Source organism: Nocardia acididurans, assembly GCF_016741815.1.
Taxonomy (GTDB): domain Bacteria; phylum Actinomycetota; class Actinomycetes; order Mycobacteriales; family Mycobacteriaceae; genus Nocardia; species Nocardia acididurans.
This window is the reverse complement of the sequence record NZ_JAERRJ010000001.1, coordinates 576,716-633,213: the sequence shown is the minus strand read 5'-3', so window position 1 is coordinate 633,213 and position 56,498 is coordinate 576,716. Positions and strand designations below refer to the sequence as shown.

Sequence of the window (56,498 nt, the reverse complement as noted above, 5' to 3'; positions counted from 1 at the left end):
CTGATCTACAACACGATCACCGGGATCGTGACGACCGTGCTGAAGAACATCGGCACCGGCCCGGGGACGAATCCCGGCGCGGCGAACCCTGGTGCGCCCGTTCCGGGCGCGGCGACCATTCCGGACGTGCTGGACGCTCCGGCGGTGGCACCGGTCAACTGACGCCGGATCGGCGGGCTGGTCGAAAGGCTAAGCCCGCCACCAGCGTTCGAGCACCTGCGCGACACCGTCGTTGTCGTTGTGCTCGGCGATCTCGTCCGCGGCGGCCTTGGCCTCCGGGTGGGCGTTGCCCATGGCGACGCCGTGGCCGGCCATGCGGAGCATCGGGACGTCGTTGGGCATGTCGCCGAAGGCGATGAGGGTGGCGTGCTGGACGCCGAGCCGCTGCGCGACGGTGGCCAGGCCGGTGGCCTTGGTGATGCCCGGGGCGGAGAGTTCGATGAGGCCGTCGTCGGTGGAGTAGGTGACGTCGGCGCGGCCGGCCAGGCGGGGTTCCAGGATGTCGCGCATGTCGCCGCTGGCCGCGCCGGGCAGGCGGATGAGCATCTTGATGGCGGCGTTCGCGATCACCTCGGCGCGCGAGACCCGGGTGTCGTCGGGGTTCAGCCAGGCGTGCTCGTATTCGGGTGAGCTCACGAACTGCGGGGTGGCGGCGTCGTGCGCGGTGCTGCCGATGCGTTCGGCGGCCAGCCCGCACCCGGGTAGCAGGCTCTCGGCCAGGTCGGCCGCCCAGGCGAGGGTGTCCGGGTCGAGGGTGTAGCTGGCCAGGATCCGGTCCTGCGCGCTGTCGTAGATGACCGCGCCGTTCCCGCACACGCACAGCGGCGCGTACCCGAGCCCGTCCACCACCGGATCGATCCAGCGCGGCGGCCGTCCGGTGGCGAGCACGAACGGCACGCCGTCCGCGATCAGCGCGTCGACCGCGGCTTTGGTACGCGGGCTCACCTGCTCACTGCGGTCGATGAGCGTGCCGTCCACGTCCGTGGCGACCATCTTGGGTTTGGGCAGGTGAAAGAGTGTCACCTAGTCCATCCTGCCTGATTTGCCGGACCAGGGTGTCCGCTCTGGTCGCTGCCGTACGTCAATTGAAATACGGATTGCCCGATGTTGCCCCTGCGCACCACACGATTCGCCGGACCTGTCCTTATGATCTGGGGCTAAGACTCGACCCGAGAGGGACTGATGGCCGGATTTCTACTGCGACGTGCGGTGAACTATGTCGTGCTGCTCGTGCTGGCATCGTTCCTCGTCTTCACCATCGCGTCGCTGACGTTCAGGCCGCTGGACTATCTCGAGGAGCGCAATCCGCGTCCGCCGCAGTCGGTGATCGAGGCAAAGCGCGCGGAACTGCATCTGGACGAGCCGATTCCGCAGCGGTACCTGTCCTGGGCCGGTGGCGCGATCACGGGCGACTTCGGGAAGACCAAGGCGGGGCAGCCGATCTCGGAGGAGCTGCCGCGTCGCATCGGGGTGAGCCTGCGACTGCTGCTGATCGGGTCCATCGTGGGCACCGTGCTCGGTGTGCTGATCGGTGCGGCGAATGCGATCCGGCAGTACAAGTTCAGTGACTATCTGAGTACGGTCCTGTCGCTGCTGCTGCTGTCGACGCCGATCTTCGTGCTGGCGACCATGTTGAAATACGGTGCGCTGCAGGTCAATCAGCTGACGGGGGAGCAGATCTTCCTCTACACCGGGGAGACGTCGGCGACGGCGATCCACGGGTTCTGGAATCAGCTGGTGGATCGGATTCAGCATCTCGCGATCCCCACGCTCGGATTGGCGCTGGGCGCGATGGCCGGTTACAGCCGGTACCAGCGCAACGCCATGCTGGATGTGCTGGGCAGCGATTTCATCCGGACCGCCCGCGCCAAGGGCCTGACCCGTTCCCGCGCGCTCTACAAGCACGGCCTGCGCACCGCGCTCATCCCGATGGCAACCCTGTTCGCCTACAGCCTGGGTGGTCTGGTCACCGGCGCGACCTTCACCGAGAAGATCTTCGGCTGGCACGGTGTGGGTGAGTGGCTGGTCCTCGGGCTCGGTGATCAGGACCTGAACATCGTGCTGGCGTCGACGGTGTTCGCCGGTGTGGTGGTGCTGCTGTCCGGCCTGCTGTCGGATGTCGTCTATGCCCTGCTCGACCCGAGGGTGCGTGTGTCATGACCGATGTCGAGATCATCGTCCAGGGTGCGCCGCAGCAGGCGACCGGTCGCCGGAAGCTGGTGCTGCGCCGCTTCCTGCGCAACAAGACCTCGGTGGTCGCCCTGGTGGTACTGGCCGCGCTGGTCCTGATCGCCTTCGTGCTGCCGCACTTCCTGCCCTACACCTACACCGACCAGGACCGGACCGCGATCCTGCAGCCGCCGGGTCCGGACCATTGGTTCGGCACCACGAACAACGGCGAGGACGTGCTGGCGCAGACCCTCCGCGGCCTGCAGAAGTCGCTGATCATCGGATTCGGCGCGGCGATCATCACGGCGGTGCTCGCCACGCTGGCGGGTGCGCTGGCCGGGCTGCTGGGCGGCTGGGTGGACCGGTCGATCATGTGGCTGGTCGATCTGCTGCTGGTGGTGCCCAGTTTCATCATGATCGCGCTGTTCGCCCCGCGCACCAAGGGCAATGATTCGACGCTGCTGCTGATGGTGTTGATCGCGGTCTTCGGCTGGATGATCAGCGCCCGTATCGTGCGCGGGCTCACCATGAGCATGCGGGAGCGCGAATTCGTCCGGGCCGCTCGCTATATGGGCGCGTCGACCCGGGCGGTGATCACGACGCACATCGTGCCGAACATCGCGTCCATCCTGATCATCGACACCACGCTGGCCGTGGGCGGTGCGGTGATGGCCGAAACCGGTTTGAGCTTCCTCGGTTTCGGCGTGCAGTTCCCGGACGTCTCGCTGGGTTCGCTGATCGGCCGGTACAGCGAACAGGCTTTCACCTTCCCGTGGACGTTCATGTTCGCCGGCGGCTGCCTGGTGATCATCGTGCTGTGCGCGAACCTGGTGGGCGACGGCCTGCGGGACGCCTTCGATCCGAGCGCGAAACGCGCGCGGTCGCGGAAGGCCCCGCGCGAGAAGAAGGCGCAGCGGTCATGAGCGAGACTTCCCCCTCCCTGGTGAAAGCCACCACGGCGCCACTGCTGGAGGTGACCGACCTGCGCGTCTCCTTCCCCAGCGAAGAGGGGCGTGTGGAGGCGGTACGCGGGGTGAACTTCACCGTGAACGACGGTGAGGTGCTGGCCATCGTCGGCGAATCCGGTTCTGGCAAATCGGTGTCGTCGCTCGCGGTGATCGGGCTGCTGCCCGAGCAGGCGCGGGTGCACGGCTCGGTCCGGCTGCGCGGGCGGGAGCTGCTCGGGCTGGGCGACAAACAGATGTCCACCATGCGGGGCAGCCGGGTGTCCATGGTGTTCCAGGACCCGCTGTCGGCCCTGACCCCGGTGTACCGGATCGGCGATCAGATCGCGGAAGCGTTGCTGGCACACAAGAAGATGAGCCGGTCCGAGGCGGCGGCCAAGGCGGTCGAGCTGCTCGATCTGGTGGGCATCCCGGATGCGGCGGTGCGCGCCAACGCTTTTCCGCACGAGTTCTCCGGCGGTATGCGCCAGCGGGTGGTGATCGCCATGGCCATCGCCAACGATCCCGAACTGATCATCTGCGATGAGCCGACCACGGCGCTGGACGTGACGGTGCAGAAGCAGATCCTGAATCTGCTGCGCAAGGCGCGCGATATCACCGGCGCGGGCGTCATCATGATCACCCACGACATGGGTATCGCCGCGACGCTGGCCGATCGGGTGGCTGTCATGTACGCCGGGCGGGTTGTCGAAACCGCTTCGGCGAAGAACCTTTTCACGGCTCCGCGCATGCCGTACACGGCGGGGCTGCTCGGTTCCATCCCGCGCATGGATACGCCGCCGCGCTCGGCGCTGATCCCCATCGTCGGTGCACCGCCGGCCATGCACGATCTGCCGCCGGGCTGCTCGTTCGCACCCCGCTGTCCGATCGCCATCGATGACTGCCGAGCTGCCGAACCCCCGCTGCAGGACACCGATCCCGGCCATCGTGCCGCGTGCATCCGCACGTCGGAGGTCGGCACCTCGGAGTTGTTCACGGCCTACCGCCGCGAGATCTCCGGTCCGGACAGCGTGGTGAAAACCGATGCCTCGCGGGTGATTCTGCGGGTCTCGGAGCTGCGTAAGACCTTCCCGCTCACCTCGGGCGTGATCTTCCGCCGCCGTACCGGCGAGGTGAAGGCCGTGGACGGCATCAGTTTCGAGGTCCACGCGGGTCGCACGCTCGCGCTGGTCGGCGAATCCGGGTCCGGTAAGACGACCACGCTGACCCAGATCATGGAGCTGGTGCGCCCGGAGTCGGGGTCGATCGAGATCCTCGGGTACGACATCGCGGCGCTGACCAAGCAGCAGCGCCGCGAGATCCGGCGCAAGATGCAGATCGTGTTCCAGGATCCGTCCTCCTCGCTGGATCCACGGCTGCCGATCTCGGACGCGCTCGCCGAGCCGCTGCGCATCGACGGCCGGTCACGGGACGAGATCAACCGGCGCGTACCGGAACTGCTCGAGATGGTCGGTTTGCGCCCGGAGCACGTCGACCGCTACCCGGCCGATTTCTCCGGCGGGCAGAAGCAGCGCATCAATATCGCGCGGGCGCTGGCGCTGGATCCGGAACTGCTGGTGCTGGACGAGCCGGTGTCGTCCCTGGACGTGTCCATCCAGGCCGGTGTGCTGAATCTGCTGCGGGATCTGCAGGCCGAACGCGGGCTGTCGTATCTCTTCGTCTCCCACGATCTTTCGGTGGTGCGTAATCTGGCGCACGACATCGCCGTCATGTACAAGGGGCAGATCGTCGAATCCGGGCCCGCGGAACAGATTTTCGCGGACCCGCGGCACACGTATACGCGCGCACTGATCGATGCCGTCCCGCAGCCGGTGGCGGCCCGTTAGGAGAGGTGCGATGCGGATTCGCCCACACTGCACGCCGATTCGGCAACGCCGCGGCCGGCCCGTCCGGTCCCGGCGTGGGGCCGCCCTGCTGTTCGCGGCGGGGCTGGCCGTCGCGGCCCTGACCTCGTGTTCGACGGGCACCGATCCGCTCGGCGACGCCGAGATCGGCAGCAGCAGCGATATCAACCCGCAGCCGCGCGAGAATCTGCGCGACGGCGGGAATCTGCGGCTGGCCATCACCTCGTTCCCGGCGAACTGGAACACGCTGTCCAACGACGGCAACGACGGTGAGATCGCCGATGTCGTACGGCCGATGATGCCGCGCTCCTTCGTGATCGACGCGGCCGGCGAGACCAGCATCAACCGCGACTACTTCACCGATATCCAGCTGCGCAGCACGCAACCGCAGCAGGTGGTCTACACCATCGACCCGAAGGCGGTGTGGTCCGACGGCAGCCCGATCACCTGGGAGGACATCGCCTCGCAGGCGAACGCGTTGAGCGGCAGGGACAAACGCTTCCTGATCGCCATCAACAACGGGTTCGACCGGGTGGCGAAGGTGGAGCGCGGCTCCGACGACCGGCAGGCCGTCATCACCTTCGACAAGCCGTACGCCGACTGGCGCGGACAGTTCGCGGGCAACTCGATGCTGTACCCGAAATCGGTGACCGCCACCCCGGAATCGTTCAACGACGCGCTGGTCAACGGGATTTCACTGACCGCCGGGCCGTTCCTGGTGAAGTCCACCGACCGTACGCAGGGCCGGATCGTGCTGGAGCGCAATCCGAAATGGTGGGGCGCGGCCCCGAAGCTGGACACCATCACCTACAGCGTGCTGGATCGCGCGGCCTGGGCGGCGGCCCTGCGCAACAACGAGATCGACGCGGTGCGGCTGTCCGGCTTGGACGAGGTGACCTCCATCCGCGGCACGGCCGGACTCGCGCTGCGCCAGGCTCCGGACAATCGCTGGCGGCACATCACCTTCAACGGCGCGCCGGGTTCCATCCTCGCGGATCAGGCTGTGCGCGTGGCCATCACGAAGGGCATCGACCGGCAGGCCGTCGCCGACAGCATCATGTACGGGATCGTCAAGCAGCCGAAAACTCTCGACAACCACGTGTTCCTGGAGGGCCAGCACGGCTACCGGAACAACACGCTCGGCTACGACCCGGACGCGGCCAACCGGGAACTCGACGCGCTCGGCTGGGTCCGGCAGGGCGACGGCATCCGCGCCAAGAACGGTGAGCGGCTGGTGATCCGCGATGTCATGTACGCGAATCCGCTGTGGGTGCAGGTGGCCACGGTCATCCAGAAGAGCCTGTCCGCCATCGGCGTCGAACTCATCATCGATCAGCGGGCGGGGGCGGGTTTCTTCACCGATGTCATCCAGCCCGGCGACTTCGACGCGGCGCAGTTCATCTACCAGGGCGATCCGTTCCCGTTCGGCAGCATCCAGCAGATCTACTCCTACAACCCGGATGATCTGCAGGGAAACTACGGGCGGATCGGGTCCGCCGAGCTGAACGAGCTCATCGACCGTACGCTGTCGGAACTCGATCCGGACAAGGCGATCGAACTGGCCAACCAGGTGGACCGCAAGGTCTTCGAGGAGGGTCATTCGCTGCCGCTGGTGCAGGACATGGGCGTCTTCGGCGTGCGGAACGAGGTCGCGAACTACGGTGCGCCGGGGCTCGCGAGCTACGACTACACCTTGATCGGCTTCCAGAAGTAGGAGCCGGCACGGCAGAAAGGGGCGATCCTTGCGGATACGTTCGACAGCGGTACGACTCGCGATCCCCATGGTCGCCCTCGGCGTGCTCGTCTCCGGGTGTAGCGGCGGCAACAAGGTGGAGGCGGGCTCGTCGACCATCGGCAGCACCAACGACATCAACCCGCATCCGGTCGAGGATCTGGCGCCGGGCGGGAACCTGCGGCTGTCGCTGAGCGCGATGCCCGCCTCGTTCAATCCCATGCACGTGGACGGCAACACCGGCGACACCAGCGAGGTCCTGACCCCGGTGGTGCCGACAGCGTGGAAAGCCGACGCGGCCGGGCAGCTGAACCTCGACACCGACTACTACACCGACATCAAGCTGACCGAGACCAGCCCGCAAAAGGTCGTCTACACCATCAACCCCAAGGTGATGTGGTCCGACGGCACCCCACTCACCTGGGAAGACTTCCGCGCCCAGTGGCAGGCGATGAACGGCACCAACGACGAGTACCTGGTCGCCTCCTCCTCCGGTTACGAGCGCATCGGTTCGGTGGAGCGCGGTGTGGACGACCGGCAGGTCGTCGTCACCTACAAGGAGCCGTACGCCGAGTGGCAGGGCCCGTTCAGCGTGGTACTGCCGAAGGCGAACTTCGCCTCGCCGCAAGCCTTCAACGAGTGGGCCCGCAACGGTCTGCCGGTCAGCGCCGGGCCGTTCACCATCACGAACATCGACCGCACGCAGAACCGGATCACGCTGGGCCGCAACCCCAACTGGTGGGGTGACACCCCGGTGCTCGACACCATCACCTTCAGCGTGCTCGACAACGCCGCGCTGCTGGGCGCGATGCAGAACAACGAGCTGGACGAAGCCTCGATGTCCGGCCTGGCGAATGTGACCGCCGCGAGCAACATTCCGAACGTCACCGTCCGCCGCACGCCCCGCAACTACTGGTCGCATCTGACCTTCAACGGCGCGCCCGGCGCGCTGCTCTCGGATGTGGGCGTGCGCCGCGCCGTCGCGAAGGCCATTGATCGGCAGGCCATCGTGGACACCAACCAGCACGGCATCGTGGCCGAACCCAAGGTCCTGAACAACCACGTCTTCCTGAACGGCCAGAAGGGCTACCAGGACAATGCGGAATCCGTCGCCTACAACCCCGACGCCGCCGCACAGGAACTCGAGGCGCTGGGCTGGGTCATTCCGCCGGGCGGCACGGTGCGGGAGAAGGACGGCCGCAAGCTGATCCTGAAGGACGTCATGTACCAGCAGGACGCGTGGGTCGACATGGCCAAGATCGTGCAGGCCAACCTCGCGAAAGTCGGTGTCGGACTGGAGATCCAGACCGTGCCGGGCACCGGCCTGTTCACCAATGTGATCGATCCGGGCAACTACGACCTGGCGCAGTACAGCTACAGCGGCAGCACGCTGCCGCTGGGTTCGCTGCGGCAGATCTACTACTACGATCCGGAGAACTGGCAGGGCAACAAGGCGCGCATCGGCTCGCCCGAACTCAACACCCTCATCGATCAGACCCTGCGGGAGCTCGACCCCGCCAAGGCGATCGAGATGGCGAACCAGGTCGACCGCAAGATCTTCGAAGAGGTGCACTCGCTCCCGCTGACGCAGTCGGCCGGTGTCGTGGCCGTGAACAGCAAGCTCGCCAACTGGGGCGCGTTCGGCCTGGCCGATCCCGACTACACCAAGGTGGGCTTCCTCAAGTGATCAGCCGGATGGGTCATCCGCTGGCCTATCCGGTCCTCGTGACGATCGGCGCTCTGGCGAGCTGTCTCGCCTGGGCGCCGTTCGCCGATCCGGACCAGGCCGCCATGCTGGGCACGGTGGCTGTGATCATTCTGGGGTACAGCGCTTTTCGATCGGGGATGGCGCTGGGGTACCTGCCGAACGGGCTGCCGGAGCGGGAGATCGCGGTGCGGCGGGTGCGGCAGCAGCATCGGCTGGTGAGCCGGTCGTGGCTGGAGTTCGATCTCGGCGGGCGAACCCGGTGGGTGCCGGTGTATTTCGATCCGGCGCTGGTGGGACTGACCCAGGACAATGCCGAATTGTCCTCGCGGGCGGTGTATGTCGGTGACCTGCGGGTGTACCCGGCGGGGCGGGTGCGGGATACCGAGCCGCCGGGGCGGCTCGTCGACAATCCGGTTCGGGCCGATCCGCAGGCGGCCACCACGGCCGCGCAGGCGGTGCGGCTCGGGCGGCGGCTGGTGCTGGATGCCCAGCCGGCGGTGGCGGCTCCCGTCGCGGGGTTGTTGTGGGTGTATGTGGCGGGCGGCGGCACAGCGGCTTTCGCTGGGGCGACGGCGGTCGCCGCGACCACGGCGGTGTGGCTGTCGGCGATCCGCGGATCCGACCCCAGCTGAGTCGACGTCCTCCGGACGCTACTGTTGCCGCGCTCGGCGGGCGGCCTTCTCCGCGGCTTCGGCGGCGTCGAGGGCGTTCGCCTCTTCCAGGGTGGGCGCGCTGCCGCCGAGGCGAGCGGGCACCCAGTACGCGCCGGGCTCGTGCACATAGTCCTTCTGCACGTTGAGAAGCATGGATTCCATTGTGGTGTGCAGCTTCTCGGTCAGGGCCGAGGCGGGTTCGACGGGCGCGATGGGCTTGCCGACCTCGATGGAGATGGGAGTGTTGGTGCGGCCCAGGCGCTTCGGGTGGCCCTTGGTCCAGACGCGCTGTGCGCCCCAGATGACGATGGGGATGATCGGGACGCCCGCTTCGATGGCCATGCGCGCCGCGCCCGACTTGAATTCCTTCAACTCGAAGCTGCGGCTGATGGTGGCCTCGGGGTAGACGCCCACCAGTTCACCGGCTTTCAGACGGTTCACGGCTTCCTGGTAGGAATCGCCGCCTGCCGCCCGATCCACGGGAATGTGCTTGAGCGCCCGCATGATCGGTCCGCTCACGGAATTGTCGAAGACTTCCTTCTTCGCCATGAAGCGGATATAACGCTTCGTCGTACGTGCGGGGAGTCCCGCGTACGTGAAGTCCATGTATCCGGTGTGATTGATCGCGATGACCGCGCCACCCTGCGCGGGAATGTTCTCGTCACCGGTGACGGTGAACTTCAGCCCCTGCAGTGCGAACACGGTGCGAGCCAGCCCGATGATCGGGAAGTAGACGGGTTCCACAATTTCGGTACCTTAGTCCCTACCTCAGCCGCGACCAGTGATCCAGGTAACAACAACCGAAAGGGTTCTTGCGCGTGGAATACGGCCGAACAGCACTGCGTGGACACGACCGCGGGGGACTGCTCGGAAGACTCGCCGTCGCGGCCGCTTTACTGCTCACGGGATGCGATGCGGCCGTGGGCATTCCGGGCGACGCGCCGGAGCAGGCCGCCGCGCCCGCCCCCTCGGCCGCGCCCGGCGCGCCCGAACCCAGCGTCGCCGCCATCGGCCGGTGGGCCGCCGACCTGCGCGCCGGCAGTCTCGACGAGCTGGAGAACCGGTGCTGGACCATGGCTCCCGGCAATGTGCGCGATATGTACGACACGCCCGGCCCGATTCTCGAGGCGATCGACGAGCCGGGCGTGCGCTCCGGGTCGGTCTTCGTGTGGCGATCCGCGGCCGTCACGGTGGTCGCCCGGGATCGGGACGTCGCGGCCGGGTACGCCTGCCCGCATGTCTTCGCGAGCGGGGACGAGATCGCCTTCAACGCGGCCGACGCCCGGCACACCGTGCGGCGGTTCCTGGCGCGGGCGGTCGGCGCGCCGCTGGATTCGGCCGATGTGGAGAGCTCGTATCCGCTGGTTTGCGCGGCGGAGCGGAGCTGGGATCCGGACGAGAACGGGAAATCCGTCGTGCCGCCCATGGCCGCGGGCGCGCGGACCATGACCGGTATCCGGAGTTTCACCGACGAGTCCATCAAATCGGAGTGGCCGTACGACGAGTACATCACCGTGTCGGTCCCGGTCACCACCGCCTCCGGGGTCCGGAAAAAACAGACATTCACCCTGAAGTCGGGCAGCGACGGTTACTGCATCGGCGACGTTTCGGGCTAGCCCGTAAGCTGGGTGGCTGGTAACGGTCAGGGAGGAAGATAGCTCGTGCAGATCACCAGCGTCGGACACGCCGGATTCCACATCCGTACCAAGGCCGGGACGATCCTCTGCGATCCATGGGTGAACCCGGCGTACTTCGGATCCTGGTTCCCGTTTCCGGACAACACCCAGCTGGACTGGGACGAGCTGGGGAACTGCGACTTCCTCTATGTCTCGCACCTGCACCGCGATCACTGGGATGCCCAGCATCTCGCGGACAAGGTGAACAAGGACGCCGTCGTCCTGCTGCCCGACTATCCCGTGCCGGATCTCAAGCGTGAGCTGGAGAAGCTCGGCTTCCACACGTTCGTGGAGACCGAGGACTCGGTCAAGCACACCGTGACCGGGCCGGGCGGCGACCTGGACATCATGATCATCGCGCTGCGCGCGCCCGCCGACGGTCCCATCGGCGACTCCGGCCTGGTCGTCTCCGACGGCGAAACCGTCTGCTTCAACATGAACGACGCGCGGCCGGTCGACATGGACGTGCTGCACGACGCGTTCGGGCACGTCGACATCCACCTGCTGCAGTACTCCGGGGCCATCTGGTACCCGATGGTGTACGACATCCCGGCCAAGACCAAGGCCAACTTCGGCAAGCAGAAGCGCCAGCGCGGCATGGACCGCTGCCGCTCCTACATCGAGCAGGTCGGGGCCACCTGGGTCGTCCCGTCCGCCGGACCGCCGGTCTTCCTCGACGACGAACTGCGCTACCTGAACGACGATCGCGGCGACGAGGGCAATATCTTCCCCGACCAGATCGTCTTCCTCGAGCAGATGAAGATCCACGGCAACGAGGGCGGGCTGCTCATGATCCCCGGCTCGACCGCGGATCTGCGTGGCAAGGAACTGGTTTCGCTCACCCACCTGACCGATCCGGACCTCGTCTACCGCGACAAGGCCGCGTACATCGAGGACATGGCCCAGCGCATGGCCCCGGTGCTCGCGGCCGAAAAGGCAACGTGGGCGGTCGAAGACGGTACGCCGCTGCTGGGGCAGCTCAAGGAGCTGTTCGAGCCGATCATGGCGCAGAGCGATCTCATCTGCGACGGCATCGGCTATCCGGTCAGCCTGGTCATGGGCGACGAGACCGTGGTGCTGGACTTCCCGAAGCGGATCGTGCGCGAACCCGTCGCGGGAGAAGGCAAGCACCGCTACGGATTCCGCATCGACAAGCAGCTGGTGCGCACCGTGCTGCGCGACAACGAACCCGACTGGGTGAACACGATCTTCCTGTCGACGCGCTTCACCACCTGGCGCATCGGCGGCTACAACGAGTTCCTCTACACGTTCTTCAAATGCCTCACCGACGAGCGCATCGCCTACGCGGACGGCTGGTTCTCCGAGGCGCACGACGATTCGGCCTCCACCGAACTCGAGGGCTGGGAGGTGCAGCGGCGCTGCCCGCACCTGAAGGCGGATCTGTCGAAATTCGGTGTGGTGGAAGGCAATACGCTCACCTGCAACCTGCACGGCTGGCAGTGGGATCTGGAATCGGGACGCTGCAAGACGTCCAAGGGACACGAATTGCGGTCGCGCAAACTCTGATCCGCGACCGCGATTCGCGGGTGCGGGTCAGGAGACTTCGCGGGTCAGCTTGGACGACCACGGACACCAGAAGCAGCCGGGCAGGAACGCGCCGCACGCCTCGTCGAGATGATCCTCGAGGTAAGTGATGCTGGAATCGCACACCTCGATGGCCATGGTGAAAAATGTGATGGTGTCCGGATCGAGGTGGAAACTCCAGCCCGGGTTGTAGTCGGCCCGGGATTTCCGGATCCGGCCCATCACATGGGTCGACATTGTTTCCTCACCGGACAGGATGCGGCGCGCCTCGGCGATGCGCTGCTCGTTCTCGAGTCGAATGACGAATTCTTTGCCGGAATAGTCGGTGAATGCGAAGTCCGCCATGATGATCCCTCGCTTGTGCGCTGGGTGAACGGATGGAACCTTGCCATTCGATGGTAAGGCTCACGAACCACGCGCTATGGTGAAATCGTTTGTGCACCAAGGGAATTAGAAGACCGGCCCGTATTGTCCGAAATGGCGTGGCCGCCAGTTCGTTTCGCCTGGATTATCAGGTCACGAATGGCCATCGCCCCCCGCGCCACGGGCGCGGACACCTGACCGTTCGTGCCGATCAGCACCCCCGATGGCGTTCCGCGCACCCGATACCGCAGCGCCGCCTCGTTTCCCTGCTGCACCATCACCGGAATCTCACCCAGCCCCTGCTCCCGGCCCCACGCGGCATGCTCGGCCACATCGCCGTTGCCCACCATCACGATCGTCAGCGACTCGGCCGCGCGGCGCTGCCAGCGCGGCAGCTCCCGCGCCAGCGCCGCGCACATCTCACAGTGCGGGTGCACGAACACCAGCAGCAGCTGCCGCCCCGGAGACAGCAACTGCGCCAAACCGATTCGCCCGCCCTCGGTGCGCAGCAACTCGAATTCCGGGGCCACCGCACCCACCGGCAGACCCTCGCCACCCAGGGTCGACAGGGTCTGCTGATCGAGCCGGCGCCGCAGTTCGAACACCAGCGCACCCAGCCACAGCAGCGCGGCCACCAGGACCGCGGCCACCGCCATACCCACCGCGTGATCCACCGGCAGCACGGCCGGAACCTCGTGCCGCGCGGCCGCGCCGAGCAGCACGACCACCGCGAGCGCCAGCAGGCCCCCATTGCGGCCGATCGTCGACCAGCCGATCGGCTTCGCGCTCACCGAACCGAAACAGGCGCAGGCCGGTCGCTTCCCGGCGCGCAGCAGGCGCATCATCGTCCCGGTGAACACCCCCAGCAGGGTGATCGCCAGCGCCGCCGCGGGCAGCGCCGTCCACCGCGGCAGCACCGCGACCGCGACCGCCGCCTCGACGAACGTCAGCATCCAGGCCACGGCGGGCACCCAGCGCAGCGCTATCCCGAACTCCCCCACCGCCTTCCGGGTGCCGGCCGGGTCCAGCAGCTTGCCCCACGCCGACAGGCCGAACACCACACACAGCGCCAGCCGGGACGCCCACACTCCGTAGTCGATCAGCATGTGCGCACCATGGCACAACCGTCGCCGGAGCGAAACACGAATCAGCGGAACACTATTCGGCGGTTCGAGTGCGGGCGGCCGAACCGACCGCTACGAAAGTGAGTACGCAGCCCACCACCGCGCTCGCCGTCAAACCCGGCCCGGCGGGGACCACCACGTCCAGCAGCAACGACATCGACAACTGACCGGCCACCGAGGTCAGACCGAGCAGCAGGACACCGATCCGACGGACCACCACCACGGCCAGCGCGATGAACGCGACGCCGATCACGCCACCGAGGTAATACCAGGGTTCGGCGGGAAAGCCGGTGGGCCAGCCGTTTCCGGCGATCAGGGCAGCCTCCACCAGCAGCAGCGCGGCCGTCCCCGTCACGAAATTGGCGAGCGTCGCCGAGGGCGGGCCGCCGACCGCACCGACCCGGCCGTTCACCGCCTGCTGCCAGGCAACCCCGAAACCGGCCAGCAGCGGCAGACCGATCAACAGGATCTGCGGGCCACCGCGGAACGCCTCCGGCACCGACAGGCCGCCCACTCCCCCGTGCCGCCCGACCACCGCCAGCAGCACCGCCACCAACGCCAATCCGGCGCCGGTCGAACGGAATACGGTCACCGGCGTGCGCCCGGCCGGACCTATACCCAACCGGTCCACCACCAGACTGCTCACCAGCTGCCCCGCCACCACTGCCACCGTGAAAGCCGTCACACCGATCGCGGCGACGGTGAGGCCCTGACATGCGACGAAGAACGCACCGCACAGGCCACCCAGCAGGTGCCATCCGCGCAAACGACCGGCCCGCAGCGCACGACGCACCTCGCCGACGCCCGCGCGCAATCGGCGGCTCACCGCGAACGCGATCGCGAGCAGCAGCAGGCCGGTGCCGAAACTGATGACAGCGGCGGCGATTCCGTCGCCCACCCGGGCTCCCAGCTCGCCGTTGATGCGCGCCTGCACTGCTACGCCCGCACCGATGGAACCTCCGAATATCAGCCCGAATCGCCGTCGCACCACCGCCCGATTGTTCCATTCGCCCGGTTTTTCGATTTGCAACCGGCAGGGGGATGTGCAGAATTACGCGGGTTCGATCGTTCTTTCGGGGAGGTTTCTCATGGGCTTCGGTGAAGCCATCAAGAGCGTGCTGTCTCAGTATGCGAATTTCAACGGCCGGGCCCGCCGCAGTGAGCTGTGGTGGTGGGTGCTCGGTTTCTTCCTGGTCTACTTCGCGACCGCGATTCTGGCCGGGCTGCTGTCCGCCATCCATGAATCGCTCGGCATCGTCGGCATGCTGCTCTACGCGGTGGTGCTGCTCGGCGGGCTGGTCCCGAACCTGGCCGTCACGGTCCGCCGCCTGCACGACACCGACAAGAGCGGGTGGTTCATCCTGCTCGGATTCATCCCGCTGGTGGGCGGCATCATCCTGCTCGTCTTCTACTGCATGGAAGGCACACCCGGCCCCAACCAGTACGGCCCGGACCCGAAGAACCCGCACGGCGGCGGCTACCAGCCCTACCCGGGTCAGCCCTACCAGGGCCAGCCGTACCCCGGCCAGCCGTACCCCGGCCAGCAGCCGCAGTACGGTCAGCCCTACCCGGGTCAGCCGCAGCCGGGGCAGCCGCAGCAGTACCCGTACGCCTGATTCATCCGATTCACTCGCATCCGGCGTTGCACACAGCAATTCATCGGCAACCAGACCAGACTGAGCACGACCGCTCACTCCAGGAGGTTCACATGAATTTCGCGGATGCTGTCAGAAGCGTGCTCACGCAGTACACCAACTTCAACGGCCGAGCACGCCGCAGCGAATACTGGTGGTTCTTCCTGTTCAGCGTCCTGGTCGGGATCGCCGCCAGTATCCTCGACGCCCTCTTCGGACTCCGGTGGGGCGACGACGGGAACCGCGGTGGCCTCTTCGAGGCCATCGCGTGGCTGGCACTGCTGCTGCCGACCCTGGCCGTCGGCGCGCGACGCCTGCACGACATCGACCGGACCGCCTGGTGGCTGCTGCTGCACCTGGTGCCCTGCGTCGGATCGCTGGTGCTGTTCATCTTCGCGCTCATGGACGGCACACCCGGACCCAACCAGTACGGGCCCGACCCCAAGGGCCGGTCCTCCAACGGGCCGGGCTACCCCGAACCGCCGTACCCGGGCGGACCCGGTTACCCCGACAGCCCGGGATATCCCGGCGGACCCGGAAATCCGAACGGACCCGGCTATCCGCCGCCACCCGGAACGGGAAATCAGTTCTGACACCGGACAATTCCGGACTCGCACCCCGAAGGCATATGTATGCCTTTGGGGTGCATCACATTTCGCGCCTGTACGAGTGACCTATACGGTAATCCGGTGAGTGAAGGCGTAATCGGCGGCATCCATGATGACGCGACCTACGCGGCCATCGACGCCGCATGGGATTCCTGGGGGCGGCGCGATACCGACGTCATCGCCCATCTGTTCAATCCGGCATTCCTGGGCGGACCGCGCTGGCCCGCCCTGCGACAGGCACACAGCATCGCGCGCCGCGACAACGCGCTGCTGGTCGCCAGCAGCGGGCTCGCCGACCCCACCGAATGGGCCGACGCCGCGCCGACCAACGGCTACGAGCTCGAGGTGTACGGCATCACCCCCGACCTGCCGCTCGACAGCGACGCCATGACCATCGCGCACTCCTGGTTCGGCCAGACCGTCATGACCGTGTCGAATCTGGTGGCGCAGTACGGCTTCGAAGTCCCCGACCTGGTCGACCGGGACGGCGTCATCACCATCGAACTCGCCGAGGCCGAACTCCCCGCCGAAGCCGCCGGCACCTACCTCGAGGACGGCGCCGCCGTCGTCATGGTCGGCATCACCGACCGGGAGCTACCCGCGACCGTCGACGGACCCCTGTCCACCATCCGGCTGCTCAACGTGAAACTGCTGACCGCCGCCGAAGGCCGGTTCTGCGTGAACAATCCGCGCGGCGACGAGAACGCCCGCCACGAACTCACCCGGCGCTTCGCACAGCAGGGCCACCCGCTCTGGTCCAGCCTCACCCGGCCCTCAGTGGTGTAACCGCCCGCCGCGGCGACCAGGACGGGAACAGCGCGGCCGTCAACAGGAACGGCACACCCAGCAGCGCCACCAGCACCGGAATCGGCAGCCACAGCGACACCAGCGCCGCGAAACCGAACACCGCCAGCGCGATCACCTCGGTGATCAGACCGGACACCGAGGTGACGGTGGCACGAGCCGGACCCTCGATGGCATCCTGCAACCGCGCCTCGGCGATCACCTCGGCGTTGTAATCGATGCCGTAGGCGATGCCGAGCGCGGTGAAACCGACCGCCGTCAGGACGTGCACGGCCTGCGGATGCTGCGCGGCCAGACCCGACAGCAGAGCGCCGCCGATGAACAGGAAACCACCGGCCGCCAACGCGAAAGCCATGGTGCGCGGGCGGATTCCGGCGGTCCGGTCCGCCAGCGCCGCACCCGCCACCGCGCCCACGACGGTCACACCCACGAGAACGGCCGCCACCGAGGGGGACACACCGGCATGACCGGCGAGCAGGGCGAAGTACTCGTCGTAGGCGGTGATGCCGTTGAGCAGGGCCGCCAGGATCACACCGCGACGAATCACCCGCACCCGCAGCGCCTCACGCACACCGGTGCGCAGCATTGTCAGATATCTGGTGAGAGTCGTTCTCCCCGAATCGAAATCGACGACAGCATCGGAATCCTCCTCGAGTTCCTCGACATCGGCCGTCGACACCACCTTCGGCGCGCTCGGCAGAGTGAGCGCGGTGAGCGCGTGCAGCGCGGCGATGAGCACACTCGACCAGCCGACCAAGGCGTATCCACCCCAGGCGTACAGCGGCGCTGCCGCGAGAATGCCCAGCAGCGCGGCGATCTCGGCCGCCGCACGGGCCCGGCCCATGATGCGCGGGTAGTCGGCGGTCGCGTCACGCGCGGCGAGATCGTCGTAGATCAGCGCCTCGAAGGTGCCCGAACGCAATGCGCCCGAGGTACCCCAGAGGATGAAACCCACCGCGAAACCCGCGTACGACGGGAAGACCGTCCACGTCGCGAAACCGGCGCACAGCAGCACCCCCTGCAACACCAGCAGCGCACGCCGCGACACCGTGTCGGCCCAGGCGCCCGACGGCACCTCCAGCAGGAAGGACGTCGTCGACCAGATGGCCAGCAGCGAGGAGATCTGCGCGAGGCTCAGCCCGTGATCGGCGAAGAGCAGCGCGTAGAGGGCGTACAGCGGAATGAGATCCGCGGTGAACCAGAACAGCACCGCACGCCGTTCCAGCGTGCGGACCCCGCGATTACCGCCGCGGAGCGAGCTGACGAATCAATAGGCGTAGACGAGCAAGCGCATGAGCTCAGTCTTGTGCGCCGCCGAGCCCGCCGTCAAGCGGATTTTCCACCGGAATCCAGCCATTGGCCGACGGCTCCCGGTCGACGCTCGCGCCCACCAGGCCGTGATGCTCGTTCAGATCGTTGATCAGCTCGGACACCGGATGCGAATCGCTGTAGTGGTAGCCCTGCGCCAGCGCGAAACCGAGCTCGGTGAGCACGGCCGCCTGGTATTCGGTCTCGACGCCCTCGGCGATCACCTGCAGATCCAGCGACTTGCTCAGCGCCGCAATGACACCCAGCAGCGGCGGCGCGGGGGAATCGGAGCGGATGGCGGCCACGAAGGACTGATCCACCTTGAGGATGTCGCTGGGGATCGTCGCCAGGCGGCTCAACGACGAGTAGCCGGTGCCGAAATCGTCGATGGCGATGCGCACGCCCCGCTCGCGCAGCTTGTGCAGATTCGCGATGGCGGTCTCGGATTCGGCGGCCAGCTCGCTCTCGGTGACCTCCAGGACGAGTTGATCCGCGGGCCATTCGGTATCGGCGAGGATGCCGGAAACCCGGTCGGCGTAATCGGATTCGGCCAGTTCCAGACCACTGACGTTCACATTGAGCGTCAGATCCAGCTGGGCGAAGGTCTCCTGCAGGCGGGCGGCGTCGGCGCAGGCGCGGCGCAGCACCAGCTCGTCCAGATCGGAGATGAGGTCGTACTCCTCGGCGACCCGGATGAGGCCCTCGGTGGTGACATCCGGTTGCGCGTGCGAGGACCAGCGCAGCAGCGCCTCCACCCCGACCGCGCGGGTGTCGCCGTCGGAGAGCGAGACGATGGGCTGGTACTGCACGTCGAGGGTGCCGCGGTCGATGGCCTCGCGCAGCTCCACCGCCAGCGGCAGCTGCCGCGAGGACTCCAGCACCGTGCGATTGCGGCCCGCCTGCTTGGCGCGGTACAGGCCGACATCGGCGCGCGAGACCAGCAGCGAACCGGATTCGCCGGGCTGCCAGGAGGTTACGCCCGCCGAGCAGCCGGTGGTGACCGCGGCGCGCAGCTGTTCGGTGAGCAGGATCGCGGCCTGCTCGGTGGTATTCGGCAGCAGCAGCGCGAAGGCGTCACCGCCGTAGCGGGCCAGCCGCTGATCGGGTCCGAGGAGTTTCTCCCAGGTGTCGGCCACCCGCTGCAGCACGGCGTCGCCGGCGCGATGCCCGAGATGGTCGTTGATCTTCTGGAAGCGGTCCAGGTCGACCAGCACCAGGGCCAGACCCTGACCCGTGCGAGTGGCGTGCCCGATGGCATTGTTCAGCGCGCGGTCGAAACCGCGGCGATTCAACAGACCGGTGAGCACGTCGATATCGGCGTCCGACGCCATCCGCGTCAGAATGCCGACCACGATGCCGATCCCGAAGGTGATGCCCGCCGGGATCAGACCCGACCACCACGGCAGCCCGCGCGAGGGCACCACCCACAGGCAGCACACGATCGCGAACGCGAGATGCACACCGAGCCAGCGCCACGCGAAGAAGATGGCGGCATCACAGGCGACGAACACGTAGAACGCCGCAAGACTGATGGCGCCCACCGTATTCGGGAACCAGTGCACCGCGATGGTCACCAGCACCGTCGCGATGCCGACGTAGACGTGATGCGCGGCATGCTGCATCCGCGGACCCCAGATGAGCAGACTGAGACCCAGCAGCAGCGCCACGAACGCTGCCGAACCCACCAGCGGACGATTGCCCTCATCGCCCGGCGCCACGGCGGTCAGGATCAGGCCCAGCACACCGCCCATGACGTAGAACGCCCCGGTCGTCCGAGCCATGACCATTGCCGTCGCCAGCGCCGATGCCGCCCGCACCCGGGTTCGGGTATCGCCGCGAGACCCGATTCCTCGCACGCTGCCTAGCCTAGACGCTGTGTTGAATTTTGCCTTCGCTTCGCTCCGGCTGGGTTCGCGGCCCTGAAGTCTCGATTCTTCCCTCCTCCGCTCCTCCGCTTCGCTCCCCCGCTCCGTCAGTCCAGAATCGAGACGGCCGCGAACCTTCAAGCGTTTCGGCACGGACCGAGCATCTCGAGTCAGCGCGGCTCCAATAGTTCAGTGCCGACAAAAGGTACAAGCGCGGCAGGCACTTTGACCGAACCGTCGGCTTGCTGATGGTTCTCCAGGATCGCCACGATCCATCGCGTCGTCGCAAGAGTGCCGTTCAGGGTCGCGGCGGTCTGCGGCTTGTTGTTCTCGTCGCGGTAGCGGACATTCAGGCGACGCGCCTGGAATGTGGTGCAATTCGACGTCGACGTGAGTTCGCGGTAGGTCTGCTGGGTCGGCACCCATGCCTCACAGTCGAACTTGCGCGCCGCCGACGAACCGAGATCACCCGCGGCCACATCGATCACCCGGTACGGAACATCGATGGCGGCCAGCATGTCCCGCTCCCAGCCCAGCAGCCGCTGATGCTCGGCATCCGCGTCCTCCGGCTTGGCGTAGACGAACATCTCCACCTTGTCGAACTGGTGCACGCGGATGATGCCGCGCGTGTCCTTGCCGTAGCTGCCCGCCTCGCGACGGAAACACGACGACCAGCCCGCGTAGCGCTTCGCGCCCGCGTTCAGATCCAGGATCTCGTTCGAGTGGTAGCCCGCCAACGGCACCTCCGAGGTGCCGACCAGGTACAGGTCGTCCTCCTCCAGGTGATAGATCTCCGCCGCGTGCTGCCCCAGGAAACCGGTGCCCGCCATGATCTCCGGGCGCACCAGCACCGGCGGGATCATCATGGTGAAACCGTTCGCCACCGCCTTCTGCGCGGCCAGCTGCAACAGACCCAGCTGCAGCAGCGCGCCGTACCCGGTGAGGAAGTAGAACCGCGAACCCGACACCTTCGCGCCGCGCTCCATATCGATGAGACCCAGCGACTCACCCAGTTCCAGGTGATCCTTCGGGGTGAAATCGAATACCGGCGGCGTGCCGACGGTCTCGAGCACGATGTAGTCGTCCTCGCCGCCCGACGGCGCGCCCTCCTGCACCACATTCGACAGGGCGCGCTGCGCGGCATCGAGATCGGCGTCCGCGGCGGTCTCGGCGGCCTCCGCCTCCTTGACCTTCGCCGACAACTCCTGGCCCTGCGCGAGCAGACCCGGGCGCTCCTCCGGAGAAGCCTTGCCGACCTTCTTGCCCAGCGCCTTCTGCTCGGCGCGCAGATTGTCCGCCGTCAGCACCGCCGCCCGGCGCGCGGCATCCGCCTCGAGCAGGGCGTCCACCAGGGCCGGGTCCTCGCCGCGGGCCCGCTGCGAGGCGCGCACGACGTCCGGATTCTCCCGCAGGAATCGAAGGTCGATCATAGGTAACAAGCCTAGTCGGCGGGGTCCACGGCTTTTTCCGTGGCCCGCCCCCTGATCGGCTGATCTCGCCATTGCCGTGCGAGGACGTGGCGGGGGGCCAACCGCGCTGCAATGATGGACCGCGATGTCCGTACAGTCGCCTCCCCCAGACCAGCGCTCCGGCATGCCCACCCGTCCCCGCAAGAGCCCCCAGGGTTCCGGGATGTTCGGCAGGCTGCGCGCCAAAATCGAACACGGTGACCCGGTTTCCGCGCAGATGGTGCGCTGGGGGCTGCTGGCCTTCGCGGTCGGCACCACCATCGCGGCCGTCATCATGCTCGTCACCGGCGGGTTCGACACCGGCAAGGTGACCGCGCACAACCCGGGCTCCCCGCAGCCCACCGGCGCGGTCGCGGGCGAGGCCTTCGGCACGGCCAAGGCCGGCGACTGCCTGAACTGGACCCAGACCTCGGCCCTGGACCTGTCCAAGGTGGACTGCTCCAGCAAGCACCTGTTCGAGGTGACCGCCACCATCGACCTCGCCAAGTACCCCGGCCGCGAATTCAGCACCGGCTCGAAGTACCCGGACTCGTTGCGGTTCACCGAACTTCGCGACGAACACTGCGTCAGCGCCACCCAGGCCTACCTCGGCGGCCGCTTCGACCCGCGCGGCAAATACGAGGTCGGCCTGATGTGGCCCGGCAAGGACGGCTGGAAGGCGGGCGAACGCACCATCCGCTGCGGCCTGCAGGTCGACACCACCACCGGCGAGGCCACCATCCCGTCCGCGGGCCGGGTGAGCGATGTCAGCCAGTCCAAGGTCTTCGACGTCGGCACCTGCATCGGCATCAGCCGCAACCTGCCCACCGACCCGATCGACTGCGGCCAGCAGCACGCCTACGAGATCGTCTCCACCATCGACCTCGGCACCCACTTCACCGGCGGCCCGCCGTCCAAGGACGAGCAGGACAAGTGGATGGAGGAGCAGTGCGCGCAGACCTCCACCGACTACCTCGGCTCCGGTGACGCGCTGCGCAACAAGACGCTCACCCTCTTCTGGGACTACATCGACACGCGCAGCTGGCTGGCCGGCAGCCGCAGCCTCAACTGCTTCATCGGCAAGGGCGCGCAGGAGGGCTTCGCGCCCATCACCGGCTCCGCGCGCGGCGACATCCTCATCGACGGCCAGGCCCCCGTGCCGCCGCCGAACAACGGCCGCTCCACCCCGCAGCCGCTGCCCGGCGCCGCACCGCCGGTCATTCCGACCCCGCGCTGAACCGGGCCGAACGCAGGAGAGGGAACACAGCTGTGCCGGTCACCATGTCCGAGGACCGCTTCGAGGAACTGGTCGGCGACGCACTCGACCTGATCCCGGGCGAACTCAGTGACGCCATCGACAACGTGGTGGTTCTCATAGAGGCGCGCAACGACGAGGAGCCGCAGCTGCTCGGCCTCTACCACGGCATCGCGTTGACCGAACGCGACTTCAGCCACTACGGGGGCGCATTACCGGACACCATCACCATCTACCGCGACGCCATCCTGGAGATGTGTCACACCGAAGAAGAAGTGGTCGAAGAGGTGGCGATCACGGTGATCCACGAGATCGCACACTATTTCGGGATTGACGACGACCGCCTTCATCAGCTGGGATGGGGCTGATCAAGATTGCGATGAGTACGGGGAACCGATCGCGTCACTCCCGCGTCCAATCTTCATATCGGGGGAAGAACTCTGTGGAAGGGAGTCCGATCATGGTTGGCCATATCTCCGTGCAGCCTGAACTGATCCTGGCGGCGGCACTGGAACTGGACCTGCTGGCCGAACGGCTGGCGGCCGTCGCCACCGCAGCCGGACCCACCACCCACGTCCTGCCGTCCGGCACCGAAGAGGTGTCCATCCTGGCGGCCACCCACTTCAACCAGGCCGCGGCCACCCACGACAGCGCCGTCGCGCAGGGCATTCTCGAACTGCACCACGCCGCCGCCACACTTCGCAGTCAACTCGCGTCGTACCTGGCCCAGGACACCATCCGGGCCGCGGGAATCGCCGCCGTCCAGGTGTAAGAGGGGGACAAACACATGACGCTGGGAATCACCGGGGTGTTCTGGCTCCCCCGCATGGCCGAGATCAACTCGGTCTCGCTCAACGCGGGCGCGCACGCCATCCCGATCTCCGCCGCCTCCACCTCGTGGACCACGCTCACCGGCGCGTGGGTGGACGCGACCGCCACCGTCGCCCGCGTCATGGCCGAGGTCGGCGTCGGCCTGCAGGGCCTCAACGGCCTCAATGTGCTGGCCCGCCTCACCGGCTTCACGGTGTGGGCCGAACAGCAGGTCGTCATGGCCACCGCACTCGCCGCCAAGACCGCGGCCAACGCCACCGCCTACACCGTGGCCTCCATCGCCATGCCCAGCCTGCCCGAGATCGCGGCCGTCGAGGCCGCGCGCGTGGCGGCGCACTCCACCGGCGGCGCGCTCAACGGCACCGCGGAACTCGCCGAGGCCGCCAAACTGGCCATGGACATCCGGGCCGCGCTCGTCATGGAGACCTACGAGGCCGCCACCACCGCGCTCGTCGTCACGCCCGGCACCTTCCTGATGCCGCCGCCCATCGCCAGCGGCGCGGGCTCCGCCGACGCCGCGTCCACGGGGTCCGAAGCCTTCGGCAGCACCGATCCGGTGTCGGCCGCCCTCGCCACCGTCACCTCGCTCGCGAGCAATCCGTCCCTCGTCAGCGGCCTCTCGCAGGCCGCGCAGGTGGCCGGCAGCGTGGTCACCACGGGCGCGTCCAGCGTCACCTCGGTGGCGGGCAACGCCATCAGCTCGATCACCAGCGCCGTGAACGCGGGCGGCACCGTGTCGCCCGGCGCCGGTAACGCGGGCCTCACCACCGCCGCCGGAGTCGGCGCGGCCGCCCTGGCCACCACCGCCGTGTCCTACGGCGGCGGCAGCACCGTCAGCATCGGAAACGGCGGCGGCACACTGCAATTGCCGCAGGGCTGGGGTGCGGGCGCGGGCGCCGCAACCGGTGGCGCGGTCCTCGGAACCGTCGCCGAACCCGCGACCGTCGCGCAGAGCGCCAACGGCACCGCACCCGTGCGCAACTCCGGCACCAGTCCGGTGCTCGGAAGCAACCGCGGCGACGACGAGGACGAAACCCACGACGGCAACGACTTCGGCCACGCCACCGATCACTTCGCGCACGGCGGGGTCATCGCGCCCGCCGTCATCGGCGGCGATCCGGCGGAGGGCCGGTGACGGTCCTCGGTGGCGGCCGCGGGCCGTCCCTGCTGCGGTCGGTGACCCTGTCACTCGACGAAATGCAGTACGTCCAGGAGGCATTGGAGATCGACGAGCTGCCCGTGGTGCTGAACGCCATGGGCCGCTACGACAATGCCACCGACCACGCCGCCGCCATGACGGCGGCGGCCGCCTCGCTGACCGAGCGTGACCTGCTCGACGGCGAGGAGGTGCACCCGGAACTCGCCGAACGGCTGCGGGTGCTGTACCGGCCGCACTGGGTGCTGGCCCTGCGCTGGTATGTGGACGGGCAGGTCAACCGGTTCTGCCTCGCCAAGGGCGACGACATCGAGGTGGTCGCGCTGCGCGGGCCGGAATCGTATGTGCTCGACGAGGCCGGGCACGATCTGGCGGGCACCGTCATGGCGGCGCTCGGCCCGGCCGACGCCCTCGAACTCGACGGCATGCGCGCCCCCACCGCGGATCTGGTGCCCATCTTCGACGACGCGGGCGATATGACCACCACGGCCACCCGGCTCGCCGCCGTATGCCATCCCAGCGGGGACGCGAAAACCCTTGCGGCGGCACTGGTCCAGGTGGACTCGCACGCAGAGATCGCGGGCGTGCTCTACGGCGACGGCAGCCGCGATGTCGCGAACGGGCATGTGGCCGTGTACAACACGCGGCACGGCCGATTCCTCGCCACCGCGAGCGTCGCCGACGACGGCACCAAGTGGACGTCCTTCGCGAGCGGCACCCCGGCGCGCCTGCGGACCGCACTGCAGGATCTGATCTCGTCACTGCCGCTGCGCGAGGAATTCCCAACCCCCAAGCAGCCCTAGCGATTCGGCGAGCCTGGGTTCCAGCCGCCGTAGGGGGTTCGGTGAGCCGGGGTTCCAGCCGCCCTAGGGGGTTCGGTGAGCCGGGGTTCCAGCCGCCCTAGGGGGTTCGGTGAGCCGGGGTTCCAGCCGCCCTAGGGGGTTCGGTGAGCCTGGGTTCCAGGCGGCTCTCCTGAGGGGTTCGGGGGCGAAGCCCCTGAGAGCCCCCCCGAGAGTGGGGGTTTTCACCCCATGGGGTCGTCGCCCGTGGGATCGATCGCGTCCGCGAACGGGGGCTGATAGCGGCCCCACCGGGTGCACTCCCACAGGCCGTCCGCGGACGGCAGCAGTTCGATGGTCTCGGTGTTGTCGAGATGGTTGTTCGCGGCGAAAAGCCTAGGCACGCCGGTCAGTTCCCGGGACACCAGGCGCATGGCCGCGCCGTGGCTGACCAGGACGACATCGCCCGCGTCACGGTCGGCGAGGTATTCGTCGCGCAGGCGCTCCAGCGCGGGCACGTAGCGGTCCAGGACGTCCCGGCCGCTCTCGCCGCCCGGCACCCGCATGCTCAGATCGCCGAAATGCCAAGAGCGGTACACCTGTTGGAAGGCGTCGTGCGCGTCCTTGGAGGCCAGGCCCTCCAGGTCGCCGAGCTGCACCTCCTGCAGATCCTCCAGCACCTCCAGCGGCACGCCCGTGGCCGCCTCGATGTACCCGCCCGTCTGCCGTGCGCGCAGCGCCGCCGAGGAGAACAGCTTCTGCGGCGACCGGATCAACCCCGAGCCGAACGTCTTCGCCTGTCCCACACCGCGTTCGGTCAACGGCAGCCCCGGTAGCCGGGTGTCGAGAATCTTGCCGACATTGCCCTCGGTCTCCCCGTGCCGAACCAGGATCAGCTTGCCGGTCACAGGTCCGCCACCCCCTTCCTCAGATCGATCAGCCAGTCCGCCGCCGGTTCGTCGGCGGGCGGCGGGGTTCCGGTCGCCGAACTCGCCGGCCAGGAACCCAGGTACCGGATCATGGGCACCGTGCGATGCAGCGCCTTGAGCGCCTCCGCCACCGCGGCGTCGTCGATATGGCCCACACAATCCAGGTAGAAGCGATACGTGCCCATGCCGGTGCGCGTGGGCCTGGATTCGATTCGCGTGAGATCGATGCCGCGCGTGGCGAATTCGGCGAAGGCGCGCATGAGCGAGCCCGGCTCGTTGGCCAGCTCCATCACCAGCGAGGTGCGATCGGCCCCGGTGCGCGGCGGCGCCGGACGCGGCGGGCCCACCAGCACGAAACGGGTCACCGCCTGATCGTGGTCGGCCACGCCGGAGGCCAGGGTCGCCAGGCCGAGCCGCTCACCCGCCAGGGCGGTCGACACGGCGGCGTCGGCGTGCCCGGCCACCACGTCCTCCGCGGCGGCGGCATTGGAGCCCGAGGTGTACATCTGGGCCTGCGGGAGCTTGTGCGCCAGCCAGATCCGCACCTGCGCGGCGGCCACCGGGTAGGCGGCGACCCTGCGCACATCGGCGAGGGTCAGACCCGGACGGCCGACGATGGTGAAGGCCACATCGAGTTCGGTCTCGGCGGTGATCTGCAGACGCGGGCCGACCGCGAGGGCGTCCAGCGTGGGCGCGATGGAACCCTCCACCGAGCTCTCGATGGGCACCACCGCGCCCTCGACCTCCCCGGCGCGCACCAGCTCGATGGCGGCCCCCTGACTGGCAGCGGGCACACGCTCGACCGTCCCACCGAACACTCCGGTGGACTCGAGCTTGGCAAGGGCCATCTCGGTGAAAGTTCCCGACGGCCCGAAGTAGGCGATACGCGGCACGGCTACGAGATTACTTACTCCCCCGCCTCCCCGAGCCTTCTGCGCGCAGCTGACAGCCGTCGACCGTCACGCACGCGTGCCGGCGGTCATGTGCCGAACCGATTCCGGACGTACCCCACGAGTTACCCGGACCCCGCGAAATCAGTGGTCGCCTACCGAACTCGGCGCGTCGAGGTCACGCGGCCAGAACGGACAGCGCGGTTTCGACGGCTGCACGATCAGCTGTTTCGATGGCGAGCAGCACCTCGCGCAGGGCTTCCACGGCGGGCGGTTTCAGCCCGCGCAGGAAATCGAGGTCGGGGTTGGCGAGCGCGGTGGGGATGTCGTCGCCCATGAGGGCGGCCGTGGTGGCGGCGACGATTGCCAGCGCTCGTGCGCCGGAGTCGGTGCGGGCCACGAAACCCTTGTCGCCGTGGGCGATTCGCACCAGGAAGACGCCTATCTCGGTATCGGAGACGGCGAGGTCGAGGATCTCGGCCTCGGGGTTCGGCGAGATCGGGCGGACCAGATCGTCGACCAGGCCGCGCGCCGGGCGCGGGGGCATCGACAGTGTCAGCGGCACCGGGTCGGCGGGGGACGAATCATGCGGCACGGCTTCACGGTATCCGCGCGCCGGCCGCGGTGTGCGGGGGGATTGCGGATTCGGCCGCGAATCGCCCTTCCGGACGGGGAATCGGGCGTGTACCGGTTGCGCGAGCGACGTTCGTCACTTAGCTTAGGTTTACCTAATTTCCTGTCGGAGGTATGTATGCCCAACCTGGCCCCCGTCGCCGCACCCACGACCGCCGAACGCGTCCACAGTGCATGCACCCACGCGGAGCAGGCGATGCTGGCGCTGCCCGGCCTCGACCCCATACCGACCTCCGTCCACCGGCTGCGCCAATGCGGGGACGCCGTCATCGCCGTCCCCATGACCTCCACCGCCGCCATGCTCATCAGCGGCACCGGCAGCACCGGCTCCCCGGCCGTCCTGGAACTCACCGACCACGCACCGGTCCAGCTGCGCGAACCCGTGCGCGCCCTGGTGTGGCTGCGCGGCTGGGTGCACTCGGTGCCCGCACAGTCCCAGCGCGCCCTCGCCACCGCCGTCGCCGAGGACCATCCGGCCCCGGAACTGCTCGACGTCGGGCACACCTCCATCCTGATGCGCCTGGTCATCGACTCCGCCGTGGTGGCCGACAGCACCGGCGCGGATTCCGTCGGCCGCGAACAACTCCGGCAGGCCCAGGCCGACCCGTTCTGCGGTATGGAGGCCGCCTGGCTGCAGCACCTGCAGGCCGACCACGCCGACATCGTCGACCGGCTCGCCCGCAACCTCCCCGGCCACCTGCGCCGCGGGGCACTCGTGCACCCGCTCGCCATCGACCGCTACGGCATCACCCTGCGCGTCGAAGCGAGCGACCGCGACCACGACGTCCGACTCTCCTTCAACTCCCCCGCCGACGACGTCGAAGCCCTCAGCCGCGCCGTCCGGCTGCTCGCCGGATGCCCCTTCCGCAACGGGCTGCGCCACAGCTGAGCTGTCGCACACCTAGATTGGCTGCCATGGTGTCGGCAGCTGAATCCCGGGCCGGATGGCCCGCGCCCGCGTCCTCCACGCAGGAGAAACGGGCGGTTCGCGTCGAGATCGCGGTGGTGCTGGTCGTCACGTTCGGGCTGAGCGGGGCCAATGCGGCGCTGTCACTGCTCGAGAGCGCGCTGTCACCGGGCGGGGTCGGCGGGCAGACCGTGGCGTTGAATCCGTCGCGGGCCGCGCAGTCGATGATCGATCTGCTGTTCCAGCTGCTGAGCATGGCGCGACTGCTCGGCTGGGCGGCGCTGGGCCTGTATCTGCTGTGGCGCAGCGGAATCGGGCCGAGGGCGATCGGGCTGGCACGGCGACTGCGGTGGCGACAGGACGTACTGCCCGGACTCGCGCTCGCGGCGATCATCGGAATCCCCGGGCTCTGCCTGTATCTCGCGGCGCACGCGCTGGGGGTGAGCGTCACCATCGTGCCCGGATCGCTGGAGCACTGGTGGCGGCTGCCCATGCTGGTGCTGTCGGCCTGGGCGAATTCGGCGGCCGAGGAAGTGCTGGTGGTCGCGTTCCTGATCACGCGGCTGCGGCAGCTGGGCTGGTCGGAGAATCGGTCGCTGCTGGCGTCGGCGCTGCTGCGCGGCAGCTACCACCTGTACCAGGGGCTCGGCGGCGGCATCGGCAATCTGGTGATGGGGGTGATCTTCGGACGCTACTGGCAGCGCACCAACCGGCTGTGGCCGCTGCTGCTGGCGCACGCGCTCATCGACACGATCGCCTACATCGGCTACGCGGCGCTGCGCGGACACGTCTCGTGGCTGCCCTGACGCACAGCGTAATGACATCGAGATGAACCCTGGGCGGGGTTCCATCAGTAGAGTTTCGGTGATGAACGGCGACGACCCCCAGCACTACGCACGGATGCGCCGGGAGCCGCCGCCTGCTCGATCAGGCGAGCCGCCCGCCCGCCCGCAGCGCCCCGGAGCAACGCCTCCGCAACCTCCGCGTGCCCATCCCGCGGAGCCCCGGCGCGGCACTCCCCCGGCACCGGCCGCCGGACGGCAGCCGCGCGGCGCGGACCCGACCCGCAAAATGGACCGCCCGGAACCCCGTCAGCCGCTTGCCTATTCGCAGCAGCCGACCGTCAAGAACCCGCGCAACGAGCCGCCCCGGAACCCGCGGCCGCCACGGCGCGACCAGGCTCCGCCACCGTCGCCGCAGCGCAATGCCGCACCGCCGCAACGCCCTGCGCCGCCCCCGCGCGACCAGCGCAATCCCGCCGCAGCCCAGCGCAATCCGGCGGCCACCCGCAAATACACCGAGCAGGACCGCGAGGGCGCGCCGATGCTGCACGCGCCGACCCAGCAGCCGGTGCCGTACCGCGAGAACACGCCACCGCCGCCACCGCCGCCTGCACGCCCGCCGAAACGCACCGGGGGCGGCGGAGATCGGCCGCGCGGTTCCCGGCGCAGGTTCCGATTGCGCTGGGGGCGGCTGATTCTCATCATCCTGGTGCTGGTGCTCGCGCTGCCGATCGCGGCGGCCGTGTACGTGGACACCCATCTGGTGCGCATCGACGCACTGGCGAACTATCAGGGCCGGCCCGGCGACACGCCCGGGACGAATTGGCTTCTCGTGGGTTCGGACAGCCGCACCGGGCTGACCGAGGAGCAGGAGCAGGAACTCGCCACCGGCGGTGAGGTCGGCTCCGAGCGCACCGACACGATCATTCTCGTGCACGTTCCGGAATCGGGGACGCCGACGCTTGTCAGCCTGCCGCGCGACTCGTATGTGAGCGTGCCCGGCAACGGCAAGGACAAGCTCAACTCGTCCTTCGCGCTCGGCGGGCCGCAGTTGCTGGTGCAGACCGTGGAGGGGGCGACCGGGCTGCGTATCGATCACTACGCGCAGATCGGCTTCGGCGGATTCGCCGACATCGTGAACGCCGTGGGCGGTATCGAGATGTGCCTGGACGAACCGATCAGCGATCCGCTGGCCGGCATCGACCTGCCGGCGGGCTGCCAGCAGCTGAACGGGGCCGAGGCGCTGGGGTTCGTGCGCACCCGCGCCACGCCGCGCGCGGATCTGGATCGCATGCTCAACCAGCGCAAGTTCCTGAGCGCGCTGTTGCAGAAGGCGGCCAGTCCGAGCACCCTGGCCAATCCGTTCCGGGCCTGGCCGTTGCTACAGGGCTTGACGAAGGCGCTCGAGGTCGACGAGGGCTGCCACGTGTGGAATCTGGCCTCGCTCGGGCGGGCGCTGGGCGGCGATCCGATCGCCACCACGGTGCCGATCGGCGGGTTCGAGGACACCGACAGCGGCAATGTGGTGCTGTGGGACAAGGAGAAAGCGAGCCGGTTCTTCCAGGCGCTGGCCGATGACGAACAGATCCCATCGGACCTGATAACAACCGTCGGCAATTAGTGCAAATTAGGCAATACTTGCCTCAATAAGGCTGTGCTCAATAAGGCTGCACTTGGATGACACGCGCTGTGACCAGGGCTAATGTCGTCCCCATGGCCACGCGCACCCAAACCAAGAAGAGCAAGTTCCACGCCTTGCTCCAGGACCAGATCCGCAACGAATTCAATGCGGAGCACCAGTACATCGCCATCGCCATGTGGTTCGATCACGCCGACCTGCCGGTGCTCGCCAAGTATTTCTACAAGCAGGCCGTCGAAGAGCGTAATCACGCCATGATGATCGCGCAGTACCTGCTCGATCAGGACTTCAATGTCGAAGTGGCGAATACCGATGCGGGCAAGTCGCAATTCGCGAATGCCAAGGAGCCGATCGCCCTCGCCCTCGCGCAGGAGGAAGCGGTCACCGAGCAGATCGTGCAGCTCGCCAAGACCGCCCGCGAAGAGGGCGACTACCAGGGCGAGCAGTTCATGCAGTGGTTCCTGAAGGAGCAGGTCGAGGAAGTCGCGACCATGCGCACCCTGCTGGCTGTCGCCGATCGCGCCAGCGCGAATCTGTTCGATCTGGAGAATTACGTCTCGCGCGAGATGAGCTCGCCGAAGGACGCGTCCGGTTCGCCGCACGCGGCGGGCGGTTCGCTGTAACCCACCGAATTCGGCTGTCGCAACAATTCCACACGAAAGGCCCGGTCCCTTGCGCTGGACCGGGCCTTTCGATGTGTGCCGAAGGCTAGATCACTTCGCGGAGATCGAGCTGAACAGCGACTTGATCAGGGCGAGAATGGCTTCCATGGTTTTCTCCTCATCTGTGCCGATGCTTTCGCATCGTCCCCTTGGATCTGTGGGGTGATGAGAACCTAACCGACAGGCCTACCGAAATGAGGGTTTTTCAAAAAATCTTTCGGCAAATTTTTCCGGCCGCCCGCGAGCGCGGCGCAACCCCTCCGCGAGCAACCGGAAAAGCCCTGATCACAGCACTGTTTCAGATCAGCGCAGGGTGACCTGGCGGGAGCGCAGACCATCCCGCGAACGCCGCTCATCGGACGTCAGCGGGGCATCCGACTTCAGCGCCTCGGCCAGACGCGCGCCGAACTCGCGAGCCGGGGCCTCCCACTCGGCGGCGTGCCGCTCCGGATCCAGATCGAACACCGGCACCAGCAGGCCGTGCGTACGGAACGAACCCGCGAACCGCGAACCCTCGCCCAGGTTCAGCTGCCCGGCCGCGTGCAGACGCGCCAGCGCCAGCATCAGCGCGTCCTCGTCCTCGGGCCGCACCCAGCGCAGATGCGCCTTCTCACCGGCATCCACCCACCAGGCCGCGCCGATCGCGTCCGCGCCCAGCTCCAGCCGCGCCGACGGCATGATCGCCTGATTGGCCTGTTCGATGGTGGCGGCCACCTGCGCGTCCGGGGTCACGCCCTCGGGCACCCACCAGTTGAAATCCTGGTGCACGGTCAGATCCAGGGCGGCACCCGAATCCAGCACCTCCGAAAGCCGCGGCGCGCCTTCCACATTCGCGGTCTGCAGCGAGTCGCCCGGCTCGGCGCCCTGCGTCCACAGAATCGCGGCCGCGAGATCGGCCGACGGATCGGCGGACTGGAACTGCACCTGCGTCCCCACGAACCCGAGCGGCTCGTCCCCGGCCCGCACCAGCGCGGCCACCGCACCCGGCAGCACCGTGGCGAGCGTGACGGGACGTTCGGCGGCGACATTCGGCGACAGCTTCAGCGTCGCCGTCGCGGACGGCACGAACTCCCGTAGCGCGACCAGGTCGCATTCCGCCGCCAAACCCTCGAACGGCCGCGTGACCGTCTGGGCGGCCTGCTCCTGCGCGGCCCGGCGCGCGGCCAGCTTCTCGGCCCGATTACTTCCCGGCTTGGGACTGTTGCGCTTGCTCTTACCCATGAGTGGCAAAACTACCCGGAACTCTCCGCGAGACGCTCAGGGGCTTCACCCCCGCACCCCGTGTCGAACGGATTGCGGCTCCGGGGAATTGCGGACTACTCGGCGGCGAGCTGATTCTTCGTGCGACCCGGGAGGTTGGTGGCCACCCAGTCGACGCCGAGGTCCGCGCAGAGCTTGACGTCCTCGGGGTCGTCGACGGTCCAGACGTAGGTGGCCCGGCCCGCCGCGGCGGCCTTGTCGACGAGGTCGGGGTGTTCGCGGAGGGTGCGGACCGAGGGGCCCACGGCCGTCGCGCCGACCGTCGTCGCGGCCCCACCGGATAGGTAGAGGGAGGACTCGCCCAGCAGGACCGTCGGCAGCAGCGGGGCCGCGCGGCGGATACGCCAGACGGCTGTCGCGGCGAACGACATCACCACCGCGCGCGAGTGGTCGGCCGACGCCGGAGCCGCGATGTTGTAGCGCTGGAGTTCGGTGAGCAGCGAGGTCTCCACCAGGGCGCCGTAGCGGACCGGGTGCTTGGTCTCGATGAAAAGCTTTGTGGGACGGCTCTTCCAGTCGAGGACGAGTTCGATCAACTCCGACAGCGTCAGGACCTCGGCGGGCTCCGCGCCGTTCATGCCGAAGTCGAGTTTCTTCAACTCGTCCAGGGTCATCTCGCTGACCGCGCCGGAACCGTTCGAGGTGCGGTCCACGGTGCGGTCGTGCACGCACACCAGATGGCCGTCCTTGGTCAGGCGGATATCGCATTCGACGCCGTCGGCGCCCTCCTGCAGGGCGAGATCGTAAGCGGCAAGAGTGTGTTCGGGTCGCGCCGCCGACGCCCCCCGGTGCGCAACCACGAACGGCGCGCGACTGGCCCGGCTCACTTCGCCAATACCTCCTCGGGATTCGGTGCGGTGGCCTCATCATTCCCGACGGCGGCGGCGGGCGCGCGCCCGGCAGAAGAGGATTCGCCCGCGGCGACCGCCGCGGACCCGGATCCCGCGGCCCCCGCACCGGATTCACCACCGGGATGCACCGGCTCGATCACCGGCTCCGCCGGTTCGGTCGCGATCAGCCAGCGCTTCGCGGAGATCTCCCGGCCCCGCAGGTCACGACCGGCGAAGGCGCGCACCAGCCACAGCGTCAGCACCGCCACCGCCGCGCCCGCCAGATCAGTCCAGGCGTGGAAGAGCACGCCGTCGGCCTGGGCCTGCAGGGTGTCGGCGAAGCGGTACAGCAGCGCCACCGCCACCGTCACGCCATTGAGAACCCATGCGGCCCACCAGATCCGGACCGTCCGCAGCAGGCGCGGATCATTGCCGCGCACCCGCACCGCGTCGGTGAGGAACACCCCCGGCCACACCAGGTTCACGCCCGGCACCAGGCAGCCCAGCACCAGCAGGCGCGACGATCGCGGATCGGTGCGGCCCGCCGCCTCGAATGCCGCGCGCCGGACCCCGGCCAGCCAGCCCACCAGGGCGACGGCGGTGAGCAACGCGAAAATCGATGCGGCGACACCGAACACGTACACCGCGCCGTCGGACAGGTACAGCAGCCATGGCGGGATCAAGCGGGTGCGGTTGCGCAGCAGCACCCCGTAGCGCCCGAATTCGGCCAGTGCCGACAGCAGGAACAGGCCCGCCGTCGTGGTCAGCAGATCGGGGATGCGGGCCACCAGCCGCTGGAAGCGGGTGGCGGGCGCGCTCGCCTGCCGTGGCGGGCGATCCTGCAGGCCCCAGCGCGGGATCTGAAGGTAGCGGGGCGTTTCCGCGGACGGCTGCCGGCGGGCGGGCTGCCCGGGATGGCCCTTGCGGCCGGGCGGGCGGGCCACCCAGCGGTAGTTGCGGCGCGTGGGCGGTGCGTCCACGGGCGCGGGTGAGAGCAGTACGCCGTGGCAGCGGGGGCACCAGTGCAGTGGTCTGCCCTGCACGGCCCAGCGCGCGCCGCAGCGGGCGCACGGCTGTACCACCGGCGATCGCGAGTCGGCCACGTGTCCCCCGTTCCTCGGCTGCATATGTGCCTAGTAGATCTTCGCTTGCTGTGCGTCGTCGCCGGTGAGCGGGCGACCGGCCTGTTGCCAGGCGACCATGCCGCCGGTGACGTGGAAGGCCTCGACACCCACGGACTCCAGCAGGAACTGCACCGCCTGGATGGACCGCCCGCCCTGGCGGCAGACCACGTAGATCTCGGCGTCGTAGTCCAGTTCGTCGAGGCGGGCGGGGATGTCGACGAGCGGGATGTGCAGGGCCCCGGGCGCGTGGCCCAGCTGCCATTCGTCGTCCTCGCGCACGTCGATGAGCATGGCGGGTGGCGGCGTGACCCCGGCCCAGGGTGCGGCCGTGTCGAATTCCGCTGGCACGGCGTCGATCGGGACCGAGGGGACATGGGGCATCGTCACGGTTTCGATCCTGCCACGGGCGGCGGAGAGCCGTGGTGTCATGCATCCGGCTCGAAAGTTATCCACATAATCCACAACCTGATCCACAGGTTCAGACCTGGGCGGAATGTCCGGAAAAATCCCCCGGCGGACCGCTCCGGAAGTCCCCTCCACGCCCCGGAACGGTCCGCCCGAGAGCCCGGTGGAACCGGGCCTCATCTACTTGGACGGCGCTGCCCCGGAATCGGTTCCGTTCGGATCCGGAAAAAACGACAACACTAGTGAAAAACGGAAATCCTCGGCCCGGCCGGGCCGGATCGGTAGCCTGGCGCTATGACTGTGAGCAGGGGGACACTCGACGGCCTCGACATCAACGGACTCAACACCGCCCTCTCCGAGGCCACCTGCCTCGGAATCGACGTCGACGCGGCGGCCGCGCGCATCCGGCTGGAACTCGACGTCCTGCACCTCCCCGTCGACGGCCCGCCGCCGGCGAACCACAAGGTCCACCTCACGCTCACCGGCGTCAGCCGGGTCGCCGCCTCGCTGCGCCGCCAGCGCTGGGACGACCTGGAACCCGTCGTCCTGCCGCTCACCGCGGACAGCCTGCGCGAAGCCGTCCTCAGCTTCGGCGGCGGCGCGCTGCACGGCTGGGAATTCTTCGACCTCGACGACAAGTCCTGGGCCCAGTGGAAGAAACTGCTCAGCTTCGACGCCGTCCTCAGCGACCGGCCCGCCGCGCACATGCTCGAGTTCTCCCAGGAGGAGGGCATCGACCCGCGCGAACTCGACGTGCGCGTCTGGTTCGACAGCGTCGAGGTCGCCGACCTGGACGGCAAGCCGATCCCCGTCACCGAATTCATCGGCGGCGGCGTCCGCTGGTGGCAGGCCCACGACAAGGGCGACCCGCGCACCATGCGCCCCAATATCGTTCCGCCGCTGTAGTGCGGATAGGCGACTACTGATTTCGTAAGATCCGGGTAACTCGTCGGGTACACCCAGAATCGGTTCGGCACCCTGCCGTCGGCACGCGAACACGACTGACGACGGCTCTCGGCCGGGCGCAAAAGGCGCGGAGAGGCGGCCGAGCCCAACCTGCGGGAATCAGGGGGTTGAAGGGCGGGTTGGACACGAGCGGGTGTACGAATGATGGTTGGGTGCGCCTCGGCACATAATTGCCGCCGGGGACACACGACCCCGACACTGAGGAAGGGACATCGTGGCTGTTTACACGCTGCCGGATCTTGATTACGACTACAGCGCTCTGGAGCCTTTCATCTCCGGGCAGATCAACGAGCTTCACCACTCGAAGCACCACGCCGCGTACGTCGCGGGCGCCAACGCCGCCCTCGAGAAGCTGGAAGAGGCCCGCGACAAGGGCGATCACGCGGCCATCTTCCTGAACGAGAAGAACCTGGCCTTCCACCTGGGCGGCCACGTCAACCACTCGATCTGGTGGAAGACCCTGTCCGTGGACGGCGGCGACAAGCCGGAGGGCGACCTGGGCGCCGCCATCGACGACCAGTTCGGCTCGTTCGACAAGTTCGTCGCGCAGTTCTCCGCGGCCGCCAACGGCCTGCAGGGCTCCGGCTGGGCGTGGCTGGGCTACGACACCCTCTCGGGCAAGCTGCTCACCTTCCAGCTGACCGATCAGCAGGGCAACGTGCCGCTGGGCATCATCCCGCTGCTGGGCCTGGACATGTGGGAGCACGCCTTCTACCTGCAGTACAAGAACGTCAAGGCGGACTACGTCAAGGCGTTCTGGAACGTCGTGAACTGGGCCGAGGTGCAGGACCGCTTCACCCGCGCCGTCAACCAGGGCAAGGGCCTCATCTTCGGGTGATCAGGGCCTGATGTCCGGCTGCTGCCGGATGGGCGCGACGCGCCCGGGCTTTTCGGACCCGCGAGCCGCTACCGGCTCGCGGGTCCTCGCTGTTTCAGGGGGCTGAACGGGGGAATGTCTGCCGACATACCCGTCTGCTAGCACTCTTTGGTACTTGTGTGCCAGTTCGTTTGGGGAGAATCTGATGTCCCAAACTCAGGACGGGCAGAGCCGCCCCGGATCTCTACTTCGGGAGGCAACAATGGGCGCTCACGAACAGATCGGCGTCACGCCGTTCCACTCCAGCGGATCCCTGCGCGGATTCCTCATCTCCGGACGCTGGCCGGACTCCACCAAGGAATGGGCCCAGCTGCTGGTCGTCGCCGTGCGGGTCGCGAGCCTGCCCGGACTGCTGCCGACCACCACCGTGTTCGGGGCGCGCGAGGAACTGCCCGAGGATCCACAACCCGGAATGGTGGGGCTGGTGCTGGCCGAAGGGACGGTGCTCGGCGAGGAAGCACTGCAGCCCGGAAAGTTTGCCCGACATGTGCCACCGGCGCTGATCATGCTGCATCCGCCGCGCGAGACACGGCCGTCCCTGCCCGAATGCTCGGGTGCGGCATCCGGTTGCCTGCTGCTGCCGGGACTGCCGCACCTGGGCCTGGAACACCGCGCGGCCTGGGTCGAGACCGATGTCGACGGGACCGTCACCTCGATGGTCTCGCGGGTGGGCGTCGACCCGATCAGTGATCCCGACACCGCGGTTCTGGCCATGCTGCTGGCCGCGTGAGGGTACCCGAAACCTTCGGGCAGCGTCCCCAAACTTATTGTGCGCATTGCGATTTCGACTACACCCGTTTGCATGCGCCCGGTTTGCCGGGGTAGGCTTGCCGACAGCGAAGGGGAGTAGCCCCCAATCGCGCAGTCGACATACTGGTCCACCCTCGGATCCGGCTGCGTGAACCGGGACATCCGGTGGGCGAGACCTTCGGCCGACGAGAACCAAACCGTATTTACCGGTGCGGTGTCGGCTGAAGCGTCGCCGCACCTTCAGCCGACAGGCCGGAGACCTGGGAGCTGACGAATGATCACCACGATATTGCTGAGTTTCGGCGCGCTGTTCCTCGCCGAACTGGGCGACAAATCGCAACTCATGGCGCTCACCTTCGCCCTGCGCTACCGGTGGTGGGTGGTGCTCAGCGCCATCACCGTCGCCAGCATCGCCGTCAACCTGATCGCCGTCGGCGTCGGGCACTTCCTGGGCGCGGCCCTGCCCACCGGAGTGATCTCACTGTTCGCGGCAGCCATCCTGATCGGCGTCGGCCTGTGGACGCTGCGCGAAACCCTCGGCGGCACTGGGGAAGACTCCGAAACCCCTGCGGCACCGCCGAAATCGCGGTCCGCGTTCTTCGTCGTACTGTCCGCGTTCCTGCTCGCCGAACTCGGCGACCGCACCATGTTCGCCACCATGGCCCTCGCCACCGACAACGGGTGGGCCGCCGTGTGGATCGGCTCCGTGGCCGGCATGGTCGCGGCGGGCGGACTGGCCATCTTCATCGGCGTCACCGTGGGCAAGCGGGTGCCGGAACGGCTCATCGCCCTCTGCTCGGGACTGCTGTTCCTGTACTTCGGCGCCGCCACCGGACTGGGCACCGTCGCCACCGGACTGGGCACGCCCGCCACCTGGACGCTCGCGGCCCTGCTACCGGCCTGCGCCGGCATCGCGCTGCTCGCACTGCGTCGCCGGGCTGCCGCGACACAGCCGGAACCGGCCGCCTCAGTCCTGCAGGGGCGTGCTGCCGAATAGTTCGCCACTGCGGCGGACCAGCTCCAGCAGCGGTTCCCGCAGACCGCGCAGACCGGCCACATCATTGGCGGCGATCCGGGCGGTGACCATCGCCCCGACCGCGGCCACCAGGGTCTGACAGGCGAAACGCTGCTCGGCGGTCTCCGCGCCGAGAATGTCGCCGACCATGGCGACGAAGGTTTCCTGCAACTGGGTGCGGCGTGTGATGGCCTCCGGGCCGACCGCGTACACCTCGACCAGGAAGACCCGGGCATAGGCGGGTTCGGCGGCGAGCGCGTCCAAGTAGGCGCCCAGGACGCGTTCGATGCGCTCCACATGGGTTTCGCCCTCGAAGTCCGCGCCCGTGACGGCGAGGATGCCCGCCAGCATGAGCTCCACCGCGCGCTCGAACGCGGCCTCGAAACAGTCCTCCTTGGAACGGAACTGCTCGTAGAAGGTCTCCCGGGAGACGCCCGCGCGTTTGATGATCGCGGCCACCGGCGTTCCCACATAACCCTTTTCGGCCATCGCCTCCGCCATGGCGAGCAGGATGCGGTCGCGCTGGGCGGCGACGACGGTCTCCCGCGGCAGGCCGTGACGGCCGCGGGGCAGCTGGCGAGCGGTGACAGCCGAATCGGGCATACGGTGCACTCCGTGGTGGCGGTTAAGCGAGCCTTCTCATTCTGCGCGGGCGGCTGGGCTGGTCGGTCGTGAACGACACCCGTTCGGTACGGGCGATATCCAGACCGGGCTCGACACCGGCGCGTAGCGCATAGTCGATCACACGTTGCGCCAGCGGGCGACACCACAGCACCGCACCCACCCAGTACGGCGACACCGTGCGGCGGGAACGGCGAGCCAGGGCGCGTTCCATGCCGTCGATGGCGGGACCCAGGGGTGCGATACCGGAGATCGTGGCCATGCCGGCGTCCCGGCCGCGCGCCAGGATGCTGCGGGCGGCCACGGTGTCGAATCCGCGGCTGGTCATATCGGTGTCGAGTTCGGCGAAATACGCGAGACCGACGCGGGCGCCCGTATGCCGCAGTTCGATGCGCAGGGTCTGACCGAGGGCTTCGACAGCCGCCTTGGACGCGCTGTAGGCCCCGGCCAGGGGTAGGTGCACGGCCGCGGCCAGCGAGGTGACGATGAGGGCGTACCCGTTCGGATGCGCGATGTGCGGGCCCGCGGCGCGCAGCGTGTAGTAGACGCCCAGGACGTTCACCGCCAGATGCTCCTCCAGGACCTGCGGGTCGCCGCCGAGCATCGAGAACTGTTTGGCGATACCGGCATTCGCGACGACGGCGTCGAGGCCGCCGAGTTCGCGGGTGAGGGAGTCGACCACGCGCTGCACCTGATCGGGGTCGCCGATATCGCAGTAGCGCCAGGGGGCGTCACCGCATTCGGCGGCGACCTCGGCCAGGAGTTCGGCCTCGATGCCGAGCAGGGCCACGCGGGCGCCGCTCGCATGCAGCTGACGCGCCAGAGCGGCGCCGATACCGCGGGCCGCGCCGGTGATCAGGATGCGTTTACCAGCCACCTGCGGGGCCGGGCGAAAAAAACCGCGGCGCTGGACACGGGCCGCACTGGCGTTCATAGAGTGACGGTACCACTAGACGAACAGTCGTGTTCGCAAACTGTTCGGTCCTCTTGAAGCCGCCCGGCGCCCGAACCCCCACGGCCGAGAAGTTAACCGTGATCCCCCTCGCAATCCTGATCTCCGTGCCCGTTATGGTGCTTATTGACGGAGGGCCAGTGAAAGGGCCGTCCCTTGTCGAGAGGACCAGATCACCGTGGAGATTTCGGGATCCGCCGCCATCATCACCGGAGGTGCGTCCGGGCTGGGCGCCGCCACCGCCAAGCGTTTCGCCGATGCGGGCGCCACCGTCTTCGGCCTGGATCTGAAGCAGTCGATCGAGCGCGCCGGCGACAGCGTTCCCGCCGGTGTCACCCTGATCCCGACCGACGTCACCAGCGGTGACGAGGTGGCCGCCGCGGTCGCCACGGTCGTGGAATCCGGTGTGCCGCTGCGCATCGTCGTCAACTGCGCCGGTGTGGGCTGGGCGGGACGCATCCTGTCCAAGAACGGCCCGCACGACCTGGAGCTGTTCCGCACCGTCATCACCGTGAACCTGCTGGGCTCCTTCAACGTCATGCGCCTGGCCGCCGAGGCCATCGCCAAGACCGAGCCGGTCGACGAGTACGGCCAGCGCGGCGTGGTCATCAACACCGCCTCCGTCGCGGCGTTCGAGGGCCAGATCGGGCAGATCGCCTACTCCGCCTCCAAGGGCGGCGTCGCCGGCATGACCATCCCGGCCGCGCGTGACCTGGCGCAGTTCGGCATCCGCGTCAACACCATCGCCCCCGGCATCATCGACACCCCGATGCTCGCCGGTGTCACCGAGGAATACCGCAAGGGCCTCGAGGCCGGCGTCCCCTTCCCCTCCCGCCTGGGCCGCCCGGACGAGTACGCGCAGCTCGCGCAGTACATCACCGAGCACGACTACCTGAACGGCGAGACCATCCGCATGGACGGCGCACTGCGCATGGCCCCGCGCTGACGCTGGGTCTTGGGGGCTCCGCCCCCAAACCCCCGAGGAAGGGGGAAACGGGGGCTTTGCCCCCGAACCCCCATCAGGGCCGAGCCCCGAACCCTTAAGCGTCGAGCGCCGAACCCACCGGGCCGAGCCCAAACTTCGACACACGACAAGGCCCGCACCGGGGAACCGGTGCGGGCCTTGTTGTTTCGAAGCTTTGTGAGGCTCAGCGCCTTGTAGAGATCGGGTTGGGGTCCCGGCGCCTGCGTGCCTCCGCCGCTATCAGTGGGGGCGGACGGCCGCGGCCTGCGGACCCTTCTTGCCCTCGGTGATCTCGAAGCTCACGGCCTGGCCCTCTTCGAGCTGCTTGTAGCCGTTGCCTTCGATCTCCGAGTAGTGAACGAACACATCGGGGCCGTCCTCGCGGGCGATGAAGCCGTAGCCCTTCTCCGCGTTGAACCACTTGACGGTGCCCTGAACCATTACCTTCTCCTGACGGAATTTGCTTTGTTGCTCGGCCGGGCACGAAATACGCCCGGCCAAGACGTACAACGTACGCGTTCCCATCGAGTTCCCGGAATCGGTCAGGGACGATGCACGTCACATTTGCGACAAAGCATGTATGACCGATTTACGCCAGGCTGACCAGGTGTTTCAGAGCGTACGAGTGAGCCGATCCGCCAGAATCCGGGCGAAATGCGCCGGGTCCTTCAGTTCTCCGCCCTCGGCCAGCACAGCGGTTCCGTAGAGCAGTTCGGCCGTCTCGGCGAGCGCGGACTTGTCCTCCTCGTCCTTGCGCTTGGCGTACTCGTCGCGCAGTCCGGTGACCAGTGCGTGGTCCGGATTCAGTTCGAGGATGCGCTTGGTCTCCGGCAGCGCCTGGCCCGAGGCCCGGTACATGCGCTCCAGCATCGGCGTGAAATCGAACACGTCACCCACGACGCAGGCGGGCGACGTGGTCAGGCGCGCGGTGAGGCGCACCTCCTTCACGCTGGCGTCCAGGGTCTGCTGCAACCAGCCCAGCAGGTCGGCGAAATCCTTCTCCTGCTGTTCGCGCAGCTGCTCGGAGGCCTGCTTCTCCTCCTCGGTCTCCAGATCCACCTCGCCCTTGGCGATGGACTGGAACGGCTTGCCGTCGAACTCCGGCACCGAACCGACCCACATCTCGTCGACCGGATCGGTCAGCACCAGCACCTCGAGACCCTTGGCCCGGAAGGCTTCCATGTGCGGGGAGTTCTCGATCTGCTGCCGGGACTCGCCCGTCATGTAGTAGATCGCGGACTGGCCCTCGGCCATGCGCTCCACGTACTGCGGCAGGGAGGTGAGCTCCTCGGTCGAATGCGTCGACGCGAAAGACGAGACGGCCAGGATGGTTTCACGGTTGTCGGTGTCGGAGAGCAAGCCCTCCTTCAACACCCGGCCGAATTCCTTCCAGAAGGTCTGGTACTTCTCCTGATCCTCCGCGTTGCGCAGGTCCTTGACCGTGGACAGCACCTTCTTCACCAGGCGCTTGCGGATGGCGCGGATCTGCCGGTCCTGCTGCAGGATCTCACGAGAGACGTTGAGCGACAGGTCCTGTGCGTCCACCACGCCCTTCACGAAGCGCAGATACTCCGGCATCAGCTCTTCGCAGTTGTCCATGATGAACACGCGGCGGACATACAGCTGCACGCCGCGCTTGTGCTCGCGGGTGAACAGGTCGAACGGGGCGTGCGAGGGCAGGAACAGCAGCGCCTGATACTCGAAGGTGCCCTCCGCCTTCATGGGGATGGTCTCGAGCGGATCGTCCCAGGCGTGCGAGACGTGCCGGTAGAACTCCTTGTACTCCTCCTCGGTGACCTCGCTCTTCGGGCGGGTCCACAGGGCCTTCTGGGAGTTCAGGGTCTGGGTCTCGAGGATCGTCTTCTCGGTCTTGTCCTCGCCCTCACCGTCCATGACGGTGCGCTCCACCGTCATGCGGATCGGCCAGGCGATGAAATCCGAGTACTTCTTGACGATCTCGCGGAGCTTCCACTCCATCGTGTAGTCGAAGAGGTGATCGTCCTCGTCGGCCGGCTTCAACTGCAGCGACACCGTGGTGCCCTGCGGAGCCTCGTCCAGATCCTCGATCGAATAGGTGGACTCGCCCGCCGCGGATTCCCAACGGGTGCCGCCGGATTCGCCGGCCTTGCGGGTGGTGAGGGTGACCTTGTCGGCCACCATGAACGTGGAATAGAAGCCGATGCCGAACTGGCCGATCAGCTCCTCGGCGGCCGCGTCGGTCTTCGCGTCCAGCAACTGCTTGCGCAACTGGGCGGTACCCGACTTGGCCAGGGTGCCGATCAGATCCACCACTTCGGCACGGGACATGCCGATGCCGTTGTCGCGCACCGTGAGTACGCGCGCGTCGTGGTCGACCGCCAGCTCGATGTGCAGATCCGAGGTGTCGGCCTCGAGATCCTTGTCGCGGTAGGCCTCCATCTTGAGCTTGTCGAGCGCGTCCGAGGCGTTCGAGATGAGCTCGCGGAGGAACGTGTCTTTGTTCGAATAGACCGAGTGGATCATCAACTCCAAGAGCTGATGGGTCTCGGCCTGAAACTCCAGGTGTTCGACGTGATCGGTCACGACGCGATACTACGACGGGCGAAATCGGCGATGGCCGGAACCTCCGCATCCGCGCGGTCGGACATCCAATCCCGCAGCGTTTTGGTGGCCAGTACGTCGTCTTCGTTGTACTCCAGGATGCGGGTGCGCTGCGACATGTCCGGGTCGCCGCCGTCGAAGGCGACGGCCAGGCGGTACCAGCTCATCGACGCCTCTCCCCCGGCCTCCGGGTCGCGCCAGTGGAAACCGGCCACCGGCGCGATCTTCTTGAGGCCCTTGCCGTTCGGGCAGATGAACTGCTCGGAGACGGCCTGGAACATGTCCACCCATTCGGGGCCGTCCACGAACTTCTGGATCTCGCGTTCGGTGGGGACGCCCGGCATACCGGCGAAACGGCGGGCCGACTCGTAGAGCCACTTGTCCTCGGCGGTGCGCGAATAGCAGTAGGCGGCAAAGGTTTTGCCCTCCGCCTTCGCGTCGGCGCGGATCTTCATCATCCAGGTCCAGAACTCGGCGAAGGAGCGGCCCTCGTCGGGGGTGGGCAGTGGATCCCAGGTGACGAAGGGGCGGTAGACGCCGTCGAGCAGGGTGCCCCAGAGGTATGCTCCGTGCTCCTGGAAGCTCTCCAGATCCACATCCACTTCGACATCGGCGCGGCGGACGGTGACCTGCTGGACGCGGCGGACCAGCGGTGCGCCGGTGGCCCAGGCCCGCGCCGTGACAATGGTTTCGGTGAACGGCTCGTACTGCCAGTCGTCCGGGTCGTCGCCGGACCAGGCGGCCAGATCGTCGATGGTCTCGACGCCGTGGCGGCGCAGCACCTCGGCGCGGGAGCCCGGGGCCACCAGGCTCACATCGCGGTGATCGGACAGCCAGCGTTCACAGCTGGGCTTGTCCTCCTCCGGGGAGCGGGTCCACCACGGGCACTGGCGGCACTCCGGGACCTTCGACGGGACGGTGGGAAGTTCCGCGCGCACCACGGCGATTCGATCCGCGTAGCGGATGTCGTAGTCGTCGAGCACCGGGCCGAGATCGTGTACGAGGATGCGGTCGAAGTGGTAGCCGATCGCGCCGCCGACCAGGGCCGGGCTGGCGTAGCCGTGCCGCTGCAGCATGCGGTACAGGTGTGCGAGCCGCTGCGTGTCGCGCGGCTGCGGGCGGGTGCGAACATGCCTGTCCGGCTTCGGATTCCACTCGTACATGTCACTCGTGGTCGGGTGGTAGTCCGCCGGGTCGGGCTGGCGCGGGTCGGTCACCTTGTGGTTCACCACGATCACCGGGATGTACCCCCCGCGATCCAGATCCCGCCACAGGATCTCGCACCCGCCGCGGCGGCCGGTATCGGCCTCCTGCGGCAGCAGCCCGCCCCAGATGCGCTCGGCCCCGTCCGCCATCGCCCGCATGGTGGCCGCGGCCCGCTGCGCCGCGGGCACCCCGCCCTCGATCACGACCCATCGGCCCGGATCGGCTCCCACCAGCGTGTCCCGCACCTGGGCCCGATGTGCGGCCGCCGCTTCCCGCCGCTGCTGCACGCCGGCGTCCTCGGCCACTCCGGTCAGCACGCCCGGGTGGGTCGCATCCAGAAACAGCCGGTGCCGGCACCCGATCAGCGACCGCGCGTCCAGAAACGCGGCCCGCTCGCCATGGTCACCGATGCCCGAATACACGCCTGCCAGTATGGCCCGACCCCCCGACACCCCCACCCTCCCGCCCCGAAGACCCGCTGCGCGGACCGGAAGAACAGGGGGTTGCGGGGGCTTCCCCCACACCCCCTTTCAAGAGTTCGAGAGACTTCCCTCCCCGCCCCGCCAGGTTCGCGGCAGCCGCCCAACCCCGAAGGCAGGTGGGGCCGGGCATTCCCCGCAAAGTTCGAGGAGGCCGTCACCCACACCCCCTCGCCAGGGGGTTCGGGGGCGGAGCCCCTGAGGATCCGAGGAGTCGGATTGTGCACGGTGCTCGCTAGGGCGTATCCGCACCGGATAGGGTGATCTGCAAACTGTGTGACATGGGCGGACAGGCATCCCCCGGCCCTGTGCTGCCATGGCGAACCAGCATGACGGAGGCCATCTATGGGGTTGTTCAGCAAGCGCAAGAAGCGGGTCAGCCGCCGAGCCGAAGCGAAAGCCCTCAAGCACAAGGCCGCGGTGGAGGCCAAGCTCGGGGCGCGCAACGAGCGCAAGAAGCATCGGGCCGAGGCGAAGACCCGGGATCGGGTCGCCAAGGCGGAGGTCGCGAAGCTGCAGGCCGAGGAGAAGGCCGCGTTGAAGCTGGCCGCGAAGGCGGAGCGGGATCCGTTCAATGTGGCGCAGGTGCGGAAGTACCTGGGGATCGCGCGGATTCTGGTGCCGGTGCTGGCGCCGCTGGCCTATCGGGGCGCGACGCTGGTGCGGGCGCAGCTCGACACCCGGAAGGCGCAGCAGCTCGGGATCGGGGTGAGCCAGCTCGGCGAATTCTCCGGTCCCGGAGCGAAATTGCAGGCGCGGCTCGCGAATATCGAAGCGACACTGCAGGATGTCGAACGCAAGAGCGGCGACACCGACACCAAGCAGTTCGTCGCCAACACCCGCGACCGGCTCGACAGCCTGACCGCCGCCGTCCGCACCTCCGACCAGATGCCGGTGCAGCGCCGTCGCGCCGTGCACGCGTCCATCTCCAACGAGCTGTCCGGCATCGAAGCCGACGTGCTCGCCCGCCTCGGCGTGAACTGAGCCTGTCATGCCGCCCCGCCCGTCGTCCCGGAATGCCGTTCGCGGCACCCTGGCGGGCGTGGCGATGGCGACGCTCGCCATTGCCGCCCACGGTCTCGCGGGCGGCGGGTATCCGGGGTCGACCGGGCTGACGTTGCTGCTGTGCGCGGCGGCGGTGATCGGGGCGTTCGCCTCGACGCTGCGGTCGCCGACCGGGCTGCTCGCGCTCATGGCGGCGGGACAACCGCTGTGCCACATCGCATTGAGCGGGATGACGCACCACGGGTCTTCCGGCACAGTCGATTTCGCGGCGGACGGGATCATGGCGGGTACGCATGCGACCGCCGCGGTCGCGTTCGCGGTGCTGATTCTGGTCTGTGAGCGGCTGTACGGGGTTGTCTCACAAACGATTCGGGTGGTGCTGACCGGGCCGGTGGGGTTGCCGGTACGGGTGGGCGATGCCCTCTGGACAGGGGTCTCGGGTGCGGCGAAGAGCCTGCTCGGGGCGGGCGTCGCGGGGCCGCGGGCACCGCCGGTCGCGACCGGGGTCTGAGCGGCTGCTTCGGCACTGCCGGACCTGGTTCGTGAATCCCGTTCACCCATAACCTTTCCAGAGAAGGTCGATCAACTCATGCACATCTCTCTTTCGCGTGCGCTCGGCACGGCCGCCGTGGCCGCGAGCCTCACGCTGCTGGGGGCGGGGGTCGCCTCCGCCCATGTGACCGTGGACGCGCCGGGGGCGGCGCAGGGCGGTTACACGGTGCTGACGTTCAAGGTGCCGAACGAGTCGGATACCGCGTCGACCACCGAACTCACTGTCGCCGTTCCGAATGTGAAGAGTGTCCGGACCGAACCGCTGGCGGGGTGGGCCGCGAAGATCAATCGGAACGAGAAGGGCGAGGCCACGTCCGTCACCTGGACCGCGGCGCCCGGCAATCCGGGGATCGGGCAGGGGCAGTTCCAGCGGTTCGTGATCTCGCTGGGGCCGCTGCCCAAGCAGGAGAACGTCAGCTTCAACGCCACCCAGACCTACAGTGACGGCAAGGTCGTCGCCTGGGATCAGGCGGAGAACGCCGACGGCACCGAACCGGATCATCCCGCGCCGTCGCTGAAGCTGGCCGCGGCCGCCGCGAACGGTGACGACCATGCCGTCGGCGGCGGGACCACCGAGGCCGCGAGCGATACCGACGACACCGCGCGCTGGCTGGGCGGTATCGGGCTGGCGCTCGGCGCGCTCGGGACCGCGCTCGGTCTGGGCAGCGTGATCCGGAGTCGTAAGTCGTGAAGCGCCGCAATGGGACAGCGAGCGGTGTGCGCGCCAAGCTGCTGGCCGGTGTGCTCACCGGCCTGCTGGTGGCCGGGTTCTCCCTGCTGAGCGGTGGTGTGGCCAACGCGCATTCGGCTCCGCTGAGCTCCTCGCCGGAGAACGGCGCGCAGATCGACGCCTCGCCCGCGCGGGTGAGCGTCACCTTCAACGAGGATCTGCAGCCGAACTTCCCGTCCATGACGGTCACCGGCCCGGACGGCAACCTGTGGTCGAAGGGGCAGCCGTTGATCGAGGGCCCGACGGTGAGCATCGAGGTCGGTGAGCTGGGTCCGGTCGGCGAATACAAGATCGCCTACCGGGTCACCTCCGCCGACGGGCACCCGGTGCAGGGCACGCGCACGTTCACCCTCACCAAGGCGGGCAACGGCACTCCGGGGGCGAAGGCGAATGCCAACGCGTCGTCCTCCGGCGGCTCCGACGACGGTGGCGTGCCGCTGTGGGTGTTCATCGCGGGCGCGGTCGTGCTGTTCGGTGGCGGTCTGGCGTTCGCGCTGTTCGGCGGCCGCCGCAAGTCGAAGAATTGAATCCGCCTCCACCCGTTGCCGATTCCGCGAGGTTTGCCGAGTGAACCGGTCCGACCGCACCGATCGCCGCCGTGAGCGCGGGGCCGGCAGCAGCACCGTGCGCTGGCTGCTGCTGGTGGTCCCGTTCGGCCTGTGCGGTGCGGCCCTCGCGTGGGCGCTGGCCGCGAGTGATCCGGTGCAGCCGGAGGCGCCCGCGCGGGTGCTGGCCGACTGCGCGGGGGCGACCGTGCTCGGGCTGGCCGCGCTGCCGCGCCTGCACGAGCGCCTGTCGCCGCCGTGGCGGTTGCTGGCGGTGGTCGCGGGACTGTGGGCGGCAATGGAATTCGCCATGCTGGTGTTCGAGGCGGCGGAAGTGGTGGGTGTGCGGGCCGGGGAACTGGGCGGCTCCCAGTTCGGTGACTATCTGGCCGAGGTGAGCGGCGGGCAGATCGGTATCGCCATCCTGGTCGGGTCGGGTGCGGTGGCGGGCTACAGCGCGTTCGGGTTCCGCAGGCCGGATCGGGCGACGGCGGATCTGGTGCTGGTGTTCACGGCCGTCACGCTCGCGCTGCGGCCGATCACCGGGCACATGTCGCAGCAGGCGTTCGGTTCGCTGCTGGGCGCGGTGCACGCGCTGGCGGCGGCGGCCTGGTTCGGGGTGTTGCTCGCGCTGGCGTTGACGGTGCGCACGCGCGGCGAGTGGGCGGTGCTGCTCCCCCGCTATTCGCGGTGGGCGCTGGTGCTGGTCGCGACGGTGTCCGTGACGGGCATCGTGAACGGACTGGTGCGGGTCGGCGGGCTGACGGAGTTGGCGGCCACCGGGTACGGCCGCATCCTGCTGACGAAGACCGTGCTGCTGCTGGCGTTGCTGGGGCTGGGCTGGTGGTGGCGCAAACGCTGGGTTCCGGTGGCGGCGGATCACAGAATGGCCGCCGAGTCCTCTTTGCGCCGCGCGATTTTCGAAGTGCTGGTGATGGCGGTAGTGTTCGGTCTGGCTGCCGCGCTGGCCGTCACGGCGTAGGCGCGTGAAATACGGCGGGCGCCATTCCTTGCGGATATAACGTGAGCTCCGCCTCATGAACGGCGACAGAAACTAGAACACGTTACTGTTTTGCACATGACCGAAGTCAAGATCGTCGCGGATTGCGCCGCCTCGGCGGAATCCGCCTTCGCCTACGTCAACGACTACCAGCACCTGCCGCTGTTCATCAACGAGATCAGCGCGTTCGAACCGCTCACCGAGCAAACCGAGGGCGTGGACGCCACCTTCGACGGCACCATCTCGCTCGGACCCGTCACCCTGCACTCCACCATCAAGATCGTGCGGCATGAGCCCGGCTACGCCATCGCCGTGAAATCGATCAAGGGATTCGAGATCGAATCCACCTTCCTGTTCCACGACCGGGGTGACGACAAGTCCACCATCGACGCCATCGTCGACTACCGCGTCCCCGGCGGCATCGCGGGCAAACTGCTCGGCAAGACCATCGAACCCTTCGTGAAACTCGCCGTGAAGAGCTCCACCAACAACCTGGTCACCCAGGTCGCCGCCTACCACGCGGCCCGCACCAGCGCCTGACCGCTCCGGGTCGTCAACGCCGCCGACCCCCCGGAGTCGTCCCCCGTGTTGTCCCCCACTCGACCACCAGGAATCCTGGGATCATGTCCGAGCGCACCACCCCCACCCTGCCGCAGCGGATCGGCTACATCTGCGGGCGCACCCTGCCGCCGTCCATGCGCGAGTGGGTGCTCGAGGATGTGATCGGCCCCGGCGCCACCCGCCGCTACCTGCTGCGCATGCTGCTGCCGATGATCCCGGTGCTCAGCCTGTTCCTGCTCATCCCCGGCCCGCTCTGGATGGGCCTGGCCATGATGGCGCTGCTGTACCTGCCGCTCATCTACTTCACCGTCGCCCTCACCTACGTGTTCCGGCGCAACCGGCTCATCAAGCACGGCCTCGATCCGGCGCTCGCCGACGCCGACCGCCGCGCCCGCGAAGCCTCCGAACGCGACGCCTACGAGCAGCGGCACGGGCGCGCCTGAACGAATAAGCTCGGAGGCAGACATACTCGGTTCGGGGCTCATGGAGAACCAAGATGGAATCACAGTGGGGCAGCGAACATCTCCTGGCCGGAGATGCCGATCGGGAACGCACGATCGAAGCGCTGAAAACGAATTTCCAGGCCGGTCGGCTCACCGTGGACGAATTGTCCGAACGCATCGGGCAGGCATTGAACGCCCGCACCTACGGCGAATTGAACGTCGTCATGACGGGACTGCCCGCGCTGCGGCCGAATCCGCCCGTGCCGATGTATCCGCCGATGTACTACCAACCGCCGAAACCGACCCAGCGCGGCGCGGGGGTGGCCGCGTTCGTACTCGGCGTACTCGGATTCATCTGCGGGATAACGGCCGTGCCAGCCATCATTCTCGGCGTGGTCGCGCTCGCCATGAACAGTGAACGCGACGACAAGGGTTTCGCCATCGCCGGAATCGCCACGGGCGCTATGTGGCTGGCGATATTCGGACTGTGGATCCTGACATGAGCGGATCGGAGAACGCGCGCTCGAAGGCCCGCAGATCCGCCTCCAACCGCCGGAACAGCCAGTAGTCGAGGACGAAGCCGAGCACCGCCACCAGGCACAGCCATTTGATCGGGTCGATCACCAGCGACACCTCGTGCGGGGTCAGGAAGATCAGGCTGATCACCACGCCGATCAGCGGAAGCGCCGCCGCCACAACCAGATACATGGTGCAGCGGCGGCCCAGCGCGCGCAGGGCGTGATGATCGTTCGCGGTCTCGCCGTGCGACAGCAGCCGCGGATAGAAGCAGCGCACCACGAAGAACGTCACCACGAAGAACGGGTACGCGACCGCGATCGCCCCCGAAACCAGCAGGGTGGCAGCGAGATTCAGCATGCGACCGGGCGCCAGATCGGTGAACGCGATCATGGCCGCCGAGGCGACCAGCGCCGACGCCACCCACCAGGCGAACGCCACCACCGCGACCCGGTCCCCGTCCCGAAGCGTGTCGAGGCGGCCCCGCGCCAGCTTCTCCGGAGCGTAGGTGCGGCCCTTGCGCAGCCCGCGCCACACGAAGAAACCCTTGCGGCACAGGTAGTTCGTGAGACCCACGGCCGCCGACGTACTGAACAGGGCCATACCCGAACCGATCACCCGCAGGGTGTGCTGCTCCTGCTCGCTGAACCACAGATCCCACAGCGGGCCGTTGTGCAGATTCGTGTACACCGCGCCCACCACCCCGCCCGCCGCACTGGCCACGGTGATCAGCACCAGCAGCGACCACGGGCCCACCCGCGCCCGCCAGCTGTCCGCGGGCGGGTCCACCAGATCGCGGGCGCGATGATCCAGCACCAGATCCAGCTGCTGTGCCAGGGCCGCACCGGTCGGCCAGCGGTCCGCGCGCCGCGGGGCGAGACATCTCAGCAGGACGCGGCGCAGGGTGGGCGGGCAGTCGGGTGGCAGATCCTCCAGCCGCGCGGGATCCACCACCTGCCGCCGCAGGGCGAGCATGCGCTCCAGCGAGGATTCCGAATCGCCGGCGCGGGTCTCGTCGTCGAAGGGCCGCTTGCCGGTGAGCAACTCCCACAGCACCACGCCGAGGGCGTAGATGTCGCTGCGGCCGTCCAGATCCTCTGCCGTATCCGGTAATTGGGGGTGACAGGCGGCCAGTTGCTCGGGCGACATGTAGGCCAGCGAGCCGCCGAAATAGGCGAGCGGGCTGGTGCCCGCCACATGGGAGCTGAAACTGATGTTGAAATCCGCCAGCTTCGGCACACCGTCGACGGTGAGCAGGATGTTGGCGGGCTTGATATCCCGGTGCAGGACGCCGTTGTCGGCCGCGTAGTCGAGGGCGCGCGCCAACCGGCTGCCCAGCCAGGCGACGGTTTCCGGCCAGCTGCGCTGCTGCACCAGCAGGCGGGTCTGCGATTCGCCGGGCACCAGGCCGCCCTTGTCGCGCATGGCCGCGTCGACGGCCTCCAGCAGCAGTCCGCCGGACCGCTGTTCGGGCGGGCGTTCCCGCACCAGGCGCAGCACCTTCGACAGGGTGCCACCCGGAATGTACTGCATGTACAGCAGTTTCAGTTCCCGCTCGGCCAGCAGACGCTGGTCGAAGACGCGCACGATGTTCTCGTGGTCGAGCTGGGCCAGCGTCTCGGACTCGGTGCCGTGATTCTGTGAGACCTTCACCGCGACCAGCCGCTGCATCGACCGCTGCCGAGCCAGGAAGACCCGCGCGAACGCGCCCGCGCCCAACTCCACCAGCAAATCGAAATCGTCCACCCGGTCACCGACCTCGATGCCCTCCAGGGCTTCCACGGCGGCGGGCCGGGCGATCAGCGTGCTGCGGTAGTCACGGGTCTCCCAGGCGGCCGCGGTGGAACCGGCCTCGGTCGGGTAGCCGCTGTGGTCGGGGCCGCGGCCGGAGCGGCGCAGCGCGTGGAACTCCTCGTAGGCGAGATCCGGGGGCAGCGGGCCGTGCCGCAGCTCGTCGTACTCGGTGCGGTATTCGGCCAGGCGTTTGGGGAAGTCGTAGCGGATCCACCGGTACTCCAGATCGACCTTGATGAGCTCGATCAGGCACAGGCGGCGCAATCCCGGTGCGTCGGGCAGGAATTCGGCGAGATCGGGTGGCGAACCCGTGGCTTCCCAGGCGGCGGTGAACCGGGCGGCGATCACCGACAGCAGGGACCGCGCTTCGGCGCCGGCGTCGGAATCGATCGCCGCGCCCACACTCGTGCCGTCTGTATGAACCATGGCAACCGGTCCTCCCTCCGGTGGGTGCCATCACGTTCAGTATGCGCGCGTTCCTGGAATGCGCACACGGGAATATCGCGTCGGCGGGACCGGCCGCTACGTGCGCTTATGCGCCCTGACAAGATAGTCGGGTGACCGAATCAGCAAACGTGGTCGCCACCGCGGACCTGGCCGACGAGATCGGCCCGGAAATCCGTAGCTGCGACACCCAGTTCATTCAGTTCGGCGGCGTCGAAGCCTTCGCCGGGCGCATCGTGACGATCAAGTGCTTCCAGGACAACCTCCTGGTCAAGCAGACGCTCGGCGAACCCGGCAACGGGCGCGTGCTGGTCGTCGACGGCGACGCCAGCGTGCACACCGCACTCGTCGGCGACATCATCGCCGGCCGCGGCGTCGACAACGGCTGGGCGGGCGTCATCGTCAACGGAGCCGTCCGCGACTCCGCGATCCTGCGCACCCTGCCCATCGGCATCAAGGCGCTGGGCACCAATCCGCGCAAGAGCACCCAGACCGGGACCGGCGACAAGGATGTGCCGGTGGAGTTCGGCGGCGTCACCTTCGTCCCGGGCGACATGCTCTACAGCGATCACGACGGCGTCGTGGTGCGCGCCGAGAGCTGACAACTCTCGAAACTCTCAGGGGCTTCGCTCCCGAACCCCGATTGGGCTCCGGCGCACGCCGGTGAGCGGGTTCGGGGCGGGGCCACCCTCAGGGTGCGGCTACCCGCGCCCGGTGCCCGGCGAGTGCAACCACGTCCCCGGTCTGTAGCTGGCGGCCGCGGCGCAACTCGACCTCGTCGTTGACGCGGACGAGACCGGCGGCGATGACCGTCTTTGCTTCCGAACCGGAATCGATGAGGTTCGCCAGCTTCAGGAACTGGCCGAGTCGAATGATCTCGTCATCGATCGGCACATCGACTGGATCCGACATGGGTACATCCTTACGCGCGGCACCCGTCAGGCCAAAATCCGGCCCCGCAACCAGCCGGTAGCGAACAGCCATGAGACACGACGGTGGTTCTGAGTGCGCTGGGGGTGGCCCTGGATAAGACTGGTGCGGTGACTTCGACGCAGGGCCGGCAACACCACGACAGCGAAACCAGACCGGACGCCCGGTCGCCCGAGGTTCCGCATCGCGGGCACGGGCGGTTCGGTGAGGTGCCGCACGTGGCCGGGCTCGCCCTCGGCACGTTCTCGGTGCTGTGTTTCCTGTGGAGCGTCTCCCCCGGCCTGCGCTACCTCACCGCCGGACTGCGCCACTTCGTCGACACCTACTACTTCGACGCACCCGACACCAGCCTGGTCTGGGCGCTCGTCGTCGGCCTGCTCGCCGGCGCGACCGCCGCCCGCAAACGCATCGCCTGGTGGCTGCTGGTCGGCTACATGGCCGCCTACGCGCTGTCCAACCTGCTCGACTTCGTCGCCGAACAGGACATGAACGCGCTCGTCGCGCTGATCGTGCACCTGCTGATCATCGGCGTGCTCATCGCCGCCTGGTCCGAGTTCTACACCCATGTGCAGCGCGGAGCGGTGTGGCGGGCCCTGGGCTGGCTGGCCGGAGGCATCGCCCTGGGCTGCCTGGTCGGCTGGGGACTGGTGGAACTGTTCCCCGGCAGCCTGGTCGGCGGCTGGCAGCGTCCACTGTGGGCGGTGTCCCGGGTCACCGGCGCGGTCCTGGTCAGCAACGAGGACTTCGACGGGCATCCACCACACCTGGTGAACCTGCTGCTCGGCCTGTTCGGCGCGGTGGCGCTGCTGGCCGCGGTCGCCGTACTGTTCCGGTCGCAGCGCGCCACCAACGCGCTCACCGGACTCGACGAATCCGCGCTGCGCGGCCTCCTCGCACGTTCCGATGTGGAGGATTCGCTCGGCTACTTCGCCACCCGCCGCGACAAGGCCGTCGTCTTCGCCGCCAGCGGCAAGGCCGCCGTCACCTACCGCGTGGAACTCGGCGTCTGCCTCGCCTCCGGCGACCCCATCGGCATGAAGGAAGCCTGGCCGCACGCCATCGAAGCCTGGCTGAAACTCTGCGACGAATACGGCTGGGCCCCGGCCGTCATGGGCGCCAGCGAAATGGGCGCCACCGCCTACCGCCGCGCCGGGCTCACCGCGCTGCGGCTCGGTGACGAAGCCATTCTCGAAACCCGCACCTTCTCCCTCGCCGGGGCGGAGATGAAACAGGTGCGCCAGGCCGTCAACCGATTGTCCAAGCAGGGCATCAACGTTCGCGTGCGCCGGCATCGGGAGGTGTCGCCGGAGGAGATGAAGGAGGTCATCCGCCGCGCCGACGCCTGGCGCGACACCGAGACCGAACGCGGCTTCTCCATGGCGCTGGACCGGCTCGGCGACCCGCTCGACGGCGACTGCCTGCTGGTGGAGGCCGTCGACCACGATGGTCGCGTACTCGGCATGCTCTCGCTCGTCCCGTGGGGCCGCACCGGCGTCTCCCTCGACCTCATGCGCCGCGACCGGCAGAGCCCCAACGGCGTCATGGAATTGATGATCTCCAAGCTGGCGCTCGACTCCGAGCAGTACGGCATCACGCGAATCTCGTTGAACTTCGCCGTCTTCCGCGCCGTCTTCGAAGAGGGCGGGCGGATCGGCGCGGGACCGGTGCTGCGGCTGTGGCGCTCCATCCTCATGTTCTTCTCGCGCTGGTACCAGCTCGAAGCCCTCTACCGGTCGAACGTGAAATACCAGCCGGAATGGGTGCCGCGCTTCTCCATGTTCGAGGAACGCCGGCAGCTGGCGCGCGTCGCGCTGGCCAGTGCGCTCGCCGAAGGCTTCCTGCCGCGCATCGGCAAGGAACCCGACACCTCCAAGCACACCGGTGTGCGGGCCTCCGTGCCCGACACCATCACCGGGCTGCACGCGGACGGCAGCCTGCCCGACCTGCCGCCGGAGGAACTCGAGGACAGCGGGCCGCGCCGTCCCGAACAGGTGCGGGTGCGCATGGACAAACTGCGCAAACTCGAAGAGGCGGGGATCG

The 56,498-nt window shown here is 68.1% G+C and carries 58 protein-coding genes (2 of these 58 running past the window's edge); 36 read left to right on the top strand and 22 right to left on the bottom strand.

Annotated elements, in window-relative coordinates:
• On the top strand, positions 1-162 hold the 3' portion of the coding sequence (locus JK358_RS02910; protein ID WP_232850587.1) for an N-acetylmuramoyl-L-alanine amidase. The gene continues 1,911 nt to the left of window position 1, outside the view; only the last 162 of its 2,073 coding nucleotides appear in the window; the start codon falls outside the window, past its left edge; it ends in the stop codon at positions 160-162.
• A gap of 27 nt (positions 163-189) precedes the next feature.
• Here JK358_RS02910 and JK358_RS02905 read toward each other — a convergent pair whose 3' ends face one another.
• Positions 190-993 carry an HAD family hydrolase gene (locus JK358_RS02905; protein WP_201943807.1) on the bottom strand — a complete coding sequence of 268 codons (804 nt, stop codon included), beginning with the start codon at positions 991-993 and terminating at the stop codon, positions 190-192.
• Positions 994-1,182: 189 nt separating this feature from the next.
• Between JK358_RS02905 and JK358_RS02900 the strand changes: the two genes are divergently transcribed.
• From JK358_RS02900 to JK358_RS02875, 6 genes are read left to right on the top strand one after another with little or no spacing between them, the layout of a single operon-like run.
• Entirely contained in the window at positions 1,183-2,160 is a 978-nt protein-coding gene (locus JK358_RS02900; protein ID WP_201943203.1) for an ABC transporter permease, read from the top strand.
• Complete coding sequence (locus JK358_RS02895; RefSeq protein ID WP_201943201.1) at positions 2,157-3,092, top strand: ABC transporter permease; 936 nt, start codon at positions 2,157-2,159, stop codon at positions 3,090-3,092. Before JK358_RS02900 ends, JK358_RS02895 begins: the two co-directional genes overlap by 4 nt.
• Complete coding sequence (locus JK358_RS02890) at positions 3,089-4,960, top strand: ABC transporter ATP-binding protein (protein ID WP_201943199.1); 1,872 nt, start codon at positions 3,089-3,091, stop codon at positions 4,958-4,960. The genes JK358_RS02895 and JK358_RS02890 overlap by 4 nt, the downstream gene beginning before the upstream one ends.
• Positions 4,961-4,970: 10 nt before the next feature.
• Complete coding sequence (locus JK358_RS02885) at positions 4,971-6,692, top strand: ABC transporter family substrate-binding protein (protein ID WP_201943198.1); 1,722 nt, start codon at positions 4,971-4,973, stop codon at positions 6,690-6,692.
• 28 nt (positions 6,693-6,720) lie between these two features.
• On the top strand, positions 6,721-8,397 hold the full coding sequence (locus JK358_RS02880) for an ABC transporter family substrate-binding protein (RefSeq protein ID WP_201943197.1): 1,677 nt from the start codon (positions 6,721-6,723) through the stop codon (positions 8,395-8,397).
• Positions 8,398-8,405: 8 nt separating this feature from the next.
• Positions 8,406-9,050 (top strand): hypothetical protein, encoded by a 645-nt coding sequence (locus tag JK358_RS02875; protein ID WP_201943806.1) that lies wholly within the window; start codon positions 8,406-8,408, stop codon positions 9,048-9,050.
• 18 nt (positions 9,051-9,068) lie between these two features.
• Here JK358_RS02875 and JK358_RS02870 read toward each other — a convergent pair whose 3' ends face one another.
• Positions 9,069-9,815, bottom strand: a complete 747-nt coding sequence (locus JK358_RS02870; protein ID WP_201943195.1) for a lysophospholipid acyltransferase family protein — start codon at positions 9,813-9,815, stop codon at positions 9,069-9,071.
• A 74-nt stretch (positions 9,816-9,889) separates the two neighbouring features.
• Between JK358_RS02870 and JK358_RS02865 the strand changes: the two genes are divergently transcribed.
• On the top strand, positions 9,890-10,687 hold the full coding sequence (locus tag JK358_RS02865) for a hypothetical protein (protein WP_201943192.1): 798 nt from the start codon (positions 9,890-9,892) through the stop codon (positions 10,685-10,687).
• Between the two features lie 45 nt (positions 10,688-10,732).
• Entirely contained in the window at positions 10,733-12,274 is a 1,542-nt protein-coding gene (locus tag JK358_RS02860) for a Rieske 2Fe-2S domain-containing protein (protein WP_201943189.1), read from the top strand.
• Positions 12,275-12,301: 27 nt separating this feature from the next.
• Here the strand turns inward: JK358_RS02860 and JK358_RS02855 are convergent, their stop codons facing one another.
• The 3 genes from JK358_RS02855 to JK358_RS02845 all read right to left on the bottom strand — a co-directional run bounded on the left by JK358_RS02855 (position 12,302) and on the right by JK358_RS02845 (position 14,770).
• Positions 12,302-12,637: a BP74-related protein gene (locus JK358_RS02855; protein WP_201943186.1), complete on the bottom strand. Its 336-nt coding sequence runs from the start codon at positions 12,635-12,637 to the stop codon at positions 12,302-12,304.
• 74 nt (positions 12,638-12,711) lie between these two features.
• Entirely contained in the window at positions 12,712-13,761 is a 1,050-nt protein-coding gene (locus JK358_RS02850; protein WP_201943183.1) for a MauE/DoxX family redox-associated membrane protein, read from the bottom strand.
• Between the two features lie 52 nt (positions 13,762-13,813).
• A complete protein-coding gene (locus JK358_RS02845; protein ID WP_201943180.1) occupies positions 13,814-14,770 on the bottom strand; it encodes a DMT family transporter in 957 nt (318 codons plus the stop codon).
• Between the two features lie 97 nt (positions 14,771-14,867).
• Between JK358_RS02845 and JK358_RS02840 the strand changes: the two genes are divergently transcribed.
• The 3 genes from JK358_RS02840 (at position 14,868) to JK358_RS02830 (ending at position 16,807) form a co-directional block, all read left to right on the top strand.
• Positions 14,868-15,395 (top strand): DUF805 domain-containing protein, encoded by a 528-nt coding sequence (locus JK358_RS02840; protein ID WP_201943178.1) that lies wholly within the window; start codon positions 14,868-14,870, stop codon positions 15,393-15,395.
• 92 nt (positions 15,396-15,487) lie between these two features.
• Positions 15,488-16,006 carry a DUF805 domain-containing protein gene (locus JK358_RS02835; RefSeq protein ID WP_201943175.1) on the top strand — a complete coding sequence of 173 codons (519 nt, stop codon included), beginning with the start codon at positions 15,488-15,490 and terminating at the stop codon, positions 16,004-16,006.
• A gap of 96 nt (positions 16,007-16,102) precedes the next feature.
• The gene (locus JK358_RS02830; RefSeq protein ID WP_201943173.1) at positions 16,103-16,807 is read left to right on the top strand and encodes a hypothetical protein; all 705 of its coding nucleotides are present in this window, start codon (positions 16,103-16,105) and stop codon (positions 16,805-16,807) included.
• On the opposite strand, the gene JK358_RS02825 is transcribed toward JK358_RS02830, so the two are convergent.
• From JK358_RS02825 to serS, 3 genes are all read right to left on the bottom strand, one after another.
• On the bottom strand, positions 16,785-18,035 hold the full coding sequence (locus tag JK358_RS02825; protein WP_201943170.1) for an MFS transporter: 1,251 nt from the start codon (positions 18,033-18,035) through the stop codon (positions 16,785-16,787). The two genes, JK358_RS02830 and JK358_RS02825, sit on opposite strands and share 23 nt — an antisense overlap.
• 88 nt (positions 18,036-18,123) lie before the next feature.
• Complete coding sequence (locus JK358_RS02820) at positions 18,124-19,989, bottom strand: putative bifunctional diguanylate cyclase/phosphodiesterase (protein WP_307817249.1); 1,866 nt, start codon at positions 19,987-19,989, stop codon at positions 18,124-18,126.
• Positions 19,990-20,168: 179 nt separating this feature from the next.
• Positions 20,169-21,428 carry a serine--tRNA ligase gene (gene serS / locus JK358_RS02815; RefSeq protein WP_201943165.1) on the bottom strand — a complete coding sequence of 420 codons (1,260 nt, stop codon included), beginning with the start codon at positions 21,426-21,428 and terminating at the stop codon, positions 20,169-20,171.
• A gap of 163 nt (positions 21,429-21,591) precedes the next feature.
• Here serS and JK358_RS02810 point away from each other — a divergent pair, with 163 nt between their 5' ends.
• The 5 genes from JK358_RS02810 (at position 21,592) to JK358_RS02790 (ending at position 25,491) form a co-directional block, all read left to right on the top strand.
• Positions 21,592-22,683, top strand: a complete 1,092-nt coding sequence (locus JK358_RS02810) for a septum formation family protein (protein ID WP_232850586.1) — start codon at positions 21,592-21,594, stop codon at positions 22,681-22,683.
• A gap of 32 nt (positions 22,684-22,715) precedes the next feature.
• Positions 22,716-23,069 (top strand): metallopeptidase family protein, encoded by a 354-nt coding sequence (locus tag JK358_RS02805; RefSeq protein ID WP_201943160.1) that lies wholly within the window; start codon positions 22,716-22,718, stop codon positions 23,067-23,069.
• Between the two features lie 92 nt (positions 23,070-23,161).
• Positions 23,162-23,473, top strand: coding sequence for a PE family protein (locus tag JK358_RS02800; RefSeq protein WP_201943158.1), 312 nt, complete (start codon positions 23,162-23,164; stop codon positions 23,471-23,473).
• A 15-nt stretch (positions 23,474-23,488) separates the two neighbouring features.
• Positions 23,489-24,667: a PPE domain-containing protein gene (locus tag JK358_RS02795; protein WP_201943153.1), complete on the top strand. Its 1,179-nt coding sequence runs from the start codon at positions 23,489-23,491 to the stop codon at positions 24,665-24,667.
• Entirely contained in the window at positions 24,664-25,491 is an 828-nt protein-coding gene (locus tag JK358_RS02790) for an ESX secretion-associated protein EspG (RefSeq protein ID WP_201943150.1), read from the top strand. Before JK358_RS02795 ends, JK358_RS02790 begins: the two co-directional genes overlap by 4 nt.
• Before the next feature lie 221 nt (positions 25,492-25,712).
• Here the strand turns inward: JK358_RS02790 and JK358_RS02785 are convergent, their stop codons facing one another.
• The 3 genes from JK358_RS02785 to JK358_RS02775 form a co-directional block, all read right to left on the bottom strand.
• The gene (locus JK358_RS02785) at positions 25,713-26,375 is read right to left on the bottom strand and encodes a histidine phosphatase family protein (protein ID WP_201943147.1); all 663 of its coding nucleotides are present in this window, start codon (positions 26,373-26,375) and stop codon (positions 25,713-25,715) included.
• Positions 26,372-27,289, bottom strand: coding sequence for a prephenate dehydratase (gene pheA / locus JK358_RS02780; protein WP_201943144.1), 918 nt, complete (start codon positions 27,287-27,289; stop codon positions 26,372-26,374). Before pheA ends, JK358_RS02785 begins: the two co-directional genes overlap by 4 nt.
• A 175-nt stretch (positions 27,290-27,464) precedes the next feature.
• Positions 27,465-27,881 (bottom strand): hypothetical protein, encoded by a 417-nt coding sequence (locus JK358_RS02775; RefSeq protein WP_201943141.1) that lies wholly within the window; start codon positions 27,879-27,881, stop codon positions 27,465-27,467.
• Between the two features lie 156 nt (positions 27,882-28,037).
• Here JK358_RS02775 and JK358_RS02770 point away from each other — a divergent pair, with 156 nt between their 5' ends.
• From JK358_RS02770 to JK358_RS02755, 4 genes are all read left to right on the top strand, one after another.
• Positions 28,038-28,808: a DUF2470 domain-containing protein gene (locus JK358_RS02770; protein ID WP_201943138.1), complete on the top strand. Its 771-nt coding sequence runs from the start codon at positions 28,038-28,040 to the stop codon at positions 28,806-28,808.
• A gap of 26 nt (positions 28,809-28,834) precedes the next feature.
• A complete protein-coding gene (locus JK358_RS02765) occupies positions 28,835-29,632 on the top strand; it encodes a CPBP family intramembrane glutamic endopeptidase (protein WP_201943135.1) in 798 nt (265 codons plus the stop codon).
• A 61-nt stretch (positions 29,633-29,693) separates the two neighbouring features.
• A complete protein-coding gene (locus JK358_RS02760; RefSeq protein WP_232850585.1) occupies positions 29,694-31,229 on the top strand; it encodes an LCP family protein in 1,536 nt (511 codons plus the stop codon).
• Between the two features lie 92 nt (positions 31,230-31,321).
• Positions 31,322-31,870, top strand: coding sequence for a ferritin (locus JK358_RS02755; protein WP_201943132.1), 549 nt, complete (start codon positions 31,322-31,324; stop codon positions 31,868-31,870).
• Between the two features lie 342 nt (positions 31,871-32,212).
• On the opposite strand, the gene JK358_RS02750 is transcribed toward JK358_RS02755, so the two are convergent.
• The 4 genes from JK358_RS02750 to JK358_RS02735 form a co-directional block, all read right to left on the bottom strand.
• Complete coding sequence (locus tag JK358_RS02750; protein ID WP_201943130.1) at positions 32,213-33,130, bottom strand: DUF5926 family protein; 918 nt, start codon at positions 33,128-33,130, stop codon at positions 32,213-32,215.
• A gap of 95 nt (positions 33,131-33,225) precedes the next feature.
• Positions 33,226-33,996, bottom strand: a complete 771-nt coding sequence (locus JK358_RS02745; protein WP_201943127.1) for a glycerophosphodiester phosphodiesterase — start codon at positions 33,994-33,996, stop codon at positions 33,226-33,228.
• Complete coding sequence (locus JK358_RS02740; RefSeq protein WP_307817247.1) at positions 33,993-35,102, bottom strand: DUF4328 domain-containing protein; 1,110 nt, start codon at positions 35,100-35,102, stop codon at positions 33,993-33,995. The genes JK358_RS02745 and JK358_RS02740 overlap by 4 nt, the downstream gene beginning before the upstream one ends.
• Positions 35,103-35,132: 30 nt before the next feature.
• Positions 35,133-35,510 (bottom strand): rhodanese-like domain-containing protein, encoded by a 378-nt coding sequence (locus JK358_RS02735; protein WP_307817245.1) that lies wholly within the window; start codon positions 35,508-35,510, stop codon positions 35,133-35,135.
• Between the two features lie 312 nt (positions 35,511-35,822).
• On the opposite strand from JK358_RS02735, the gene JK358_RS02730 reads away from it, so the two are divergent.
• The 4 genes from JK358_RS02730 to JK358_RS02715 all read left to right on the top strand — a co-directional run bounded on the left by JK358_RS02730 (position 35,823) and on the right by JK358_RS02715 (position 39,118).
• Entirely contained in the window at positions 35,823-36,434 is a 612-nt protein-coding gene (locus tag JK358_RS02730; RefSeq protein ID WP_201943121.1) for a hypothetical protein, read from the top strand.
• 274 nt (positions 36,435-36,708) lie between these two features.
• Complete coding sequence (locus tag JK358_RS02725) at positions 36,709-37,332, top strand: superoxide dismutase (protein WP_201943118.1); 624 nt, start codon at positions 36,709-36,711, stop codon at positions 37,330-37,332.
• A gap of 241 nt (positions 37,333-37,573) precedes the next feature.
• Positions 37,574-38,101, top strand: coding sequence for a peptidase (locus JK358_RS02720; RefSeq protein WP_201943115.1), 528 nt, complete (start codon positions 37,574-37,576; stop codon positions 38,099-38,101).
• A 294-nt stretch (positions 38,102-38,395) separates the two neighbouring features.
• Positions 38,396-39,118 (top strand): TMEM165/GDT1 family protein, encoded by a 723-nt coding sequence (locus tag JK358_RS02715; RefSeq protein WP_201943112.1) that lies wholly within the window; start codon positions 38,396-38,398, stop codon positions 39,116-39,118.
• On the opposite strand, the gene JK358_RS02710 is transcribed toward JK358_RS02715, so the two are convergent.
• Together JK358_RS02710 and JK358_RS02705 are read right to left on the bottom strand one after the other, a co-directional pair.
• On the bottom strand, positions 39,089-39,739 hold the full coding sequence (locus JK358_RS02710; RefSeq protein WP_201943109.1) for a TetR/AcrR family transcriptional regulator: 651 nt from the start codon (positions 39,737-39,739) through the stop codon (positions 39,089-39,091). The genes JK358_RS02715 and JK358_RS02710 overlap by 30 nt on opposite strands.
• Positions 39,740-39,761: 22 nt before the next feature.
• Positions 39,762-40,691 (bottom strand): SDR family NAD(P)-dependent oxidoreductase, encoded by a 930-nt coding sequence (locus tag JK358_RS02705; RefSeq protein ID WP_201943106.1) that lies wholly within the window; start codon positions 40,689-40,691, stop codon positions 39,762-39,764.
• Between the two features lie 196 nt (positions 40,692-40,887).
• Here JK358_RS02705 and JK358_RS02700 point away from each other — a divergent pair, with 196 nt between their 5' ends.
• Positions 40,888-41,655 (top strand): SDR family NAD(P)-dependent oxidoreductase, encoded by a 768-nt coding sequence (locus JK358_RS02700; RefSeq protein WP_201943102.1) that lies wholly within the window; start codon positions 40,888-40,890, stop codon positions 41,653-41,655.
• Positions 41,656-41,913: 258 nt separating this feature from the next.
• On the opposite strand, the gene JK358_RS02695 is transcribed toward JK358_RS02700, so the two are convergent.
• The 3 genes from JK358_RS02695 to JK358_RS02685 all read right to left on the bottom strand — a co-directional run bounded on the left by JK358_RS02695 (position 41,914) and on the right by JK358_RS02685 (position 45,881).
• A complete protein-coding gene (locus tag JK358_RS02695; protein ID WP_201943098.1) occupies positions 41,914-42,114 on the bottom strand; it encodes a cold-shock protein in 201 nt (66 codons plus the stop codon).
• Positions 42,115-42,285: 171 nt separating this feature from the next.
• Complete coding sequence (gene htpG, locus JK358_RS02690; RefSeq protein ID WP_201943095.1) at positions 42,286-44,235, bottom strand: molecular chaperone HtpG; 1,950 nt, start codon at positions 44,233-44,235, stop codon at positions 42,286-42,288.
• Positions 44,232-45,881 (bottom strand): TM0106 family RecB-like putative nuclease, encoded by a 1,650-nt coding sequence (locus JK358_RS02685; RefSeq protein ID WP_201943092.1) that lies wholly within the window; start codon positions 45,879-45,881, stop codon positions 44,232-44,234. Before JK358_RS02685 ends, htpG begins: the two co-directional genes overlap by 4 nt.
• Positions 45,882-46,283: 402 nt before the next feature.
• Between JK358_RS02685 and JK358_RS02680 the strand changes: the two genes are divergently transcribed.
• The 8 genes from JK358_RS02680 to JK358_RS02645 all read left to right on the top strand — a co-directional run bounded on the left by JK358_RS02680 (position 46,284) and on the right by JK358_RS02645 (position 51,277).
• Positions 46,284-46,922, top strand: a complete 639-nt coding sequence (locus JK358_RS02680; protein ID WP_201943089.1) for a DUF6474 family protein — start codon at positions 46,284-46,286, stop codon at positions 46,920-46,922.
• Positions 46,923-46,980: 58 nt separating this feature from the next.
• Positions 46,981-47,454: a hypothetical protein gene (locus JK358_RS02675; RefSeq protein ID WP_201943086.1), complete on the top strand. Its 474-nt coding sequence runs from the start codon at positions 46,981-46,983 to the stop codon at positions 47,452-47,454.
• A gap of 78 nt (positions 47,455-47,532) precedes the next feature.
• A complete protein-coding gene (locus JK358_RS02670) occupies positions 47,533-48,186 on the top strand; it encodes a YcnI family copper-binding membrane protein (protein WP_201943083.1) in 654 nt (217 codons plus the stop codon).
• Complete coding sequence (locus JK358_RS02665) at positions 48,183-48,752, top strand: copper resistance CopC family protein (protein WP_372440585.1); 570 nt, start codon at positions 48,183-48,185, stop codon at positions 48,750-48,752. Before JK358_RS02670 ends, JK358_RS02665 begins: the two co-directional genes overlap by 4 nt.
• Positions 48,753-48,792: 40 nt before the next feature.
• The gene (locus JK358_RS02660) at positions 48,793-49,752 is read left to right on the top strand and encodes a CopD family protein (RefSeq protein WP_201943080.1); all 960 of its coding nucleotides are present in this window, start codon (positions 48,793-48,795) and stop codon (positions 49,750-49,752) included.
• A gap of 96 nt (positions 49,753-49,848) precedes the next feature.
• Positions 49,849-50,310 carry an SRPBCC family protein gene (locus JK358_RS02655; RefSeq protein WP_201943077.1) on the top strand — a complete coding sequence of 154 codons (462 nt, stop codon included), beginning with the start codon at positions 49,849-49,851 and terminating at the stop codon, positions 50,308-50,310.
• Positions 50,311-50,393: 83 nt separating this feature from the next.
• Positions 50,394-50,774, top strand: coding sequence for a DUF5313 family protein (locus JK358_RS02650; RefSeq protein WP_201943074.1), 381 nt, complete (start codon positions 50,394-50,396; stop codon positions 50,772-50,774).
• A gap of 53 nt (positions 50,775-50,827) precedes the next feature.
• A complete protein-coding gene (locus tag JK358_RS02645; RefSeq protein ID WP_201943071.1) occupies positions 50,828-51,277 on the top strand; it encodes a DUF1707 and DUF4190 domain-containing protein in 450 nt (149 codons plus the stop codon).
• On the opposite strand, the gene JK358_RS02640 is transcribed toward JK358_RS02645, so the two are convergent.
• Positions 51,237-53,510: a serine/threonine-protein kinase gene (locus JK358_RS02640; RefSeq protein WP_201943068.1), complete on the bottom strand. Its 2,274-nt coding sequence runs from the start codon at positions 53,508-53,510 to the stop codon at positions 51,237-51,239. The two genes, JK358_RS02645 and JK358_RS02640, sit on opposite strands and share 41 nt — an antisense overlap.
• A gap of 131 nt (positions 53,511-53,641) precedes the next feature.
• On the opposite strand from JK358_RS02640, the gene rraA reads away from it, so the two are divergent.
• Entirely contained in the window at positions 53,642-54,130 is a 489-nt protein-coding gene (gene rraA / locus JK358_RS02635) for a ribonuclease E activity regulator RraA (protein ID WP_201943065.1), read from the top strand.
• A gap of 88 nt (positions 54,131-54,218) precedes the next feature.
• Here the strand turns inward: rraA and JK358_RS02630 are convergent, their stop codons facing one another.
• A complete protein-coding gene (locus JK358_RS02630) occupies positions 54,219-54,440 on the bottom strand; it encodes an RNA-binding S4 domain-containing protein (RefSeq protein ID WP_201943799.1) in 222 nt (73 codons plus the stop codon).
• Between the two features lie 128 nt (positions 54,441-54,568).
• Here JK358_RS02630 and lysX point away from each other — a divergent pair, with 128 nt between their 5' ends.
• Positions 54,569-56,498 carry the 5' portion of a bifunctional lysylphosphatidylglycerol synthetase/lysine--tRNA ligase LysX gene (gene lysX, locus JK358_RS02625; RefSeq protein ID WP_201943063.1) on the top strand. It continues 1,415 nt past the right edge of the window, so only the first 1,930 of its 3,345 coding nucleotides appear in the window; the start codon lies at positions 54,569-54,571; its stop codon lies beyond the right edge, outside the window.

What these genes read in the sequence shown, in the direction of transcription:
- JK358_RS02705 (WP_201943106.1), bottom strand. Translation starts at nt 40,691, where the DNA reads ATGAACGCCAGTGCGGCCCGTGTCCAGCGCCGCGGTTTTTTTCGCCCG.
- JK358_RS02710 (WP_201943109.1), bottom strand. Translation starts at nt 39,739, where the DNA reads ATGCCCGATTCGGCTGTCACCGCTCGCCAGCTGCCCCGCGGCCGTCAC.
- JK358_RS02695 (WP_201943098.1), bottom strand. Translation starts at nt 42,114, where the DNA reads ATGGTTCAGGGCACCGTCAAGTGGTTCAACGCGGAGAAGGGCTACGGC.
- JK358_RS02715 (WP_201943112.1), top strand. Translation starts at nt 38,396, where the DNA reads ATGATCACCACGATATTGCTGAGTTTCGGCGCGCTGTTCCTCGCCGAA.
- JK358_RS02755 (WP_201943132.1), top strand. Translation starts at nt 31,322, where the DNA reads ATGGCCACGCGCACCCAAACCAAGAAGAGCAAGTTCCACGCCTTGCTC.
- JK358_RS02720 (WP_201943115.1), top strand. Translation starts at nt 37,574, where the DNA reads ATGGGCGCTCACGAACAGATCGGCGTCACGCCGTTCCACTCCAGCGGA.
- JK358_RS02680 (WP_201943089.1), top strand. Translation starts at nt 46,284, where the DNA reads ATGGGGTTGTTCAGCAAGCGCAAGAAGCGGGTCAGCCGCCGAGCCGAA.
- JK358_RS02650 (WP_201943074.1), top strand. Translation starts at nt 50,394, where the DNA reads ATGTCCGAGCGCACCACCCCCACCCTGCCGCAGCGGATCGGCTACATC.
- JK358_RS02630 (WP_201943799.1), bottom strand. Translation starts at nt 54,440, where the DNA reads ATGTCGGATCCAGTCGATGTGCCGATCGATGACGAGATCATTCGACTC.
- JK358_RS02670 (WP_201943083.1), top strand. Translation starts at nt 47,533, where the DNA reads ATGCACATCTCTCTTTCGCGTGCGCTCGGCACGGCCGCCGTGGCCGCG.
- JK358_RS02855 (WP_201943186.1), bottom strand. Translation starts at nt 12,637, where the DNA reads ATGGCGGACTTCGCATTCACCGACTATTCCGGCAAAGAATTCGTCATT.
- JK358_RS02875 (WP_201943806.1), top strand. Translation starts at nt 8,406, where the DNA reads ATGGGTCATCCGCTGGCCTATCCGGTCCTCGTGACGATCGGCGCTCTG.
- JK358_RS02640 (WP_201943068.1), bottom strand. Translation starts at nt 53,510, where the DNA reads ATGGTTCATACAGACGGCACGAGTGTGGGCGCGGCGATCGATTCCGAC.
- JK358_RS02850 (WP_201943183.1), bottom strand. Translation starts at nt 13,761, where the DNA reads ATGCTGATCGACTACGGAGTGTGGGCGTCCCGGCTGGCGCTGTGTGTG.
- JK358_RS02730 (WP_201943121.1), top strand. Translation starts at nt 35,823, where the DNA reads ATGACTGTGAGCAGGGGGACACTCGACGGCCTCGACATCAACGGACTC.
- JK358_RS02795 (WP_201943153.1), top strand. Translation starts at nt 23,489, where the DNA reads ATGACGCTGGGAATCACCGGGGTGTTCTGGCTCCCCCGCATGGCCGAG.
- JK358_RS02645 (WP_201943071.1), top strand. Translation starts at nt 50,828, where the DNA reads ATGGAATCACAGTGGGGCAGCGAACATCTCCTGGCCGGAGATGCCGAT.
- JK358_RS02905 (WP_201943807.1), bottom strand. Translation starts at nt 993, where the DNA reads ATGGTCGCCACGGACGTGGACGGCACGCTCATCGACCGCAGTGAGCAG.
- JK358_RS02900 (WP_201943203.1), top strand. Translation starts at nt 1,183, where the DNA reads ATGGCCGGATTTCTACTGCGACGTGCGGTGAACTATGTCGTGCTGCTC.
- JK358_RS02750 (WP_201943130.1), bottom strand. Translation starts at nt 33,130, where the DNA reads ATGGGTAAGAGCAAGCGCAACAGTCCCAAGCCGGGAAGTAATCGGGCC.
- JK358_RS02835 (WP_201943175.1), top strand. Translation starts at nt 15,488, where the DNA reads ATGAATTTCGCGGATGCTGTCAGAAGCGTGCTCACGCAGTACACCAAC.
- JK358_RS02890 (WP_201943199.1), top strand. Translation starts at nt 3,089, where the DNA reads ATGAGCGAGACTTCCCCCTCCCTGGTGAAAGCCACCACGGCGCCACTG.
- JK358_RS02885 (WP_201943198.1), top strand. Translation starts at nt 4,971, where the DNA reads ATGCGGATTCGCCCACACTGCACGCCGATTCGGCAACGCCGCGGCCGG.
- JK358_RS02655 (WP_201943077.1), top strand. Translation starts at nt 49,849, where the DNA reads ATGACCGAAGTCAAGATCGTCGCGGATTGCGCCGCCTCGGCGGAATCC.
- JK358_RS02770 (WP_201943138.1), top strand. Translation starts at nt 28,038, where the DNA reads ATGCCCAACCTGGCCCCCGTCGCCGCACCCACGACCGCCGAACGCGTC.
- JK358_RS02800 (WP_201943158.1), top strand. Translation starts at nt 23,162, where the DNA reads ATGGTTGGCCATATCTCCGTGCAGCCTGAACTGATCCTGGCGGCGGCA.
- JK358_RS02810 (WP_232850586.1), top strand. Translation starts at nt 21,592, where the DNA reads ATGCCCACCCGTCCCCGCAAGAGCCCCCAGGGTTCCGGGATGTTCGGC.
- JK358_RS02765 (WP_201943135.1), top strand. Translation starts at nt 28,835, where the DNA reads ATGGTGTCGGCAGCTGAATCCCGGGCCGGATGGCCCGCGCCCGCGTCC.
- JK358_RS02895 (WP_201943201.1), top strand. Translation starts at nt 2,157, where the DNA reads ATGACCGATGTCGAGATCATCGTCCAGGGTGCGCCGCAGCAGGCGACC.
- JK358_RS02840 (WP_201943178.1), top strand. Translation starts at nt 14,868, where the DNA reads ATGGGCTTCGGTGAAGCCATCAAGAGCGTGCTGTCTCAGTATGCGAAT.
- JK358_RS02760 (WP_232850585.1), top strand. Translation starts at nt 29,694, where the DNA reads ATGAACGGCGACGACCCCCAGCACTACGCACGGATGCGCCGGGAGCCG.
- serS (WP_201943165.1), bottom strand. Translation starts at nt 21,428, where the DNA reads ATGATCGACCTTCGATTCCTGCGGGAGAATCCGGACGTCGTGCGCGCC.